We start from the raw sequence: 57,671 nt of genomic DNA, 5'->3' as shown, positions 1-57,671 counted from the left end.
TAAATATCATCCACATGGCGACAGTTCCATCTATGATGCCCTGGTGGTTATGGCACAGGACTTTAAGAAGGGACAGGCTCTGGTAGACGGCCATGGAAATTTTGGATCCATCGAGGGTGACGGAGCCGCTGCCATGCGATATACGGAAGCAAGACTGGAAAAAATCACCCAGGAAGTATATCTGAGTGATATGGATAAGAATGTTGTGGACTTTATGCCGAACTTTGATGAGACAGAGAAAGAGCCGGTGGTACTTCCGGTTCGTGTTCCGAATCTTCTGTTAAACGGAGCGGATGGTATCGCGGTCGGTATGGCGACCAGCATCCCGCCACATAACCTGGTCGAGATCGTGGACGGTGTGAAAGCCTACATGAAAAATAATGAGATCAGCGTGAAAGGTCTGATGAGATACATCAAAGGACCGGATTTTCCGACCGGCGGTATCGTGATCAATAAAGATGAACTTCTGAAGATCTATGAAACCGGAAGCGGAAAGATCAAGATCCGCGGAAAAGTGGAAGAAGAGAAATTAAAAGGCGGAAAAGTCAACCTTGTGATCACCCAGATCCCGTATCCGATGGTTGGAGCCAATATAGGAAAATTCTTAAATGATGTAGCCGGTCTGGTAGAATCCAAAAAAGCTACAGATATTGTGGATATTTCCAACCAGTCTTCCAAAGAAGGTATCCGGATCGTTCTGGAGCTGAAAAAAGGCGCAGATGTGGAAAATCTAAAAAATATGCTCTATAAAAAGACCCGTCTGGAAGATACTTTCGGTGTGAATATGCTCGCTGTAGCAGATGGAAGACCGGAAACACTGAGCCTGAAACAGATCATTGAGCATCATGTGGATTTTCAGTTTGAAGTCTGTACGAGAAAGCATCAGACACTGTTAAATAAAGAACTGGAAAAGAAAGAGATCCAGGAGGGTTTGATCAAAGCCTGTGATGTGATCGATCTGATCATCGAGATCCTGCGTGGAAGTAAAAACCAGAAACAGGTAAAAGAGTGTCTGGTAAACGGTGTGACTGAAGGTATCCGCTTCAAGACGAAAGCCAGTGAGAAAGCAGCAAAAAAACTCTGCTTTACCCAGAGACAGGCAACTGCGATTCTGGAGATGCGACTGTATAAGCTGATCGGACTGGAAATCGAAGCCCTGGTGGCAGAACATGAGGAAACTCTGAAAAATATTGCCAGATATGAAGAGATTCTGAATAATTACGATGCCATGGCACAGGTCATCATGGAAGATCTGGATCACATCAAGAAAACCTACGGAAGAAAACGCCGTACCGTGATTGAAAACAGGGAAGAAGCTGTCTTTGAAGAAAAGAAAGTAGAAGAAGCGGAAGTATGTTTTCTGATGGATCGTTTCGGATATGCCAAGGTGCTGGATAGGAATACCTACGAGAGGAACAAAGAGACAGTTCACGGGGAATATAAGTATGTATTTACCTGTATGAATACCGATAAGATCTGTCTCTTTACGAACAAAGGACAGATGCATACGGTAAAAGTGATGGATCTGCCACTTACAAGGCTGAGAGATAAAGGAGTTCCGATCGACAACCTGAGTAATTTTTCCAGTGCACAGGAAGAACTGCTTTGTGTCAGCAATATGGAGGCAGTAAAGAATGCTTCTCTGATTTTCGTGACAAAATCCGGTATGATCAAACAGGTGCCGGGAACGGAATTCGATGTGATTAAGAGAACCATCGCTTCTACCAAACTGACGGAGGAGGATGAACTGGTTCTTGTGGAGTTGTGTGACACGATGGATTATGTGGTGCTGCAGAGCCATGCGGGATATTTTCTGCGTTTTCTGAAAGAGGAAGTACCGGAGAAGAAAAAAGCAGCCCTTGGTGTCCGGGCAATGAAGATGGGTGACAGAGATTATCTGGAACATGCATATCTTCTGGAAAGCCGGATGGAATACCAGATTGAATACAAAGAAAAGCAGATGGTCCTCAATAAGATCAAGCTTGGAAAACGGGACACCAAAGGAACGAAAGTGCGGGTATAAAGGAAAAAGCCTGAAAACGCTTGCATTTTATAATAATAAATGGTATGATTACCATGTTAATAGATGATTACTAGTTTTAAGAGTGGGCGATACGTCCACTCTTATTTGTTGCATTGAGTATCAATCACTGAGTCAGAGGGTGAAGTTTGATGGTATGAATTACGGGTCGAACATCCGAAGAATCAGGGTTGATTGTTGAGGACAGCAACTGCTGTTCATGTAAAAGGTGGTGAAAGCATGAGTGTAAGAGAACAGTACGAACAGAAGGCGGAAGCTATGGCACAGCCGATTATTGATCAGTTTGGTTTTGAACTGGTGGATGTGGAGTATGTGAAAGAGGCAGGAAACTGGTATTTACGTTTCTATATCGATAAAGAAGGCGGAATTACCGTAGATGACTGTGAGGCAGTCAGCAGAATCTTCAGTGATAAACTGGATGAACTGGATTTTATCGAAGATGCTTATATTATGGAAGTAAGTTCCCCGGGTCTTGGACGTCCTCTGAAGAAAGAAAAGGATTACGTAAGAAGTATGGGAAAAGAAGTAGAGATCCGTACCTATCGTCCGATTAATAAAGAAAAAGAATTCTACGGAATCCTCAGTGCATATGATGAAAGTAGCGTGACGATCACCACAGAGGATCAGAAAGAGCAGACATTTGAAAAAGCAGATATCGCATTGATTCGTCTTGCTTTTGATTTTTAAGGAGGATAAAGAAAAAATGAACACAGAATTACTGGAAGCGTTAACTATTCTGGAAAAAGAAAAAAATATCAGCAAAGAAGTTCTGATGGAAGCGATCGAACAGTCTCTGATTCAGGCCTGTAAAAACCATTTTGGAAAAGCAGATAACGTACATGTGACCATCGATCATGAAACCTGCGAGTTCAGCGTATATGCTGACAAGACCGTAGTGGAGGTGGTAGAAGATCCGGTGATGGAGATCAGCCTTTCCAATGCGAAGATGATGGATTCCAAATATGAACTGGGGGATATCGTTCAGGTTCCGATTCAGTCCAAACAGTTCGGACGTATTGCGACACAGAACGCAAAGAATGTGATTCTGCAGAAGATCCGTGAGGAAGAAAGAAAAGTTCTGTATGATGAATATTTCCAGAAAGAAAAAGACGTGGTTACCGGTGTGGTACAGCGGTACATGGGAAAAAATGTCAGTGTGAATCTGGGTAAGGTAGATGCGATCCTGAGTGAAAACGAGCAGGTCAAAGGTGAAGTATACAAACCGACCGAACGTATCAAAGTATATGTACTGGAAGTTAAGGATTCACCGAAAGGACCAAAGATCATGGTTTCCAGAACTCATCCGGAACTGGTAAAACGTCTCTTTGAAGCAGAAGTGACTGAGGTAAAAGACGGTATCGTAGAGATCAAGAGTATCGCAAGAGAAGCCGGTTCCAGAACCAAGATCGCTGTATGGTCCAATGATCCGGATGTCGATGCCGTCGGTGCGTGTGTAGGTATGAACGGTGCCAGAGTAAACACTATTGTGGAAGAACTGCGTGGTGAGAAGATCGATATCATCAGCTGGAATGAGAATCCGGCACTGTTGATTGAGAATGCACTGAGCCCTGCAAAGGTGATCACCGTACTGGCAGATCCGGATGAGAAGACTGCGCTGGTTATTGTTCCGGATTATCAGCTGTCTCTTGCAATCGGTAAAGAAGGACAGAATGCCCGTCTGGCAGCCCGTCTGACAGGCTTCAAGATCGATATCAAGAGTGAGACACAGGCAAGAGAAGCCGGTGATTTTGAATATTATCAGGAGTCTGACGATGAAGAGGGTGAAGATTCCATGGAAGATGCTCTGGCCGATGTAGAACTGGATGAAGAACCGAAAACAGAAGAGATCTCGGAAGAGACATCCACAGAAGAAGAGTAAGATCTGAAAAAACAGTGAGGCGGATAGCTATGGGAAATATAAAAAAGGTGCCGCTGCGGAAATGTATCGGATGCAATGAGATGAAAAATAAAAAGGAAATGATGCGTGTACTGAAGGCGCCGGAAGGTGAAATCGTACTGGATGTGACCGGAAGAAAAAACGGTCGCGGCGCATATCTTTGTTTCTCAAAGGAATGTCTGCAGAAAGCCATCAAGAACAAAGGGCTGGAACGTTCCCTGAAGATGCAGATTCCTCAGGAGGTTTACGAGAACCTGGAAAGGGAGCTGGATACGATTGAATTGTAATAAAGTACTATCACTGATCGGACTTTCCACCAAGGCAGGTAAGATTGTCAGCGGAGAGTTTTCAACGGAGAAAGCAGTAAAGACAGGAAAGGCCTGGCTGGTCATCGTTTCGGCGGAAGCGTCGGACAATACCAAAAAGAAATTCCATAATATGTGTACGTATTATGAAGTACCCTGTTATGATTTCGGAGGAAAAGAGGAACTGGGAAGAGCCATGGGAAAAGAATTCCGTGCGTCTCTGGCAGTAACTGATGAAAACCTGGCAGCAGCAATGGAAAAACAGCTGAAATCTGAATAATTACATTTCTTGGCATGGAGCAGAAAGGTTGGTGGTAGAATGCCAAAATCAAGAATCTATGAAATTGCACAGGAATTAAATAAAACAAACAAAGAAGTTATTGAATTTTTAAAGGAGAAAAAGGTAGAAGTTAAGAGTCATATGAGTACATTGGAAGAAAAAGATGAAAAAATGGTCCGGGATGCATTCACCGGAAAAAATGAAGGAAAAGAAGAGAAAAAAGAAGCAGCTGACCGCCCGAAAAAGAAATCAAATCTGATTCAGGTATTCCGTCCGCAGAACGCACAGACCCAGGAAGGTAAGAATTTCAGAAGAAACAAACCGCAGTCTGACAGAAACGGACAGGACAGACCGGCAAGAGGAAACGGTGAAGGAAACCGCAGTGGATATCAGAACCGTGACAATCAGAGCAGAGATGGTCAGGAGAGAAGATTCAACGGTCAGGGAAGAAGAGACAATCAGAACCGTGACGGTCAGGGAAGAAGAGACAATCAGAATCGTGACGGCCAGAGCAGAGATAACCAGGGTGGCCGTCGCTTTGATAACAGAAACGGCCAGAATAATAACCGTTATCAGGGACAGAACAACCGTCAGGACGGCGGAAACGGAAGCCGTCGCTTCGATGGAAACAGAGACGGACAAAACAGAGACAATCAGAACAGAGACAATCAGGGCGGCCGTCGTTTTGATAACAACAGAAACGGTATGAACCGTGATAACAGAGACCGCGACGGAAGAGAAAACAACGGACGCAGAAATGAACGCAGAGATTCCAGACCTGCTATGGACAGTATGGATCTGGGTCTGGCAAGAAAACCGGTCAGAGACGTAAAGAACAAAGAAAAAGATAAAGAAAAAGAACGCGAAAGAGAAGAGAAAAAGACCCAGGACAGACGAAACGGACAGGGATCCAACCGTCCGAACCAGGGACGTTTTCAGAAGAGCAGACTGCCGAAAGCACTGCAGAAACCTGCCCGTCCTCAGCCGAAGGAAGAAAAGAAAGAAGTAGTGAAAGAAATCACACTTCCGGAGAAAATGACGATTCGCGAACTAGCAGAAAAGATGAAGATGCAGCCGGCAGTGATCGTTAAGAAACTGTTTATGGAAGGAACTATGGTTACGGTAAACCATGAGATCGATTTTGAAAAGGCACAGGAGATCGCACTTGACTATGATATTATCGCAGAACAGGAAGAAAAAGTGGATGTGATTGAGGAACTGTTAAAAGAGGAAGAGGAAGATCCGAAGGATCTCGTTCCAAGACCACCGGTTGTCTGTGTTATGGGACACGTTGACCATGGTAAAACTTCACTGCTGGATGCGATTCGTAAGACAAATGTAACCGACCGTGAGGCCGGTGGTATCACACAGCACATCGGTGCATATGTGGTATCAATCAAGGGACAGAAGATCACATTCCTGGATACTCCGGGACATGAGGCATTCACCGCTATGCGTATGCGTGGAGCAAACTCCACCGATATCGCTGTTCTGGTAGTTGCAGCAGACGATGGTGTAATGCCGCAGACGGTAGAAGCAATCAACCATGCAAAAGCAGCAGGTGTTGAGATCATTGTTGCGATCAACAAAGTAGATAAACCGAGTGCCAACATCGAGAGAGTAAAACAGGAACTTTCCGAGTACGAACTGATCCCGGAAGACTGGGGAGGAAGCACTATTTTCGTCCCAGTGTCCGCAAAGACTCACCAGGGTATCGAGGAACTGCTGGAGATGATCCTGCTGACTTCCGAGGTATGCGAACTGAAAGCCAACCCGAAGAGAAAAGCACGTGGTCTGGTTATCGAGGCGCAGCTTGACAAAGGAAAAGGTCCGGTTGCTACTATTCTTGTACAGAAAGGTACGCTGCATGTGGGTGACTTTATCGCAGCCGGAGCTTCCTCAGGTAAAGTACGTGCGATGATGGATGATAAGGGACGCCGTGTCAAAGAAGCAGGCCCGTCTACGCCGGTAGAGATTCTTGGTCTGTCAGATGTACCGAACGCAGGTGAAGTTCTGGTGGCTACCGAAAACGATAAAGAAGCAAAGAACTTTGCAGCAACCTTTATTTCTGAAAATAAGAATCGTCTGCTGGAAGAAACAAAAGCGAAGATGTCTCTGGATGATCTGTTCAGCCAGATTCAGGAAGGTAACCTGAAAGAACTGAATCTTATCGTAAAAGCTGATGTTCAGGGATCTGTGGAAGCTGTAAAGCAGAGTCTTGTGAAGCTGTCTAATGATGAAGTTGTCGTTAAGGTCATCCATGGTGGTGTAGGTGCTATCAACGAATCGGACGTAACACTGGCTTCCGCCTCCAACGCGATCATCATCGGTTTCAATGTTCGTCCGGACGCGACAGCAAAAGCAACCGCAGAACAGGAAGGTGTAGACCTGCGTCTGTACCGTGTCATCTATCAGGCAATCGAAGATGTGGAAGCTGCCATGAAGGGTATGCTTGATCCTGTCTTCGAAGAGAAAGTCATCGGTCATGCAGAAGTTCGTCAGATCTTCAAAGCATCCGGTGTCGGTAACATCGCCGGAAGTTATGTTCTGGATGGTGTATTCCAGAGAGGCTGTACGGTAAGAATCTCCAGAGAAGGAAAACAGATCTTCGAAGGTCCACTGGCATCTCTGAAACGATTCAAAGATGATGTGAAAGAAGTAAAAGCCGGTTATGAATGTGGTCTGGTATTCGAAGGATTCAACGATATCCAGGAATTGGATCAGGTAGAAGCATACATCATGGTAGAAGTACCGAGATAGGCTTTCATACCGGATTGAGGTGATAGGTAATGAGAAAAAACAGCATAAAAAATACAAGGATCAACGGCGAAGTGATGAAAGAATTAAGCCTCATCATCCGTCAGGAGATCAAAGATCCCAGAATTCATATGATGACATCCGTCACTTCTGTGGAAGTGGCACCGGATCTGAAAACCTGCAAGGCATACATCAGTGTGATGGGTTCCGATGAAGAAAAGAAAGATACCATTGCCGGTCTTCGCAGTGCGGAAGGTTATGTACGCCGCCAGCTGGCAAAACGTCTGAATCTTCGTAACACACCGGAGATTCAGTTTGTACTGGATCAGTCGATTGAATATGGTGTGCATATGTCCAGATTAATTGACGAGGTAAATAAAGAGACCCCAGAAAGGGATGAGGAAGATGATAAATAATATTGCATCTGTACTTGAGGGTGTAACCACAGCAGCTATCGCCGGTCACGTAAGACCGGATGGTGACTGCGTGGGCTCCTGCATGGGAATGTATCTGTATCTGAAAGAAAATTACCCACAGATCCAGACAGATGTTTATCTGGAGGAGGTACCGGAAGTATTTCATTTTATTCAGAACATTGATCAGGCGAAACAGGAATGGGAAGAGAAAGAATATGACCTGTTCCTGGAATTCGATGTCAGCAGCACAGACCGGATCGGCGTTGCCGGTCAGGCAGTGAATACGGCGAAAATAACCGCGTGCATCGATCATCACATCACGAATAAAGGAATTGCACAGAAGAATCAGATCGTTCCGGACGCAAGCTCTACCTGTGAAGTGCTCTATGAACTTCTGGAGCCGGAAAAGATCAACAAAGCCTGTGCGGAAGCACTATATACCGGGATCGTTCACGATACCGGTGTGTTCCAGTACAGCTGTACCGGAACCAGAACCATGGAGATCGCAGGTCAGCTGATGGCAAAAGGCATTGATTTTACCAGTATCATCAAGGATTCTTTCTATACAAAATCCTATGCACAGAATCAGATTATGGGACGCACGATCATGGAGAGCATCATGCTTTTGGATCAGCGGTGTATCGTGGGTTATGTGAGAAAGAAAGACATGGATTTTTACGGTGTGACACCGAAAGATATGGATGGTATCGTCAACCAGTTACAGAATACCCGTGGCGTGGAGGTTGCCATCTTTTTATATGAAATCGGTGTGCAGGAGTATAAAGTCAGCATGCGTTCCAACGGAAAAGTGGATGTGGCAAGAGTGGCTTCTTATTTTGGCGGTGGAGGCCATGTGAAAGCAGCCGGATGTACTATGCAGGGATCAGTTTTCGATGTGGTAAACAGTCTGACACTGGATATAGAAAGACAGCTTCGGGAGTAAAGAAAACATATGGAAAGAAGCGGTGTAATCAATATATACAAAGAAGCAGGCTATACATCTCATGATGTGGTGGCGAAGCTTCGTGGAATCTTAAAACAAAAAAAGATCGGTCATACGGGAACCCTGGATCCTCAGGCACAGGGTGTCCTGCCGGTCTGCCTTGGAAAAGGAACAAAACTGTGTGATCTGCTGGCAGATCATGATAAGGAATACGAGGCAGTGCTTCGGTTGGGAATCACCACCGATACCCAGGATATGGAAGGAACGATCCTGAAGGAGTCGTCAGTGCAGGTGTCGGAAGAAGAAGTCCGCACCTGCATTCTTTCATTTCAGGGTGAGCAGCAGCAGGTTCCACCGATGTATTCCGCACTGAAAGTGAATGGAAAAAAACTGTACGAACTGGCACGGGAAGGTAAAGTCGTGGAGCGAAAAGCCAGACCGGTTACCTTTCATAACATTGAGGTTCTGTGGATGGAGCTTCCGAAAGTAAAGATTCGGGTGCAGTGTTCCAAGGGAACGTATATCCGGACCTTATGTAACGATATCGGTGAAAAACTGGGATGTGGCGGTTGCATGGAAGAACTTCTGCGTACCCGGGTAGAGCGGTTTGGATTGACAGACGCGGTAAAACTGGACGAAGTACAAAAAGTCATGGAAGAAGGTAATATAGAACGTTTGATTCTTCCTGTAGACAGGATGTTCGATCAGTATCCGGCTGCGAAAACAACACCGCAGGGTGATCTTCTGGTACACAACGGAAACCGGATTTTTCCGGAACTGTTACAGGAGGAGCTCAAGGTGGATGGAGGTTATGTCAGAGTATATGACAGCCGGGAGACATTTATAGGACTGTATGAGAAAAAGACAGATCAGATGATACCGGTGAAAATGTTTTATCGAAAAGAAAATGAGGCGTAACGATTCTGCAGGCAATATTCTGTGAGATGTTTTGTCCCGTAAAAGCAATTGGAAAAACAGTTGCGACAGAGAGAAGAATGGAAAGAGACATGAAATATATTACAAAAAATCTGGATTTTCAATTGGATAAGAGAAGTGTGGTAACACTTGGAAAATTTGACGGCGTCCATAAGGGGCACAGTAAACTGATCAACCGGGTTCTGGAAATCGGCAAAGAAGGATATGAAACGGTAGTATTTACCTTTGATGTTTCTCCTCTTGTCAGACTGGGAACCAGGATCAAGCGGACGATTCTTACGAATGAAGAGCGCAGGATTCTTCTGGAACGCCGGGGAGTGGAATGTCTGGTGGAGTGTCCGTTCGTTCCGGAAATCATCCGGATGGAGCCGGAGGATTTTATCAGGGAGATTCTGGTTAAACAGCTGTGTGCCGCATATGTAGTGGTGGGGCCGGATTTTCACTTTGGACATAACAGAAAAGGAAATCCGGAACTGTTACGGAAGGCGGGTACCCAATATGGATTTGAGGTGGAAATTTTAAGCAAGGAGACGCGGGAAGAACGCCCGATCAGCAGCACCTGGATCCGTGAGGTACTTCAGGAAGGAAATATCGAGAAAGTCAATGAGCTCCTCGGCTACCGGTATTTTGTGCTGGGAGAAGTGGTACATGGAAGACAGCTGGGGCGTACCTGGGGACTTCCGACGATTAATCAGGTGCCGGAAGACGGAAAACTTCTACCACCCTTTGGTGTCTATGCATCGAAAACTTTTATCAAAGGTAAAACGTTCTATGGAATCTCCAATGTGGGGGTGAAACCCACCGTGGAAGTGCCGTTTGCAGGTGTAGAGACGTATTTGTTTGACTGCGACGAGGATCTGTACGGGGAAGAGGCCCGGGTGGAATTCTATCACTTTGTGCGTCCGGAGTGCAAGTTTGATTCGGTGGAAGAACTGAAAGCACAGATTCAGAGAGATGCCGGTTCAGGAAAGCAATATTTCGAAAAAAGAGGTTTACATTACTGAAAGTATATGGTATACTGTTCAAGTATGAGTTAGCCCATATTCAGATATCGGATACTCCGACCATTTCTTAATATGTGGCGATTGAAAAAACAGGAGGAAAACAAAATGATTTCTAAAGAAAAGAAACAGGCTATTATGGCTGAATACGCAAGAACAGAAGGCGACACAGGTTCACCGGAAGTACAGGTAGCTGTACTGACAGCAAGAATCCAGGAGCTGACAGAGCATCTGAAAACACATCACAAAGATCATCATTCCAGAAGAGGTCTGCTGAAAATGGTAGGTCAGAGAAGAGGTCTGCTGGATTACCTGAAGAAAACAGATATCGAAAGATATCGTGCACTGATTGAAAAATTAGGAATCAGAAAGTAATTCAACTGCACAGAGAAAAGAATGGCGAGGGGTGGAAGGTATTCTTCCATCCCTCTTATCTTAATCTGTACAAGACAGCGTAAAAAAGGAAAATATATCCCAACGGATACTGTCGATTACCGGAAGATGTCGGAAAGGATGCCGAGACCACTGAAAAGCATATTGCCAAAGCAGGATAAGGACAGCGGGGAGTGTGTTTTTCAGTTGTTTCGGAGCATATCCGCCGGCAGAATGTTGCTGAGAATGAAGTGAACAGTAACGAAAAAATCGCCCAGAGGGCAGAAAAAGGAGAAAATGTATGTACAAAAGTTATTCTATGGAACTGGCAGGAAGAACACTGACAGTTGACATCGACCGCGTGGCAAAACAGGCTAATGGCGCAGCATTTATGCATTATGGTGATACCGTTGTACTTTCTACCGCAACCGCATCAGAAAAGCCAAGAGAAGGAATTGATTTTTTCCCGTTAAGTGTAGAATATGAAGAGAAAATGTATGCAGTAGGAAAAATCCCGGGTGGATTTAACAAGAGAGAAGGAAAAGCATCCGAGCATGCGATTCTGACCTCCCGAGTAATTGACCGTCCGATGCGTCCGCTGTTCCCGAAGGATTACCGTAATGATGTTACACTGAATAACATGGTAATGTCTGTAGATCCACAGTGTAATCCGGAAGTTGTGGCAATGCTTGGTTCCTCTATCGCAACCTGCATCTCAGATATTCCTTTTGACGGACCGTGTGCAGCAACACAGGTAGGTATGATCGATGGTGAACTGATCATTAACCCGACACTGGAGCAGAATGCAAAATCTGACCTGAAACTGACTGTTGCTTCCACAAGAGAAAAAGTCATCATGATTGAAGCCGGAGCAAACGAAGTTCCGGAAGCAAAGATGATTGAAGCTATTTTTGAAGCTGATAAGGTCAACAAAGAGATCATCGCATTTATCGACAAAATCGTAGCTGACTGCGGAAAAGCAAAACACAGCTATGAATCCTGTGCGGTTCCGGAAGAACTGTTCGCAGCGATGAAAGAGATCGTAACACCGGAAGAGATGGAAGTAGCTGTATTCTCCGATGACAAACAGACAAGAGAAGAAAATATCCGTCAGGTGACAGCAAAACTGGAAGAAGCATTTGCTGATAATGAGGAATGGCTGGCTGTTCTGGGTGAAGCCGTGTACCAGTATCAGAAAAAGACCGTTCGTAAGATGATCCTGAAAGATCACAAACGTCCGGATGGCCGTGCGATCACACAGATCCGTCCGCTGGCTGCAGAAACGGATATCGTACCGCGTGTTCACGGTTCTGCCATGTTTACAAGAGGACAGACACAGATCTGTACCATCACCACCCTGGCTCCTCTGTCCGAGGGACAGCGTCTGGATGGCCTGGATGAGTTCGAGGTTGGAAAACGTTACATGCATCACTATAACTTCCCGTCCTACTCTGTAGGTGAGACGAAACCGAGCCGTGGACCGGGACGTCGTGAGATCGGTCATGGCGCACTGGCTGAGAAAGCTCTGGTTCCGGTACTGCCAAGCGAGGAAGAATTCCCATATGCGATCCGTACCGTATCTGAGACATTCGAATCCAACGGATCTACTTCTCAGGCAAGTATCTGTGCATCTACCATGTCTCTGATGGCAGCAGGTGTACCGATCAGAAAACCGGTAGCAGGTATCTCATGTGGTCTGGTAACCGGCGAGACCGATGATGATTATATCGTTCTGACCGATATTCAGGGTCTGGAGGATTTCTTCGGCGATATGGATTTCAAGGTGGCAGGTACACATGATGGTATCACAGCGATCCAGATGGATATCAAGATCCATGGTCTGACCCGTCCGATCATTGAAGAGGCTATTGCAAAGACCAAACAGGCAAGAGAGTATATTCTGACCGAAGTTATGGAAAAATGTATCGCAGGCCCGAGAGAGCATGTGAATGAATACGCACCGAAGATCGTTCAGATCAAGATCGATCCGGAAAAGATCGGCGATGTGGTAGGTCAGAGAGGAAAAACCATTAATGCGATCATCGATGAGACCGGTGTAAAAATCGATATCACAGATGACGGAGCAGTTTCTATCTGCGGAACAGATCAGAAGATGATGGATAAAGCAATTCACTATATCCAGACCATCGTAACAGATTACAAAGAAGGTCAGATTTTCACCGGTAAAGTAGTAAGCATCAAAGAATTCGGCGCATTTATCGAATTTGCACCAGGAAAAGAGGGTATGGTTCATATCTCCAAGATCGCAAAAGAGCGTATCAACCGGGTAGAGGATGTTCTGACACTGGGCGATGAAGTCAAAGTGATCTGTATGGGCAAGGATAAGATGGGAAGAATGAGCTTCAGCATCAAAGACGTACCGGCAGATGAGAAATAAAATAAACAGAAAATGAGAGGTTGGAGAACTGTTCCGCAGTTCTCCGGCTTTTTTTGTTTTACGGGAAATTGCTTTCCTGTAAAGTGAAAAATGCCTCGCGAGGATGCGCCAGTGAACAGTAACGACAGCAACATCCTGTGGGCAGAAATAAAGAGAAATAATAAACACTGCATCGAAAATAGAGTATAATATAATCGGTATACTAACGAAAGAAGCAGCAGGGAAGTGGCTGTTAACATTTGTTTGGAGAACACATAAATGAAACAGACGAGAAAAAGACGTATTCTGATCATGGATGATTCCGAGATGAATCGTGAGATTCTGACCGGAATATTGGAAGATGAATATGATATTGTGGAAGCGGAAGATGGGAAAAAAGCCATAGCAATCATGGAGGAAGGACTTTATAGTTTCTCTATCGTACTTCTGGATATTACCATGCCGGAACTGGATGGATTCGGCGTGCTGCAGGTGATGCAGCAGCGTAACTGGCTGAAAGAACTTCCGGTTATTATTATATCTGCAGAGACATCCAATGAATATATTGGGCACGCTTATGAAATGGGGGTCAGTGATTATTTCAGCAGACCTTTTGATGCAAGGATTGTTAACACCAGAGTGCGGAACACGATCGCACTTTTTGAACGAGATTATATTGATCAGGTAACGGGGGGAGATAACAGAAAGGAGTTTATCCGCCGGGTGTCAAGATCATTAAAAGAGATGCCTGCAAAAACAGATTATGTGCTTCTGTTTTTTAATATTAAAAATTTTAAGGCAGTCAATGAACTTCTCGGCGTAGGTGGTGGAGATAAATTACTGTGCTGGTTTTACCAGAGGATCATATATTCAAGATTTGCTCCCATTGATACTTCGAGGATTGAATCGGATCATTTTGCGTGTCTGATCGAAGCAAGGAATTTGGATTATGACTATCTGACAGAATTTTGTAATTTCAATTACGGAAAAGAAAGATGCATATTTACAGTACCTGTGGTATTTATTATATCCAGGAAAATGATGTGTCGGTCACCGGTATGATAGACAGAGCAAAACTTGCAAAGGGATATATCACAGATGAGTATCTGAAACCCTATGCTATTTTTAAAAGCGATATGAAAGATACCTATGTGGATGAGATGGAAATCTGTTCGGAATTCGAAGAGGGGATTGAAAAACAGGAATTTCAGGTGTTTTATCAGCCGGTCGTGGATGCGAAAACCGGAAAAATCGTATCGGCGGAGGCCCTGGTGCGCTGGTTTCATGAGCAGAAAGGATTTATTTCTCCCGGACAGTTTATTCCGGCACTGGAAAAGGGAGGCTATATCTCCGAACTGGATCGCTATATGATTGAGAAAGTGACAGGCTGTCTGGATCAGCGAAGAGCAGAAAAGAAACGGTTTGTACCTGTATCCGTCAATCTTTCCTGGATGGACTTCTACGATGAAAATATGCTGGAATGGATCGTGCGGGGACTGAAAAAAAACAATCAGAATGAACAGAAGATCCGCTTTGAAATTACTGAGACTTCTCTGGCAGCAATAGGCGAGAATCACACCCGTATGCTGATGCATCTGAAAGAAAACGGTGCAGAGATCCTGCTGGATGACTTCGGAAACGGATATTCGTCTTTTGGAATGTTGCAGGATTATGATTTTGATATCCTGAAGATGGATATCAGTTTTGTACGAAATATCGGAGTTAATAAAAAGTCAGAGAGTATCCTGCGGGCAATTATCGATATGGCACATAAGCTGGGGATTCGACTGGTAGCGGAAGGTGCAGAGACCGAAGAACAGGCAGCATTCCTGCGGGCGAACGGATGTGATTATATTCAGGGATATTATTACTATAAACCGATGCCGGAAGCAGAGTTTTTGCAGCTTCTGGAAGAAGGTAAATAAGAGATAGAAGAGCCGTATGCGTAAGCGTATGGCTCACTTAAGTTATGATGCAATATTTTTATGATATAATGAGCGTTAGCGAGCGGGAACAAACGAAGTTTGTTCATCGGGAGCGGCGAATGGCGATCATGATAGATGCGAAAGCAGCGTCAAGCACCGAAGGTGCGAATCATGATTTAGTAACAGTGCTTAATAAAGAATATCAAATTATAAGTATTACTTATTAGTTGGCTGCGTTTAAAACTATAAGTGAAAACCGGACAAAGTCTTGACAATAACCCTCAGATAGTGGTAGCCTTTTCCTGTACTGAAAATACATCAGACATTGTCTAAGAAAAAAAGGATGAGGTGTGTAAAATGCAGGAAATGAAACCTATTAAAGAAGGAAAAGTACGTGAGATTTATGATAACGGTGACAGCCTGATCATGGTAGCTACAGATCGTATCAGCTGTTTTGATGTGATTCTGAACAATGAAGTGACCAAAAAAGGAGCTGTCCTGACACAGATGTCCAAGTTCTGGTTTGACATGACAGAGGATATCATTCCTAATCACATGATTTCTGTAGATGTGAAAGATATGCCGGAATTCTTCCAGCAGGAAAAGTTCAACGGTAACAGTATGATGTGCCGGAAACTGGAGATGCTGCCAATCGAGTGCATCGTTCGCGGATATATCACAGGAAGTGGCTGGGAGAGCTATAAGAAAACCGGAAAAGTCTGTGGCATTGAACTTCCGGAAGGACTGAAAGAATCCGATAAACTGCCGGAGCCTATTTACACCCCGTCTACCAAAGCAGAGATCGGTGATCACGATGAGAATATTTCTTTTGAACAGAGCGTAACTCATCTGGAAAAATACTTCCCGGGAAGAGGACAGGAACTGGCTGAAAAACTTCGTGACAACACCATCGCGCTGTATAAAAAATGTGCAGAGTATGCATTGAGTAAAGGAATCATCATCGCAGATACCAAGTTCGAGTTTGGACTGGATGCAGAAGGAAACATGGTGATCGGTGATGAGATGCTTACACCGGATAGTTCCCGTTTCTGGCCGGCGGAAGGATATGAAGCAGGACATGGCCAGCCTTCTTTCGACAAACAGTTTGCCCGTGACTGGCTGAAAGCAAACCCGGATAACAACTGGACACTGCCACAGGAAATCGTGGACAAGACCATCAACAAATACCTGCAGGGTTACGAGATGCTGACCGGTAAAAAGCTTGGGGAATAATTCAGAGTATGAGATATGGTGTGTCATTGTGAAAACGATTGACAATCTGAATAAAATAATGTAAAAATAATAAAAAACATACGAAGAACCGGAGAATGTCTCTTTACAAAGAGCTGTTCTCCGATTTTTCTGCTTTATTGTACGGAACAGGAGGAGCAGGAAATGGAATTAATAAAAGGCATTAAAGAGAGAAGAAGCACCAGAAAATTCACAGACCAGGCAGTAAGCGAGGAGGAGATTCGTGCGATTGTTAGCGTAGCAGCCTACGCACCAAGCTGGAAAAATACACAGACAGCCCACTACATCGCGATAATAAACCAGGCGAAAAAGCAGGAGATCGCCGATACCTGCGTGATGGGATTTGCCGGTAATCAGCGGATCATCGGTCAGGCTCCGGTGCTGATCGTGGAGACAACAGTCAATGAGCGGTCCGGATATGAAAGAGATGGTTCTTTTTCCACCTCCAAGGGCACACACTGGCAGTCCTACGATGCAGGGCTGGCGGGCGAAGCTTTCTGTCTGGCTGCCTGGGAAAAAGGTCTGGGAACTGTGATCATGGGAATCTTTGAAGAAGCAAAAGTAAAAGAAGCTCTGCAGATCCCGGAGACAGAATCGGTATCCGCACTGATCGCACTCGGCTATCCGGAAGAAGTGCCGGAGGCTCCGAAGAGAAAAGAAACAGAACTACTGTTGAAGATTGTAAAATAAAAAGAACAAGCATCCTATCGGAAAAACAGTTGACAAATAGAAAATCGATGCTATAATAAAATCAAACATATGAACAAATGCTCATATATAACATTAAAAACAAAAGTAGAAAAGAAAGGAAAAGGTAAATAATATGAAAAAAACCTATAAAATCGAAGTAGACTGCGCAAACTGTGCAAATAAGATGGAAGAAGCAGCAAAGAACACAGCAGGTGTAAAGAATGCAAATGTAAACTTTATGACACTGAAGATGAGTGTAGAATTTGAAGAAGGACAGGATCCGAAAGCTGTTATGCAGGATGTACTGAAAAACTGCAAGAAAGTAGAAGATGACTGCGAGATTTATCTGTAAGATATCATGACAGCGTAAAGAAACTGCCCGGGAAAGCGAAGTTGTTTCTTTACGCTGTATTTTTTACCCGGTGAACAGTAACCGCATTGAATGAATAAAGGAGGCTTTAGTATGAATAAGAAGCAGAAAAAGATGCTGATCCGTATTGTGATAGCTGCAGTACTGGTTGTTGCGTTTTCTCTGATTCCGATGAAAGGATATGTAAAATTCGTATTGTTTATGATCCCATATCTGGTCATTGGATACGATATCCTGAAAAAAGCGGGAAAAGGTATTTTAAACCGACAGATGTTTGATGAGAATTTTCTGATGGCGGTAGCAACAATCGGTGCGATTCTCCTTGGGGATTACAAAGAAGGCGTAGCAGTTATGCTGTTTTATCAGATCGGTGAATTGTTCCAGAGTTATGCGGTCGGAAAGAGCCGCAGAAATATCAGCGAGCTGATGGATATCCGCCCGGATTATGCAAATATTGAACAGGATGGAAAACTGGAGCAGGTGGATCCTGATGAAGTGGAGATCGGCTCTGTCATCGTGGTACAGCCGGGAGAAAAAGTGCCGATTGACGGTATCGTGGCAGAAGGAGCTTCCACACTGAATACAAGTGCACTGACCGGAGAGAGTGTACCGCAGGATGTGCACTGCGGGGATGAGATCATCAGCGGATGTATCAATATGACTGGTGTGTTAAAGATTCGGACTACAAAGGAATTCGGAGAATCTACGGTATCCAGGATTCTTGATCTGGTAGAAAATGCAAGTTCTCAGAAATCAAAATCAGAGAATTTTATTTCAAAATTTGCAAAATACTATACTCCGGCGGTATGCTACGGTGCGGTGGCGCTGGCTGTATTGCCTCCGCTGGTTCGTATACTTTTCATGGGACTGTCACCGGAATGGGGCGACTGGATCTACCGTGCACTGACTTTCCTGGTTATCAGTTGTCCATGTGCGCTGGTCATCAGTATTCCGTTAAGTTTTTTTGCGGGCATCGGTGGTGCAAGTAAAGCAGGTGTTCTGGTTAAGGGGTCGAACTATCTGGAGACTTTGTCTCAGACAAAATATGTGGTATTTGATAAAACCGGTACGATGACACAGGGTGTGTTTGAAGTAAGCGGAGTACACCATAATGAGCTGGAAGATGCAAAACTTCTGGAATACGCAGCCCTTGCAGAGTGTTCTTCTTCTCATCCGATCAGCAAGAGTCTGCAGAAAGCCTATGGAAAAAATATTGACAGAAGTCGTGTCACAGAGATTGAAGAAATCAGTGGCAACGGTGTTACTGCGAAAGTAGACGGCATTGCTGTGGCAGCAGGAAATGAAAAACTGATGGAAAAACTGGGAATTGCATACAGATCCTGCAGTCATGTAGGAACAGTTGTGCATATGGCTGTGAACGGCAGATACGCAGGACATATTCTGATTTCCGATACGGTGAAACCCCACGCAAAACAGGCGATTAAAGAGCTGAAAAAATGTGGTGTAAAAAAGACCATCATGCTGACAGGTGACCGGAAAAATGTGGCAGATTATGTGGCAAAGGATCTGGGAATTCAGGAGGTTTACAGCGAGCTGCTTCCGGGAGATAAAGTAAGCAAAGTAGAAGAACTGTTGGACAGAAAGACAGAAAAAGAAAAACTGGCATTCGTCGGTGATGGAATCAACGATGCACCTGTACTTTCCAGAGCCGATATCGGAATTGCCATGGGTGCCATGGGATCCGATGCCGCGATTGAGGCGGCCGATATCGTACTGATGGATGATGATCCGTTAAAGATTGCCACAGCGATCCATATTGCAAGAAAATGTATGCATATTGTATATGAAAATATTTATTTCGCCATCGGTATCAAACTGATCTGTCTGCTGCTTGGTGCCCTGGGCATTGCCAATATGTGGATGGCGATCTTCGCAGATGTGGGCGTTATGGTCATCGCAGTGGTGAATGCGATTCGGGCACTGTTTGTGAAAAAATATGAGATGTAAAAAAGAATAGCCAGAGGAAAAACAAAACCCTCCGTAACATGGGAAAAGAACTTCCATGTTACGGGGATTGTTTTGCATATCAATCATTGGTCCGAAGGAACGGTTTTGCTTTACGAGGGCATGATATATCTGATATTGGAAAAAGGATGGCAAGAGAAGCAGAAGATACATAGAATAAACCAGCGGTGTCGGTTCTGTCCTCCATACATTGCGAAAGATTATCGTTAAAGCAGAAAAAAATTGAAAAAACAAATGAGTTAGTATAAACTAACTTAAAAGAGAGGAGAAGCTTATATGAATATAGAGGTAATTGGTGGAATTTTGATTCCTTTTGTAGGAACAACACTGGGAGCGGCGGGGGTATTTTTTATGAAAAAAGAGCTGAGCGATCTGGTACAGCGGGCACTGACCGGCTTTGCGGCGGGGGTGATGGTGGCGGCTTCGGTATGGAGTCTTCTGATTCCGGCGATGGATCAGTCCGAAGGGATGGGACGACTGGCATTCATCCCGGCTGTGGTGGGCTTTTGGATCGGAAATTTATTTTTACTGGCTCTGGATCATATCATTCCTCATCTGCACCGTAACAGTGAAAAGGCGGAAGGACCGAAGAGCAGGCTGGCGAGGACGACGATGCTGGTGTTGGCGGTAACCTTACACAACATCCCAGAGGGAATGGCGGTCGGTGTGGTTTATGCCGGTTATCTGACCGGTAACACGAAAATTACAGCCATGGGAGCACTGGCACTTTCCATCGGTATCGCAATCCAGAACTTTCCGGAAGGAGCGATTATTTCCATGCCGCTTCGGGCACAGGGGATGAAAAAGTCAAAAGCTTTTCTTGGAGGAACGCTGTCCGGTATCGTGGAGCCGATCGGTGCCGCGGTTACGATCCTGGCAGCAGGGCTGATCGTTCCGGCCCTGCCTTATCTGCTCAGCTTTGCGGCAGGGGCGATGATCTATGTGGTTGTGGAAGAACTGATCCCGGAGATGTCTGCGGGGGAACATTCGAATATCGGAACGCTGTTTTTCGGGGTGGGATTCTGCCTGATGATGATTCTGGATGTGGCACTCGGATAGAAAGACAGAAGGAATGGTATAAATGAGAAAAATTATCATTAGTAAAAACCAAAAGAAGAACAAATAGTGGTAAAATGGTTAGAAGAAACTAATTATAAACAGCCGCATCTGCGTGAAAACAGTTGAAACGAATCACAAAAATGTGAATACGGCTGCGGTATTTTTCAGAAGGAGAGAGCTGCAGCCGAAAGCAATCAGAAAATGGGGAAGAAAACCGGAGGAAGTTTATGTTTCTTACATTACAACAAATTAAGAAGTCCTTTGGACAGGGCGAGAGTAAAGTAGAAGTATTAAAGGGAATCGATCTTGCGGTCGAACAGGGAGAGTTTTGTATTCTCCTTGGACCGTCGGGATCCGGAAAATCAACATTGTTAAATATCATCGGCGGCATCGACAGGGCGGATGATGGAGAAATCGTGATCCACGGCGAGCGGATGGCAGATATGAAGGAAAAACGACTGACTATTTACCGGAGAAAGCATCTTGGCTATATTTTCCAGATGTATAATCTGATCCCGAATCTGACCGTACGGGAAAACATCGAAGTGGGTGCCTATCTGAGCGACAAACCGCTGGATGTGAACGAACTGTTACATACCCTCGGACTCTATTCTGGCAGGTTACGGCACCACGCTCGGTACGGTATCCAAGACTGCTGCCGAATCGCTGCAGGAATTACAGACCGGACTTACCGCATTGCAGACCGGAACAGTACAGTTACAGGAAAGCAGCAGTCAGTTAGAAGCCGGTATGGCAGCGTTTGGAGAAGGAATCCGGCAGCTGTATCAGGGATCCGCAGCACTGCATCAGGGAAGCGGACAACTTTCTTCCACAGGAACTGCCCTGATCGGTGGTTTGGATACGATGATCTCAGGCATGGATAGCCTGCATCAGGGACTGGTCAAATTTGACGAGGACGGAATTCAGGAGCTCAGCGACCTGACGGGTACAGACCTGACAAGCCTGGCAAACCGGATCCGTGCACTGAAGAAAGCAGATGGCAGATACGACAATTATGGTGGTATCTGCGAGGGAGCAAGCGGAAATGTCCGTTTTATTATCGAGACGGATGAGATAAAAGCAGAATAAAAAACATAAAACATGGCAAAGAACCGGGAATTCCCAGGGGAATATCAAAGCGGCAGCAGCTGGCACGAAACAAATATTCCCCTGGATTCCCGGCTTTTTTCTGCTGTTCCTCAAGAAAAGGACAAAAACTTTATAATTCCTAGAAAAATACTAAGAAATTAGTTGACAACTAGCAAAAGTTAGTATAGACTTATTTCATAAGTTAGACAAATCTAACCCATAGAAAACAAACTAATATTTATTGAGAAGAGATCCAGGAAAACCGGATGGAACGTGAATAAAAAGTATTCGTAACTGTTCAGTACCTTCACAGTGGCTACGGAATAGTTACAAGTATTCAAAGAAGACAGGAGGAATCATATGGGCGTTGTAATCGTAGGCGGACACGACCGCATGGTAGCACAGTATAAAAAAATCTGTAAATCCTATAAATGTAAGGTGAAAGTATTTACCCACATGGGAGCAGATTTCAACAAACAAATCGGATGTCCGGATCTTCTGGTATTATTTACCAATACCGTATCTCACAAGATGGTGCGCTGCGCACTGGATGAGATCGACGGAAAACATACCGATGTGGTTCGCTGCCACACCAGCAGCGGAAACGCACTGACCGGGATTCTGGAAAACTGTTTTGCAAACTAAGAGGGATGTAACGGAGGAGAGACATACTGGAAAGATATCTGATCGATCATTGTTCGCCCACACTGGCATCGTTGAAGACGGCTAATATGTTCAGCTGTCCGTATGAGTCCGGTGAGAGTCTGGAGGAAGATGTGCGCAAGTGGAATTTGCAGATGAAGGATAAGGGACTTTATCTTACGATTCTTCGAAAAAACGATAAAAAAGCACTGGTTTATCTGTGCAGGCCACAGAGACTGGAGCAGGATCTTCATAAACCGGAAGTACAAAAGTTTCTGCGGGCGTGCGGATATCGGGGAGAGCACTGGGAAGAGGCACTGACGGAATTGAAAGACAGATTACATATGTGTGAAAAATTCCCTCATGAGATTGGCTTGTTTCTCGATTATCCGTTGGTTGATGTGATAGGATTTATCCGTAATACCGGGAAAAACTGTAAGTGTTCCGGCTGCTGGAAAGCCTATGGTAATGCAAAAGAAGCAGAGAAAACATTCTGCAGATACAAAAAATGCAGAGAGATCTATTCCCGGCTGTGGGAAAATGGCAGGAGCGTTTTGCAGCTGACCGTAGCTGCTTAACCATAAAAACGGGGCATCCCGTAAATATCAGGTTGTTTATTGGAGCAGTACAGGTAATACAGAAGCAATGGCAGATGCAGTAGTGGAGGGCGCAAAAGAAAAAGGCGCAGACGTAACACTGTATGAATGTGCCGATTTCCGCCCGGAACTGGTAGGAGAATACGATGCCATCGCGTTCGGATGCCCGGCTATGGGAGATGAAGTACTGGAAGAAGATGAATTTGAACCAATGTTTGACGGCTGCAAAGCTGAACTGAAAGACAAAAAAATCGCACTGTTCGGATCTTATGGATGGGGAGACGGTGAATGGATGAGAAACTGGGAGAAAAGCTGTAAAGAAGCAGGAGCGGTTCTGGCAACAGAGAGTGTCATCTGCAACGATATGCCGGATGATGCCGGCGTAGCAAATTGCAAGGAACTGGGCGCAGCACTGGCATAACGGCTTTGACAAATAAAACCGAGGACCTTATGGATTCTGCAAAAAGAACCCGTAAGGTCTTTTTTTATGGAAAATCTTAGGGTATAATCAAAACATCGACAGAAAAAGGAGTAGCAGGATATGACATTATCACAGTTACGCTATGCAATTACCGTGGCGGATTCCCGTTCGATGAATCAGGCGGCGCAGAAATTATTTATCTCCCAGCCAAGCCTTTCGGCGGCTATCCGGGAACTGGAAGACGAGGTGGGAATCGAGATTTTCCGGAGAACCAACCGCGGGATCCAGGTGACACCGGACGGAGAAGAATTTGTCGGATATGCCAGACAGGTCGTGGAACAGTATGCCCTGATCGAGGCACGGTATGTGGATAAAGAAAAAGTAAAGAAAAAGTTCGGCGTTTCCATGCAGCATTATTCGTTTGCGGTGAAGGCATTCGTGGAGATGGTCAGACGCTTCGGGATGGAACGGTATGAATTTTCCATCTATGAGACACAGACGTATGATGTGATTGAAAATGTGAAAAACTTCCGGAGTGAGCTGGGAATTTTATATCTGAATGATTTTAACCGGAAAGTACTGGGGAAGATCTTTGAGGAAAACAATCTGGAATTTCATGAGCTTTTTGACTGTCAGGAATACGTTTACCTGTGGAGCGGTCATCCGTTGGCAAAAAAGAAGGAGATTACTCTGGAGGATCTGGAAGATTATCCATTTCTTTCGTTTGACCAGGGGAGCAACAATTCGTTTTATTTTGCGGAGGAAGTGTTCAGTACGTATGAATACAAACAGTCGATCAAGGCGAATGACCGTGCGACGATGCTGAATCTGATGAAAGGACTGAACGGATATACACTTTGCAGCGGCATTATTTGCGAAAATCTGAATGGTTCGGAGTATTGTGCGGTAAAACTCTCCACAGAAGAAACCATGACGATCGGATATCTGAAACGAAAGGGGATTCCGTTAAGTTCGATAGGAAAGGAATATCTGAAAGAGATCAGTAAATATAACAATTAAGATAATTCATGGTGCAAAAACAAATACTCATATATAACTAAATGGAATACATGAAAATCTTGTGAAAACGGATTTTTTCTGTTAAAATGACATCTGCGTTACATTCAGGATATAAGTTGCAATAAGCATTGATAGAGAAAACGGTGTCAATCCGTTGCGGTCCCGCCACTGTGACAGGGAGCCGAGAACATGAGCCACTGGAAGAGAGAAATTCCGGGAAGGAGTTTGAGGTGATGAACTGAAGTCAGGAGAACTGCTTATATCTTTGAGATGTTTCTCACGGCTGATGAGAACTCTTAAAATATGATTAAGTGATTTTTCGGCATGATTTAGGTGCAAACCTGTCTTATGACTGTGGAGAAACCGGAAAACTGCTGCGTCAGAAATTAAGAGGACAGTCTGCATAAAGATACAGACTGTTTTTTCTATGCTATAAAACAGGAAATGGAAGACAACTGGAAACAAAACACAGGAGGAAAATCAGTGAAAAAAGAAAAGATATTGGCACTGCTGCTGGCAGGCGTAATGGCAACAACGGTACTGGGAGGCTGCGGAAGCAAAGGAAGTGACAGCTCTTCTTCATCATCAAAAGCTTCATCCGATGAGAAGGTTCTGAACTTCGGATGTGCAATGTACACCGACGGAAGTGTCAACACTGCAGGTGACGAGAACGGTGGCTGGAACGCGATGCGTTACGGAATCACAGAGACATTGTTCAAGTTCAATGATAACATGGAACTGGAACCATGGCTGGCAGAAAGCTATACCGTGAATGATGAACATACCGAATGGGTCGTTACCCTGAAAAAAGGTCTGAAGTTCTCTGACGGATGTGATCTTACCGCAAGCAAAGTAAAAGAAGCATACGAACATCTGAAAGAAGTAGGACCGTCCGGTTCCGCAAAACCGGAAAAATATCTGGAGTTCGAGGCAACCATCGATGCAGATGATGAGGCGGGTACGCTGACAATCAAGACCACACAGCCTTACGCTAACCTGATGGGACAGCTCAGTCATCCGACCATGGGTATCGTAGACGTAGAGCATACGGAGAACTTTGATAACGGTACCATCGGAACCGGTCCGTACATGATCGATTCTTTCAACGGTGTGGGTGTCGGTTATACACTGGTCGCAAACCCGAACTTCCGTGAAGAAGTTCCTTATGATAAAGTAAACCTGCTGTACATGGGCGATAACTCTGCGAAAGCAATGGCACTGGAAAGTGGACAGGTTGACCTGGTAGAGAATATCACCAACGTAGCAGATATCCAGAAATTCCAGGATTCTGATGATTATACCGTAGACATCGCAACAGGTGTGCGCTGCGGGTTCTCCTGGATGAACTTTGATGGCGTTCTGGGTAACAAGACACTGCGTCAGGCGATTCTGATGGCGATCGATTATGATACTATCTGTAATTCCAAGACGATCGGAGGACTGTATACACCGGGATTTTCCGTACTTCCATCCAACCTGTCCTATGGATATGAGAAACTGAACAACCCATACACCTATGATCCGGAAGGTGCGAAGAAACTGCTGGATGATGCGGGTATTGTAGATACAGACGGAGATGGTATCCGTGAGATCGATGGAGAAAATATCAATCTGCGTTATGTTTCTTATGAAAACCGTCTGCTGAATGAATTTTCTGATGCACATACTCAGTATCTGACAGAGATCGGAATCGGTGTTACTTCCGAGTACGGAAGCTCCGATGATCAGTGGAGTAAGCTGGCAGCACTGGATTATGATTTTAACAACAACAACTGGATTACCGTAGGAACCGGAGATCCGTTCGCTTACATGGCAAACTGGGCAACAGAAAGCACTTACTGTGCATATTCCAATCCGGAATACGATGCATTATATCAGGAACTGAAAAGTGAGATGGACGAGGACAAACGTGCAGATCTGATTTTCCAGATGCAGCAGATTCTGATCGATGATGCGGCAGTTCTGATCGACGGATACTACAACTCCAGTATGATCTACTCCAAAAATGTGGGATATGCGAAAATTCATACCGCAGATTATTACTGGTTAAGTACGGAGATTGTTCCGGCAGAATAAAAAACTCTGGAAACGCCTGGTTGTTTTTACAACCGGGCGTTATGCCGTTGCATGACAAAGTAACATGTATTTTTTGTAAAAAGAAAGGTGTGAACGATTTGAATAAGAAACAAATACTCATGCGTCTGCTGCAGATCATCGTGGTACTGTTCGGTATCAGTTTTATTACATTCGGTCTGACCTATATGTCACCGGGAGATCCGGTACGAAACATGTATTCCGCCAACGGTATAATGCCGACCGAGGAGATGGTAGAGCAGACAAGAGAAGAGATGGGATTAAATGATCCGTTTTTTGTACAGTATGGAAGATGGCTTGGCAACTGTCTGCAGGGAGATTTCGGAAAATCCTATTCCCTGAACAAACCGGTAACAGAACTTCTGGCAGAGAGACTGTGGCCGACCTTAAAACTGACACTGATGGCGATACTGCTGATGCTGGTACTTTCTATTCCCCTCGGTATGGCATCTGCTTTGAAAAAAAATACCTGGATCGATTATCTGGTACGGGGGATCACGTTTATCGGTTGTGCGATGCCGAACTTCTGGGTGGGACTTCTTTTAATGATGGCGTTTTGTGTCTATTTCCAGATTTTTCCGGTAATCAGTTCTGCGGGAGACTTTAAGAGTCTGTTCCTTCCGGCACTGACACTGGCGATCGCGATGACTTCCAAATACACCCGTCAGGTGCGTACCGCAGTTCTTGATGAACTGAGCCAGGATTATGTGATCGGCGCCCAGGCGAGAGGAGTAAAATGGTCCAGAATCGTCTGGTGCAATGTATTCCCGAACTCTCTGCTTCCTCTGATCACCATGTTTGGTCTGTCCATCGGATCTCTGCTTGGTGGTACGGCAGTAGTAGAAGTTATTTTTTCCTATCCGGGCCTTGGTAACCTTGCAGTGTCTGCGATCACTTCCAGCGATTATAACCTGATTCAGGGTTATGTACTGTGGCTGGCGCTGATTTATATGGTGATCAATCTGATCGTGGATGCTTCTTATGTATATATTGACCCGAGAATGAGATTAAAGGAGTAATGAGTATGAAAAAGAAGAATTTTTTTGCACAGTATAAGCAGTTTACCTTTTTTCTTATTCTGGCTGTTGTGATCGTTCTGATTGCAGTATTTGCCCCGGTTGTGAGCGGGGGTGTGGATCCTCTGAAAGGAAGCCTGGATGAAGCCCTTCTGGCTCCGAGTAAGGCACATATCTTCGGAACCGATAAGATGGGCCGTGATATCTTTGCACGTGTGATTTACGGAGCGAGAGCGTCTCTGACAGCAACTTTTGGAGTAGTTGCACTGATTTTCTTTATCGGAACAACACTTGGCGTGATCGCCGGATATTTTGGCGGTATCGTGGACAGCGTGATCATGCGAATCGCTGATATGATGCTGTCTTTCCCGGGTCTGGTTCTGGCACTTGCTGTAGCCGGTATCATGGGAGCAAGCATGAAAAATGCAATTGTAGCCGTTGTCGTAGTAAACTGGACAAAATACGCCCGTCTCGGACGAAGCCTGGTTCTGAAGATCCGTCACTGTGACTATGTGGAAGCAGCGATCGTAACCGGTTCTAAAACACCGTATATGATCTTACGTTATATGCTGCCGAACGCACTGCCGACACTGATCATCACGGCAGCTACCGATATCGGTGGTATGATGCTGGAACTGGCAGCCATGTCCTTCCTGGGATTCGGAGCAAAACCTCCGGCACCGGAATGGGGCTATATGCTAAATGAAGGAAGAGCATGTATTCAGTCTGCACCATGGATGATGATTTTCCCCGGTCTGGCGATTTTTATTGTAGTTGTAGTCTTTAATATGCTGGGAGATTCTCTCCGGGATATTCTGGATCCGAAAGACGAGTAAGGAGGGCAAACATGGCAAATATGTTACAGTTGAAAAATGTGACCGTTTCCTATAAGAATGTACCTACCGTGCAGAATTTTAACCTGAATATGAAACAGGGACAGATCGTATCACTGGTAGGTGAATCGGGAAGCGGAAAGACTACCGTGATCCGTGCCGTTCTTGGACTTCTGGCAGGAGGTGGAATGGTTTCCGGGGGAAGCATTACGTTTGAGGGAAAGGATCTGCTTTCCTATAACCGCGAAGAGTGGAGAAACCTGCGCGGCAGTGAGATCTCCATGATCTTTCAGGACAGCGGTGCGATGATGAACCCGACAAGAAAGGTTGGAGATGTATTTGTTGAATATCTGCGCACCCACGAAAAAATCTCAAAAAAAGATGCCTGGGCAAAAGGCTGTGGGATGCTGGAAAAAATGAATCTTCCAAGCCCGGATAACGTGATGAAATCCTATCCGTTCCAGCTTTCCGGCGGTATGCGCCAGCGTGTGGGAATCGCGATGGGCATGTCCTATCAGCCGAAACTGCTGCTTGCGGACGAACCGACCTCCGCACTGGATGTGACAACACAGGCACAGATCGTGCGCCAGATGATGGAACTGCGCGATGATTACGGAACCAGTATCATCGTGGTGACGCATAACCTCGGAATCGCAGCGTATATGTCTGATTATATCGTGGTTATGAAAGACGGAAAAATGGAAGATCAGGGAACGAGAGAATATATTCTGCATGAGACCCAAAATGCATATACCAGAAGCCTTCTGGGTGCCGTTCCTTCCGTGGGAGGTGAGAGATATGTCTGAATCAAAAGAAGTAATCCTGGAAGCAAAACATGTGACCCGGCGTTTTCGTACGACAGACGGACGGACACTGCTTGCCAACAACGATGTCAATCTGAAGTTTTATAAAGGAGAGACACTGGGACTGGTAGGAGAGTCCGGTTGTGGAAAAAGTACGTTTATGAAATTCCTGGTATCTCTCGACATCCCTTCCGAGGGTGAGATCCTGTACCGTGGAAAAGATATCACAAAATTAAAGGGAGAGAAACTGCGTCAGAATCGCCAGAATATTCAGATGGTTTTTCAGGATCCGACCGCATCCTTTAATCCGAAAATGAAGATCCGTGATATCATATGCGAACCGTTACTGAACTTCGGGAGAATCAAAAAATCCGAAAAAGAAGAAAACTGTCGCAGACTTCTGGAACTGGTAGAACTGCCGGCAGAATTTTCGGATCGGTATCCACACAATATGAGCGGAGGTCAGAGACAGCGTGTGGCGATCGCCCGTGCCCTGGCTCTGGAACCGGAAGTGATCATCATGGATGAAGCAACCTCAGCACTGGATGTATCGGTGCAGAAGACGATTATCGAGCTGATCACGAAGTTACAGAGAGAAAAGAATATTACGATCGGATTTATCTGCCATGATATTGCACTGATCGAGCAGTGTGCCCATCAGATCGCAGTCATGTATCTGGGAAATGTGGTGGAAGTACTTCCGGGCGGACAGCTTTCCAAAGATGCTGTGCATCCGTATACGAGAGCACTGATGGGGTCTGTCTTCGATATCAACATGGATTTTTCCAAACCGATCGAGAACCTGGAAGGAGAAGCGCCAAGCCCGCTGGAGCTGCCGGAAGGCTGCCCGTTCCAGGGACGATGCACCAAATGCATGGCGATCTGCAAAAAAGAAGCTCCGCAAATGGTCAGCCTTACACCGGATCATCAGGTCGCCTGTCATCTGTATACCGAAAGCGCACAGAAATAGAAACATGAGGGTAACTGTGAGGGCACTGAATAGTTATGAGGAGAATGATAAAGTGAAGGTGAAAGAAAAAAAGAGCAGCAGTCTGATAGAAGGAAACATTGGGAAAGCAATTTTATTATTTGTTCTGCCTCTGATTGCGGGAAGCCTGATCCAGCAGTTGTATGTGACAGTAGATGCGATCATTGTAGGACGGTTTGCAGGAAAAGTGGGACTGGCAGCGATCGATTCGATCAATACGCTGTTTAAGTTCCCGATCAACTTTATGAATGGTCTGGCGGCAGGAGCAACGATTATTATTTCCAGGTATTTCGGAGCGAAAGCTACAGAGCATCTGCATCGTTCGATCCGTACCGCGGTCACGATCGCATTTGTCCTGGGAATCATCAGTTCTTTTGGAGGCGTACTGCTTGCTCCGCAACTGCTGAAACTGATGCGTGTTCCGGCGGATATCTACAGGGATACGCTGACATACTGCACGATTTATTTCGGTGGTCTGTGGTCTCTGATCCTTTATAATATGGCAGCGGGGATCCTGCGTGCCTTTGGAGATTCGAAACGTCCGCTGTATGTATTGCTTGTGAGCAGCTGCATGAATATTTTAGGTGATCTTCTTTTGGTAGGTGTTCTGCACTTGGGAGTAGGCGGTGCGGCTGCTGCCACGGTTGCGGCACAGATCGTCAGCGTGGTTCTGACCTTTCTGTTCCTTGCGAGAGAAGAACATCTTCGCGGAAAAGTGCATGTCTGGCATCTGCATTTTGGCAGAGAGCATATGGCGATGATGATCCGTACCGGATTTCCGCTTGCCCTGCAGTCCATGCTGTTTCCGGTCGCCAATTCCATCGTGCAGGCGAGTGTCAACACGATGGGAACCGACAGCATCGCAGCCTGGAGCATCTGCGATAAGCTGAGTATGCTGATCTGGCTGCTTGCCGACTCCATGGGACCGGCGATGACGACTTATGTTGCACAGAATCTTGGTGCAGAACAGACAGAAAGAGTTAAAAAAGGAGCGGTTATCGGAACCGGTATCTCGGTCTGTGCGGTGGGAGCCGTCAGTCTGTTCCTGTTTTTTGGCTCCGGATGGGTCGGCCCGTGGTTTATTGATAAAAAAGATGCTGAACTTTTGATTCCACTTGTGGTAAAATATATGCAGATGATGGCGCCGTTTTATCTGTTTTATGCGATTGCGGAAGCATTATCCGGTGCAAGCTGCGGTTTAGGGGAGACCGTTGCACCGATGATTACGACGCTTCTCAGTATCTGTCTGCTCCGGGTATGCAGTATCTGGGTGATCCTTCCGAAGTTTGAGACGATGGAATGTATCATCTGGATCTATATTGCTTCCTGGATCGTGGCAGGTCTGGCTTTTATCGGATTATTCTGGTATAAGAGCAGAAGAAAATTACAGGAAAACAGGTAATGCATCCGGAAAAACAACTGGAACAGGAAAGGTAAGACTCCGGGCATACCTGTTGGAAAAGATGGGAGTATCGTATGGAATTAAGAGAATTACAGTTCTTTGTTGTAAGTGTGGATGCAGGGAGTTTGAGTCGGGCTGCGCAGATTTTGTATACGACGCAGCCACATGTAAGTAAAACGATCAAAAAGCTGGAGCGGACACTTGGATATCAGCTTCTTGAACGAAGCAAAAAAGGTGTGGAACTTACCAAAGAGGGAGAAAAAGTATACGACCAGGCAAGAAAAATGTTGAGTTCCATGGAAGAAATCCAGAGAATTCAGATGGAGACGCAGGAGAGTACGATCCGTATCGCATCTATGCCAAGCAGTCTTCTGAGTGAAGAATTTGCCACGTTTCTTGCAGAACATCCGAAACTGCATGCGGTGTGTTATGAGGAGACACTGGAGAAGATCATTCACCATATCTGTCATCGACAGGTGGAGGTTGGTTTTGTGTTTATCTCCAAGATGCAGCGCCAGGCTTTTGAACGGATGATACAGAAAAGAAAAATGACGTTCACACCGTTAAAAGAAAAAGATATGGCACTGTATGTGGGACCGAACCACCCATATTATGAAAAGGAGTATGTGACAAAAGAAGAACTGCGAAATCTTCGATATGTACAGCATGAAGAAGACCAGATTTCTCTGTTGCATACTTCCGGACATCTGCAGGAAGATCTGATTGACAGCAGAGATTTTCAACAGATTGTCACGGTAAACAGCAGCTCACTGATGCAGGAACTTTTAAGAAAGACGGATCTTGCCAATCTCAGCTGCAATCTGCAGAAGGAAAAAGAAAGGGACAGCCTGATCCGTATGATCCCGATCCGAAAAAGCCATACAAAAGTCTGCTTCGGATATCTGCATCGGGCAGACTGCGTATTGCGTGTTCACACGGAGGAGTATTTGAAGCAGTTAGAAGAAAAGCTGAAATAATAGACAAAAAAACAAGAAAAAATTTGTCGTTTTTATACAAGGTCATAATTGAAAATCTTTCATGAGATGATATGATATAACATGAAAGTAAAAAGCAGTAACGATACGATGAAAGATAGCAGAAGGAAGTAGTCGGAACGTTACAGGGGAGAGATATGACAAAACGATGACAACGAAGAAAAAAGTTCTGACAGGAATTGCCGGTGTGCTTCTGGTGGCTGCGACAGCCGGCTATGGTGCGGCAGCATATTATTACAGCAGTCATTTTTATTCACATACGGAGATCAACGGTACTGATTACGGGGAGATGACCGTTGCGCAGGTGAAGAAAAAAATTGCGGATCAGATACCGTCTTATCAGATTACAATAGAAGAAAGAAACGGGCAGGAAGAAACACTGACCGGAGAACAGCTAAAACTGACCTACCGGGATGATGGAGAAATTGATAAACTGATGGAAAATCAGCGGCCCTGGGCGTGGGTGATTCATGCGTTTACCGGTGTTCATGTACAGTTAGAGAACATGGTGGCGGTCAATGAAGAAGCATTGAAACAGGCAGTGGAAGGACTGACTTGTATGCAGCCGGGGAATATGCAGGCTCCGAAGGATGCCTATGTGGGCATAACAGATGACGGCTATGCGGTGATTCCGGAGGAAGAAGGAACTACCCTGGACGAAGGAAAAGTAACAGCAGGACTTCATCAGGCTCTGACGAACGGGGAGATAACCTTTGATCTGGATGCCGGTGACTGTTATGTGAAACCGGAGATCAGGCAGGATGATGCAGAACTAAAGGCAAAAGCAGATGCAATTAATCAGAAATTATCTGCAAACCTTACCATGGACTTTGGAACAGACCGAAAAGAGGTACTGGATAAGAATACCTTAAAAGACTGGGTAGCAGAAGCAGAAGATGGAAGTTTTTCCATAGATGAAGAAAAAGTGAAAGAATATGTGGCCGGTCTTGCAAAAAAATATGATACAGTCAACAGCAAAAGAACATTTACTACAACAGCCGGTAATACCGTAACGCTGACACCGGGAGACTACGGATGGGAGATTGATCAGTCCGGTACAGAGTCAAATCTGATGCAGGCAATCAATGACGGAACACAGGGTGATTTTGAAATTGTGTATACATCCACTGCGTTGAGCAGAAATGAGAATGATATCGGAAACTCTTACGTAGAACTGAGTTTGTCCGATCAGCATTTTTGGGTCTATGTGGACGGAAAACAGGTTATGGACTCAGAAGTGGTGACCGGATGCCGGAATAAAGGAACGGAAACTCCCCAAGGTGTGTATAAAGTCAAGGGGAAAACCACAGATTATACCATGCGCGGTGAGAAAAATGCCAGTGGTAACTGGTCGTATCAGGTACACTGTAATTACTGGATACCTTTTGCAGCTGAAGATACCATTGGATTCCATGATCTGACAACCAGAAGTGACTGGAGCAGTACTGCGTATCTGGATAATGGATCTCATGGGTGTGTGAATACACCGTTGGATAAAGTAAAAGAATTATATGATATTGTGTCATATAAGTTTCCTGTTGTAATATATTAAGAAAAAAGCTATTCTGACAGCAACAGTCTGTTCAGGACGGCTTTTTTTGCGTTGCCAAGCATACGACAAAAAGGTCCGGTGGACCTTTTTTAGTTAAGTCGATTTTGACCGAAAATAAAGTCGGAATTGACACTGTCACTTTTAGCTGGAAATAGTATACTGAGATTGTTTCTGTTATGGGGATAACAGCAAAATAAAGACAGGATTCAGACGGGAAAGGATTGAACAGGAGATGAATTCAAAAAAATTAACTGCGCAGTGTGCTGTATTACAGGGGAGTTATTGGGTGGCGGTCTGTGCGATCAATGGGTTTGCAACGGTATTTTTATTACATATCGGGCTGAAAAGTTCTCAGGTAGGAGTCGTGCTGGCTCTTGGAAATATTCTGGGAGTTATATTACAGCCATTTGTTGCGGCGGCGGCGGACCGTGCAAAACGGGTAACTTTACAACAGATGACTGCAGGGATGGCAATTGCCATAATCCTGCTGCTGATTCTGATGCAGTGTATGTCAAAAATGGTACCGGGAATCGTGCTGTCATTTTTGATTGTTAATATGTTATTACAGGTGGTACAGCCACTGATCAATTCTATCAGTTTGTATTATGTGAATCATGGTATCTATGTGGATTTTGGAATCGGAAGAGGAGTGGGCTCTGCATCCTATGCGGTGGCAGCTTCATTTTTGGGAATTCTGATCGGCAGGTATTACGGTCTGGCAATTATGGCTGTTGGATGTCTGTCTTTTGCGGTGATGTTCGTTACCTTGATTTCCATGCCGGTTGTGAAGGATACGAATGAAAGTAAAAAAGAAGAACAGAAAAATACTGCAAACAGACAGAGAAGTGGCGGGATTCTGGAATTTGCATGTCGCTATCGGAATTATATGCTGGTATTGCTGGGAATGATATTAATCTATGTAGAAAGTACATATGTGAACAATTATCTGATCAATATTGTGGTAAGCCTCGGGGGAGATATAAAACGGATGGGAACACTGCTGACAGTATCTGCAATGAGCGAACTTCCTACGATGTTGTTGTTTTCCAGGCTGGTTGGCAAATGGGACAGTAGAAAACTGATTCGGTTTGCGGCGGTAATGTTTTCTGTGAAAGCACTGGGGTATCTGGTGTGTGGCAGTATATCGTTCCTGTATGTAGTGCAGATGCTGCAGATGTTATCATTTGCATTATGTCTGCCTTCTGCGGTATACTATGTAAATGAAACGATGGCTGTGGAGGACAGAGTGAAGGGTCAGTCGCTGCTGATTGCGTCAAGTACCATGGGAGGGGTATTTGGCAGTCTGTCCGGTGGTGTGCTTGTGGATTTTGCCGGAATAAAGGCAATGCTTGCAACTGGTCTGGGACTGTCTATGATCGGCACGGCAATCGTGTGCATTTTTGTATCGCGAAAAGACAACTAGGAGGAAACGATGAATTTTATCAGTGCGTTTGAGGTGATCGGCCCCAATATGGTGGGACCGTCCAGCTCCCATACAGCGGGAGCAGTATCTATCGGAAAGATGGCAAGAAAGCTTTTCAAAGAAAAAGTGACAGAGGTGACATTCACTCTGTATGGTTCTTTTGCAAGAACGTATAAAGGACATGGTACAGACCGGGCATTGCTTGGCGGCGTGCTTGGATTTGCAACCGATGATCTGCGGATCAGGGATGCATTTTCCTGGGCAGAGAAGATGGGAGTGAAATATCAGTATATCGCTGATAAGGAGTTTGTTCCGGATCATCCGAATACTGTGGATATCCGGATGACAGGAGAAAACGGCACCAAGATGCAGGTGCAGGGACAGTCCATCGGTGGCGGCAAGATCAAGATCACCCAGATTAACGGTATTAATGTGGAATTTACCGGAGAATACAGTACGCTGGTGGTAAAACAGATCGACAAACCGGGTGTGGTAACACATATTACGCAGTGTCTGAGCAATCAGAATGTAAATATTGCTTTCATGCGGCTGTTCCGTGAGGGCAAGGGAAAAACGGCTTATTCTGTTGTGGAGTCAGATGAGCGGATCCCGGATGAGATTCTGGAAGAGATTCGACAGAACCCGTATGTGCAGGAAATATTGCTGATTCAGATATAGGAGAGACGGACAGATGACAGATTTTAAAAACGGACAGGAATTATTAGAAGTATGTAAGAAAAAGCAGTGTTCGATCTCCGAAGTGATGAAACAGCGGGAGATCGAAGGCACATCCTCCACAAAAAAAGAAGTGGAAGATAAGATGCGAAAAGCCCTCGCCATCATGAAAGAGGCAGTAAGAAAGCCATTGGAAGACCCGAAACCGTCCATGAGCGGACTGATCGGCGGGGAGGCAAAGCAGATTACCGGATACAGAGAGAGCGGGACAAATGTCTGCGGAACGTTTATGAACAAATTGATCGCTTACAGCATGGCGGTTCTGGAAGTCAACGCTTCGATGGGGGTCATCGTTGCGGCACCGACTGCCGGATCTTCCGGTGTGGTTCCGGGAGTGTTACTGGCACTGCAGGAGGAAAAAGGATTCAGCGATGAACAGATGACGGATGCATTGTTTCATACAGCGGCCATCGGCTATCTGCTGATGCGGAATGCCTCTGTGGCAGGTGCGGAGGCAGGCTGTCAGGCAGAGGTAGGTGCTGCATCGGCAATGGCTGCTGCTGCTGTGACAGAACTGATGGGTGGAACACCGGAGATGTGTCTGCAGGCAGCAGCTATGGCGATCTCAAATCTGCTTGGTCTGGTCTGTGACCCGGTGGCAGGACTGGTGGAAGTTCCCTGTCAGAGCAGAAATGCGATAGGTGCGGTTAATGCTGTGACCTGTGCGGAGATCACATTGAGTGGCGTGATGTATCCGATTCCGTTTGATGATATGGTGGATGCGATGTACAAAGTAGGAAAGAGTATTCCGTTTGAACTGCGTGAAACAGCCATCGGTGGATGTGCGGGAACACCCACCGGATGTGGAATGCGTTGCAGAATCTGACGGAAAAACGACAGAAAAATAAAAAATGTATAAAAACTATACAAAAGAAAAATGAATTTTGTATAAATCGACAGTTGTGTGAAAAAAACAAAAGTGGTAAAACTAATATAAGCTCAGATAAAGAAAAACATTGATGAAGACAAGTTACACAGGAAGATTTCTTTCAGAGAGTTGCCGGCTGGTGTAAGACAACAGAAAACCTGATGTAATATCCCTTCGGAGTATCCGCTCTGAAAATAGAGTAAGAGCAGACGGCACTCACCGTTATCGGAGATCTGTTATCACCGGAAAACCGGCTGACAGTACAAAAGAGATTGTCACTATGACAATAAAGCAGAGTGGTACCGCGGAAAAGATTCGTCCCTGCAGCAAATAAAGCTGCAGGGCTTTTTATTTTGAAAGAGTGAAAAACTCAGGGTATCCCTTATGCGACGGGGAAGTCGTTCATGTTTTCTGAATGAGTCAGAAAAAGGAGGAAAAAAACATGAGTGGTATTATGATGATGGTAATTGCCATTGTGGTATTAGGCGGAGCCTATATCTTCTATGGCCGTTACCTTGAGAAAAAATGGGGCATTGATCCCAACGCCAAAACTCCGGCTTATGAAATGGAAGACGGCGTAGACTATGTGCCGGCTGATACCAATATCGTATTTGGTCATCAGTTCGCATCCATCGCAGGTGCGGGTCCGATCAACGGACCGATCCAGGCTGCAATCTTCGGATGGCTGCCGGTACTGTTATGGATCCTGATCGGTGGTGTATTCTTCGGAGCAGTACAGGATTTCTCTGCAATGTATGCTTCTGTAAAAAATAAAGGACGTTCCATCGGATCAATCATTGAAACTTATATCGGAAAAACAGGAAAGAAACTGTTCCTGCTGTTCTGCTGGCTGTTCTGTATCCTGGTTGTAGCTGCTTTCGCTGATGTTGTAGCAGGAACTTTCAACGGATTCCTGACAGCTGATGACGGAACCGTATCCAAGATCACTGCAAATGGTGCAGTAGCAACAACTTCCATGTTATTCATCATCGAAGCTGTATGCCTGGGCATGATTCTTCGTTACGGAAAACTGCATAAATGGGTCAACACAGCAATCGCTATCGTGATGCTGGTTGGAGCAGTAGCACTGGGTATGAATTTCCCGATGTATCTGCCGAGAACCACCTGGCATGTGATCATCTTCATCTACATCCTGATCGCATCCGTAGCTCCTGTATGGAGTCTGCTGCAGCCTCGTGACTACCTGAACAGTTACCTGCTGATCTTCATGATCATTGCAGCCATCGTAGGTGTATTCGTGGCAAATCCACAGTGTCATCTGGAAGCATTTACTTCCTTTAATGTAGATGGACAGACTCTGTTTCCAATCCTGTTTGTAACCATCGCCTGTGGTGCCGTATCCGGTTTCCATTCACTGGTATCTTCCGGAACCGCATCCAAACAGATCAAAAATGAAAAGAACATGCTGCCGGTATCCTTCGGTGCCATGCTGATGGAAAGTATGCTGGCTATCATCGCTCTGATCGCCGTTGCATCTTTCGCAAAAGGAGAAGCAGCAGCACAGGGTCTGACCACACAGCCACAGATCTTCGCAGGAGCAATTGCAAACTTCCTGGAAGTCATCGGTCTGCCACATACTCTGGTATTTACCCTGATCAATCTGGCAGTATCTGCATTCGCACTGACATCTCTGGATTCTGTAGCCCGTGTCGGACGTCTGTCCTTCCAGGAATTCTTCCAGGATAACGATGTGGATGAAAAAGATTACACACCATTCCGTAAACTGATGGTAAACAAATATTTTGCAACAATCTTGACACTGGTACTGGCTTACCTGCTGGCAAAAGTAGGATACGCTGAGATCTGGCCACTGTTCGGTTCTGCCAACCAGCTGCTGTCTGTACTTGCGCTGGTAGCATGTGCCGTGTTCCTTAAGAAAACAAAACGTCAGGGAATTATGCTGTGGGCTCCTGCAGTATTCATGATGGCTGTTACTTTCAGTGCACTGGGTCTTACCATCTACAAACTGACCGGCGCTCTGATGACCACAGGCCTGGATCTTGGAAATACCCTGCAGCTGATCTTCGCAGTTCTGCTTCTGATCCTTGGTGTGATCGTAGCAGTACAGGGCATTAAGAAACTGTTCGAAAAACCACAGGAAAAAGCGGCATAATCGGACAGAGATTTACCTGAATAAAATAAATAATAGTAAAAAGGCTTTCGCAATCGGTAATGCAATGCACCCGGCCTGCGGAAGCCTTTTTATTTACGCGAGCAACGAGCCAAAGTCCGTGCTTGCACAAGACCTTGGCGACTGCCGCGTTAACTTGAAAAACACGCTCTGCAAGTTTCTCATAGTTTTGCAGGAGATTGTTTTCCTGTTAAATAAAAAGCCATACGCGAGGAAAAGCGCTGCGATATATAAAACTGATATTGTAAGAACTGCCGCAGATGCATTAACAGGTAAAAGGGCGGCAAAGTAAATTTTTCAAAAAAACACAAAAACATAGTTGACAAGTAGGTATAAGGGAATTATAATACACTCAACAAAACAAAACAAGTTCCGTAGCTGCAAGGGGATCGAACAGTTGCGAAATAAAAAAAGAAAAGAGAGGAAATGTATTATGGGAAATATTTATAAGGGAACCTTAGGACTGATCGGAAACACCCCGCTGGTTGAAGTGGTAAACGTAGAAAAAGAACTGGGTCTGGAAGCTACTCTTCTGGTTAAACTGGAATATTTTAATCCGGCCGGAAGTGTCAAAGACCGTATCGCAAAAGCAATGATCGAAGATGCAGAAGAAAAAGGACTCTTAAAAGAAGGCTCCGTAATTATTGAACCTACATCCGGTAATACCGGAATCGGTCTGGCATCCATCGCAGCATCCAAGGGATACCGTATCATCCTGACCATGCCGGAAACCATGAGTGTGGAGAGAAGAAACATCCTGAAAGCATATGGTGCAGAACTGGTGCTGACAGAAGGAGCAAAAGGGATGAAAGGAGCTATCGCCAAAGCAGACGAACTGGCCAAAGAGATTCCGAACAGCTTTATCCCGGGGCAGTTTGTAAACCCTGCCAATCCGAAGGTACACCGTGAGACAACCGGTCCGGAAATCTGGAAGGATACTGACGGAAAAGTGGATATCTTTGTTGCCGGTGTGGGAACCGGCGGAACACTGACGGGAACCGGCGAATATCTGAAGTCCCAGAACCCGGACGTGAAAGTGATTGCCATGGAGCCTGCAACTTCTCCGGTGCTTTCCCAGGGTAAGAGCGGTGCTCATAAGATTCAGGGAATCGGTGCAGGATTTGTACCGGATGTACTGAACACCAAGGTATACGATGAAGTTGTTACCGTAGAAAACGACGATGCGTTCGCAGGAGCAAAACTGCTGGCAAAGAAAGAGGGTATCCTGGTAGGTATCTCCTCCGGTGCAGCCCTTCAGGCAGCTATTGAACTGGCAAAACGTCCGGAAAACAAAGGCAAAACAATCGTTGCACTGCTTCCGGATACCGGTGACAGATATTACTCCACACCATTGTTTACAGAATAAATTATAAAAGACGGGCGGACTGCTGCGAAAGCTGCAGTCCGTTTTCGTGTATTTTTACACAGAACTGTCTGGAATACCGGGAAAGAGGATGTGAAACTGTCGATAACAGCTCTTTGTATAAGAATATGTGGTGAGAATACAGAAAATCGTCATTTTATGTGTTCCTTTGTCGAACGAAAAATGGGAAAACTCTGTTGTCATATCTTGAACCAAAAAAAGTTTTTTTTTATAATAGAATCAACATTTGGAACACAGTAATCTGTGGTAGGGCCCATAATTTCCAAAATACTAAGTAGATGGAGGAGTTAGTTAGAATGGAAAAATTAAACGTAGCCATAGCAGATGATAATGAACGAATGGTAGATCTTCTCAGTACACTGGTAAAAGGAGATAAAGAGTTGGAACTTGTCGGTCAGGCAGCCGACGGACAGGAAATATACAAAATTATAAAAGAGAAAGAGCCGGATGTGGTACTGCTGGATATTATCATGCCCAAGATGGATGGGATTACAGTTATGGAAAAGCTGAATGAAGATCCGTCTGTCAGAAAACGACCGGCTTTTATTATTATATCGGCAGTCGGCCAGGAACGGATCATCGAAGATGCTTTTCGGCTGGGTGCCTGTTACTATATTATGAAACCTTTTGATAACGACATGGTGCTAAACCGGATCAAACAGCTCCGCAAGTTTGGAAAAGGAATCCGCAGAGAGAACCGGGGAACGGGCAATTTGGGGAGAGCGGGAGAAATATCGGAAAAAAATCTGCAGATTGATGTTACCGATATTATTCATGAAATCGGTGTGCCGGCGCATATCAAAGGATACCAGTATCTGAGGGATGCGATCATGATGTCGGTGGAAGATATGGAGATGCTCAATTCTATTACCAAGATCCTGTATCCCACCATTGCCAAGAAACATCAGACTACACCGAGCCGTGTCGAACGAGCGATCCGTCATGCCATCGAGGTGGCATGGAGCCGCGGAAAGATGGATACGATCGATGCACTTTTTGGTTATACAGTAAGCAATGGAAAGGGAAAACCGACGAATTCTGAGTTTATAGCTTTGATTGCGGACAAAATCCGGCTGGAATATGAACATGGTACACTCCATTGATAGAATGAGATGAAAAATGCATAAAAAAACAGGCATAACCCCTTTTCTGTTTGGTAAAAATGCGATATAATATAAGGCAGATGTTGTTATTAGGAAAAACAGGAGGTTATTCGTATGAAAAAGATATTATATGTTGCATCGGAAGCAGTACCGTTTATCAAGACCGGAGGGCTTGCGGATGTTGTAGGTTCTTTACCTAAATGTTTTCCAAAAGAATATTTCGATGTAAGAGTTGTTATTCCAAAATACGCCTGTATGAAACAGGAATTTAAAGATCGGCTTCATTACATAACTAATTTTTATATGGATCTGAACTGGAGACAGCAGTACGTAGGAATCTTCGAGATGGAATATGAAGGGATCAAATTCTATTTTATCGATAATGAAGAACATTTCAGCGGGGACAAGCCATATTATGGTATGCCGGGAGATCTGGAAAAATTTGTATTTTTTTCCAAAGCAGCATTGTCGATTCTTCCGGTGATCAATTTCAGACCGGACATCATCCACTGTCACGACTGGCAGACCGGACTGATCCCGGTATATCTGAAAGAACGTTTCCAGGGAAGTGATTTCTACCGTGGTATCAAATCAGTTATGACTATCCACAACCTGAAATTCCAGGGAGTATGGGATATTAAGACTGTAAAAAGTATAACCGGTCTGTCTGATTACTTCTTCACACCGGACAAACTGGAGGCGAATAAAGATGCCAATTATCTGAAAGGCGGCCTGGTATATGCAGATGCCATCACGACTGTAAGTAACACTTATGCGGAAGAGATCAAAACACCATTCTATGGAGAAGGTCTGGATGGGCTGATGCAGGCGAGAAGCAACAGCCTGCGTGGTATCGTAAACGGAATCGATTATGCCGAATATAATCCGGAAACGGATGCCATGATCGCAATGAATTATAATGCAAAGACATTCCGAAAAGAAAAAGTGAAAAATAAGACAGCTCTTCAGGAAGAACTGGGACTGGAAGTGAATCCGAAGGCTATGATGCTTGGTGTGGTATCGCGCCTGACAGATCAGAAAGGTTTTGATCTGATTGCCTATATGATGGACGAACTGTGCCAGGATGCCATCCAGCTGGTGGTTCTCGGAACCGGAGAAGAAAAATATGAAAATATGTTCCGACATTTTGCTTGGAAGTATGACAAAAAAGTTTCAGCAAATATCTATTATTCAGAAGCAATGTCACATAAGATCTATGCGGCGGCAGATGCATTCCTGATGCCGTCTCTGTTTGAACCATGTGGTCTGAGCCAGCTGATGAGCCTTCGTTATGGCACCGTGCCGATCGTAAGAGAGACCGGTGGTCTGAAAGATACTGTACAGCCGTACAATGAGTTTGAAGGAACCGGAACCGGATTCAGTTTTAAAAACTATAATGCCCATGAGATGTTAAATACGATCCGCTACGCTGAACGGGTATACTATGACCGCAAACGCGAATGGAACAAGATCGTCGATCGTGGCATGGCACAGGATTATTCCTGGAACAATTCTGCAAAGCAGTATGAAGAGATGTACACCTGGCTGGCAGGTTATTAGAATTTATCGGGATACTCTGACACAGGCAGAGAAAATGTGAAAACATCCGATATCCCGGAACAAAAGAAAAATACGATACAGGAAACACCGGCGGAAGCTCCGCCGGTGAAATATCCTGTTTTCGTAACTGTTCAGTACCTTCACAGTTACGAGCCAAAACGCATTTAAAATCAACTTCAGTGATGGGAGTTTGGCAAAAAACAAGCCAAAACGCCTCGCGGGATACTACCTGCTGAATAGTTACCTGCTTTCTTACTTTAGAGGAAACTTGTTACCATGCAAAGGTAAAACGATCCGCAAGGACGTGGCAGGACACATTCCCGATCTTTTTTATTCATCCGGCAGATCGCCGAAATTCTCAGAAAATTTTTAAAAACAAAAATAGCAGTTGACAACAAAACTAATTTGTAATAGTATGTAAACAGTGAAACGAACATAAGTTCGCATACGAAAAAAGGAGATATTATGGCAAAAGAAGATAAATTAAAAGCCCTTGATGCGGCTTTGGGACAGATTGAAAAACAGTTTGGAAAAGGATCTGTAATGAAACTGGGAGATTCCGGTAAGAACATGAATGTGCAGACTGTACCTACCGGATCTCTGAGTCTGGACATTGCACTTGGACTTGGTGGCGTTCCGCGGGGACGAATCATCGAGATCTACGGACCGGAGTCCAGTGGTAAGACAACAGTAGCGTTACATATGGTAGCAGAGGTACAGAAACGTGGCGGGATTGCCGGATTTGTGGATGCAGAGCATGCACTGGATCCGGCTTATGCAAAAAATATCGGAGTAGATATTGATGAACTGTATATCTCACAGCCGGATAACGGTGAGCAGGCTCTGGAGATCACTGAGACAATGGTGCGTTCCGGTGCGATGGATATTATCATTGTGGACTCTGTAGCAGCTCTGGTGCCAAAGGCTGAGATCGAGGGCGATATGGGAGATTCTCATATGGGTCTGCAGGCACGACTGATGTCTCAGGCACTGAGAAAACTGACTGGTGTGGTAAGCAAGTCTAACTGTATTGTAATCTTTATCAATCAGTTGCGTGAAAAAATCGGTGTGATGTTTGGTAATCCGGAGACAACTACCGGTGGACGTGCGCTGAAGTTCTACGCATCTGTACGTATGGATGTGAGAAGAACAGAAACTATCAAACAGGGTGGAGAGGTGATCGGTAACCGTACCCGTGTGAAAGTCGTAAAGAACAAAGTGGCGCCTCCGTTTAAAGAGGCAGAATTTGATATCATGTTCGGAAAAGGAATTTCCAAAGAAAGTGATATTCTGGATCTGGCTGTAAATCTGGGAATTATCCAGAAAAGTGGTGCATGGTTTGCCTACAATGATGGCAAGATCGGTCAGGGAAGAGAGAATGCAAAGATATTCCTGAGAGAGAATCCGGAGATTGCGGAAGAAATCGAACGTCAGGTAAGAGCCCATTACGGACTTGGAGAAGATGGTCCACAGGATGCAGAAAAAGATGTGGATAAAGCAAAGGATGTTCTGACAGATGCATCAGATGATGAAGTATGAGAATCGTAGAGATTGTCCCTGTAACAAAAACAAAGTATCGTGTTGTGACAGATGAACAGCTCGCCTTTATGTTATATAAGGGCGAGCTTTCCCGTTATCGATTGAAAGAAAATGGTGAACTATCAGCAGAAATTTTCCAGGAAATCTTCAGGGAAATTCTGGTGAAAAGGGCAAAATTAAGGGCGATGCATCTGTTGACACGGATGGATTACACGGAAGCAGAACTGGAAAAGAAACTAATGAAGGGTGAATATACACCACAGGCAGTAAAAATTGCCATGGATTATGTGCGTTCGTACCATTATCTGGATGATGAACGGTACGTAGCGAGATATCTGTCTGCCTATCAGGGCAGGAAAAGCAGACGCCAGATGCAGTTTGAACTGGAACGAAAGGGGATTCCGCGGGAGATGATTCAACGAAGACAGGAAGCACTGGACGACGAAGAAGGATGTGTGGACGAAACTGACATGATTCGTCAGCTTCTGGAAAAACGATGTAAACATCCGAAAGAGGCAGATGAAAAAGAAAAAAGACGACATTATGGTTATTTATTGAGAAAAGGCTTTTCTTCTTCAGAGATTCAGTCGGTGTTCCGGGAATATTTTTCACAGAGGGAATAAGAGGTGTAACTGTGCCCTTCGCTCACAAAAAGCACCTTGTGGGATATTATCAGTGAGCAGTAATATGAACGGTAACTATATCTACAAAAAACAGGTAATCCGTTGACAAATTTGTGAAATCATTATAGAATTATACTGTTGTAAACGTACAATGAAAACTAAATAAGGAGGTGCTCCTATGGCAAACGGAATCAATATATTAATTCCAATTATTGCTGTAGTCATTGCGCTGGTAATAGCGGTTCCTGTGGCTTGTAAGCTTGCCGTTGCCAAGAAAGTAAAGCAGGATGCAGAAAAGATTGGCACTGCGGAAGAAAAAGCAAGAAACATCATAGATGAAGCCCTGAAAACGGCGGAAACTAAGAAACGCGAAGCTCTTCTGGAAGCCAAAGAAGAATCTCTGAAAACCAAGAATGAACTGGAAAAAGAGACCAGAGAGAGACGCAGCGAGCTGCAAAAGTATGAAAAGCGTGTGCTGGCAAAAGAAGAATCTGTGGATCGTAAGGCGGATGCGATGGAAAGACGGGAAGCAGAGTATTCAGCAAAAGAGACAGAGTTAAAGAAGAAAGAGAAAAAGGTTGACGAATTACATGACCAGGGAGTACAGGAACTTGAGAGAATCTCAGGACTGACCTCCGAACAGGCAAAGGATTATCTTTTAAAATCTGTTGAAGATGAAGTGAAAATTGATACTGCAAAACTTTACAAAGAACTGGAAAGCAAAGCAAAAGAAGATGCTGCAAAGAAAGCAAAAGAATATGTGGTAACAGCCATTCAGAAATGTGCGGTTGACCATGTGGCAGAATCTACCATCTCCGTTGTACAGCTTCCAAGCGATGAGATGAAAGGAAGAATCATCGGTCGTGAAGGAAGAAATATCCGTACACTGGAAACACTGACCGGTGTAGATCTGATCATTGACGATACACCAGAGGCTGTTGTTTTATCAGGATTTGATCCAATCCGCCGTGAAGTGGCAAGAATTGCTCTTGAAAAACTGATTGTGGATGGTCGTATTCATCCGGCTCGTATTGAAGAAATGGTGGAGAAAGCACAGAAAGAAGTAGAAACCATGATTCGGGAAGAGGGGGAGAACGCTGCTCTGGAAGTAGGTGTTCACGGTATCCATCCGGAACTGATTCGTCTTCTTGGACGTATGAAATTCCGTTCCAGTTATGGACAGAACGCATTAAAGCATTCTATCGAAGTTGCACAGCTGTCAGGCCTTCTGGCGGCAGAAGTCGGTACGGACATCCGTCTGGCAAAACGTGCCGGCTTATTACATGATATAGGAAAATCCATCGATCATGAAGTGGAAGGATCCCATATTCAGATCGGTGTTGACTTATGTAGAAAGTATAAAGAATCCCCAATTGTCATCAATGCAGTAGAAGCTCACCACGGTGATGTAGAGCCGGAATCATTGATTGCCGGAATTGTACAGGCTGCAGATGCAATCTCAGCTGCCCGCCCGGGTGCGAGAAGAGAGACATTGGAAACATATACCAACAGATTGAAACAGTTAGAAGATATTACAAACTCCTTCAAGGGAGTAGACAAATCCTATGCGATTCAGGCAGGCCGCGAGGTTCGAATTATGGTATTGCCAGATCATGTCAACGATTCTGACATGGTATTGCTGGCAAGAGATATTTCCAAGCAGATTGAAGCTGAACTAGAATATCCTGGACAGATCAAAGTCAGTGTAATCCGTGAAAGTCGTGTTGTAGATTACGCAAAATAATTTTTGTGGCATTCGGCCGACGAGAAAAGTCAACAACACCCCGGTGTAAAACGAAAGTTTTAGACCGGGGATTTTTTAGTACGGACAACAAATCTCTGGTACAGTTATTTGAAGACAATGTACCAGGTGAGAAACGGAACAATAATTACCCGATGAGGAATAAAAAATGAAGAAAACGATAGTGCGGGAGTATCAGCTCCCATCATCCTGTATCAAAGGAAAACAGGAACTGACGATTGCTTTTCTGACGGACCTTCATGATCAGGTTATGGGTGAGGATGGGGAGAGGATTTTTCATCTTCTCAAGGAACAGGAGCCGGATCTGGTGTTGGTTGGTGGTGATGTGATAGTGGGTAAAAAAGGATGTGACACGTCGAAAGCGTTTGCATTTCTGAAAAGATTGTCTGATAATTATCCGGTATTTTATGCCAGTGGGAATCATGAACAACGTATTTCAGAACATCCGGAGATTTACGGGGAGATCGGGAAAAACTATGAGACAGCGTTGAAAGAGCTGTCGCTGATACGGTTGCGTAATCAAAAAGTGCAGCTGAAAAAAAAGGGAATACCGATCACTGTCTATGGCCTTGAACCGGAGGAGCAGTTTTATGATAAGGGATTTCGAAAGGATGGTATGGTAAAAGAGCTGAAGAAGCACTTTGGAACTCCGGATACGGATCGGCTGACGATTCTTCTGGCACATAATCCACGCTATAAAAAAGAGTATCTTTCCTGGGGAGCATCGATGACATTTTCCGGGCATTATCACGGAGGAGTTATGATGCTTGGGAAAAAGCGGGGAGCAATCGCACCTGATTTTCGGATCTTTCCGGGTGAATGCGGAGGGATGCATCAGAAAAACGGATGTGCAGTTATTGTCAGTGCAGGTCTGGGAGAACATACGATCCCGGTAAGAATCCATAACCCCAGAGAACTGACTATCGTTCGAATCTCTGCTTTACAAAATGAGAAAATGCCTGTAAAATAAAAATTCAGGTATAGAGTGAGAAGAAAAAGAGGAAGAAACATGGGAATACCGGTAAAACTGGAAGCATTTGAGGGTCCATTGGATCTGCTTTTGCATCTCATCGAAAAGAATAAGATCGATATATATGATATCCCGATTGTGGAGATCACAGAACAGTATATGAAATATATCCGGCAGATGCAGGAAGAAAACCTGAATATCATGAGTGAGTTTATGGTCATGGCAGCAACTCTTCTGGATATCAAGTGTAAAATGCTTCTTCCCAAAGAAGTAACTGAAGAAGGAGAAGAAAAGGATCCCCGTGAAGAACTGGTGCAGCAGCTGCTGGAATATAAGATGTTTAAATATATGTCCTATGAGTTAAGAGATCGTATGGCAGATGCTTCCCGCTGTGTATATCGGGCGGAGAGTATGCCAAAAGAAGTACTGGATTATCAGCCACCGGTGGATATCCGGGAACTGATCGGAGATCTGACACTGGCCAAGCTTCAGAATATCTTCAATTCTATCATTAAACGTCAGGAAAACAAGGTAGATCCGATTCGAAGCAAATTTGGCAAGATTGAGAAAGAAGAAGTCAGTCTGGAAGACAAAATGAGTGATCTGGAATTATATGCCGGAACACATCATTATTTTTCTTTCCGTGGGCTTCTGGAACGACAGTCCGGTAAGATCCAGGTGATCGTTACTTTTCTTGCTATCCTGGAATTGATGAAAACCGGCGTGATTACCATAGAGCAGGAACATTTATTTGATGATATTCAGATTACATCTTTAATATACGAGGAGCAGCAGGCAGATGGAGAAACTGGAAGCAGCGATTGAGGCGATTTTATTTTCCGCAGGCGATTCGGTGGAAACCGGAAGAATCGCGAAAGCAATCGGACAGGATAAAACTACAACGGAAAAAATTATCCGGAATATGATGCTGAAATATAATGCCAGAGACCGTGGAATCAAGATCCTGGAGTTGGATGGAGCATTTCAGCTGTGTACCAAACAGGAGTATTATGAATATCTGGTGGAGATTGCATTGCAGCCAAAGAAAGCAGTACTGACGGATGTAATGCTGGAGACACTTTCAATTATCGCATATAAACAACCGGTAACGAAACAGGAAATTGAAAAAATCCGTGGTGTAAAATGTGACCATGCGATCAATAAGCTGGTGGAATATAATCTGGTTCAGGAACTTGGACGACTGGATGCCCCGGGACGTCCTATTCTTTTTGGGACAACGGAAGAATTTTTGAGGAATTTTGGAGTACAGTCGACAGAGGATCTGCCAACGATCAGTCCGGTGAAAATGGAAGATTTTAAGGCAGAGGCGGAAGAAGAGATTCAGCTGCAGCTGGATCTGTAATAAAGAGAAAAACCGGTTCTAAAAGAAAGAAAAATGCATATAGTATCTTTGGAAAACTGTGATAAAAAACGGGAGGATACTATATGGGAAAAATAAAGCTGGGATTGTTGCTACTGCTTATGACGCTGGTGGGAACACCGATGACAGGATATGGCATGCAGCTGAGTGAATCAGAACTATATGCGCGTTCGGCATGTCTGATGGATGCAGACTCCGGGCGTGTTTTGTATTCTAAAAACAGTGAACAGAAACTTCCGATGGCAAGTACTACAAAGATTATGACCTGTATTCTTGCACTGGAAGACGGACGGATGGATGATCTGGTTACAGTATCTGCCTACGCAGCGAGTCAGCCGAAAGTACATATGGGTGCAAAAACAGGAGAACAGTTTTACCTGCAGGATCTTTTGTATGCGCTGATGCTGAATTCAGATAATGATGCTGCTGTAATGATTGCAGAGCAGGTGGGTGGATCAGTAGAAGGATTTGCAGAAAAAATGAATCTGAAAGCAAGAGAACTCGGCTGCGATGATACATATTTTATTACACCGAACGGTCTGGATGCCGAGAATAAAAATGGGATCCACAGTACAACGGCAAAAGATCTGGCAAGAATTCTTCGATACTGCATCATGGAGTCTCCGAAAAAAGCGGAATTTCTTGCAATTACGCAGATGCCTGCCTATACATTCTGGAATTATAGTAAGACGCAGATTTATCAATGTACTAATCATAATGCGTTTCTTGGAATGATGGATGGAGCATTGACGGGAAAAACCGGATTTACAGGAAATGCAGGATATTGTTATGTGGGTGCTTTACAATGGGAGGGAAAAACTCTGATTGTATCGCTGCTTGCATGCGGATGGCCGAATAACCGTGGATATAAGTGGGAAGATACCAGAAAACTCATGACATATGGGCTGGCCAATTATGAATATCGGGATGTGTTTGAACAGAAAGATCTTGGTCGGATCGCAGTGCTGAATGGCCGGCAACAGGGGACGACCATCGATGAAGTGGCAACGACCAGTCTGGAATACGGATCCGATGTAGAACAGATGCATCTGTCTTTGCTGTTACGGAAAGATGAACAGATCACAGTTCACTATCAATTGCCGCCACAGCTGGAAGCTCCGGTCCGAAAGGGACAACAGATTGGAGTGGCGCAGTATTTTCTTGGCAAGGAGCTGCTGCAGGAATATCCGATATATGCAGGTGAACAGGTGGATGTGAGAGATTATTACTGGTGTCTGGAACAGATAGGGGCAGCTTACTGTGCCTGACAGGAAGGAAAAATATGAGAAAAATAATGGAAGAACTGGAAGACTGTCCGGTGATTGCGGCAGTAAAAGACGAGAAAGGACTGGAAGAGTGCCTGAATATGGATGTAGGTATGGTATTTGTTCTATATGGAACGGTATGTACGATCGGTGAGATCGTAAAAAGGATCAAAGATCAGGGAAAAATCGCTGTGGTACATATTGATCTGATTCAGGGATTAAGCGGAAAAGATGCAGCAGTGGAATTTTTGAAGACATATACCCGTGCCGATGGTATCATTACCACGAAACCAGCTCTTATAAAGTGTGCAAAAGAACTGGGGATGTTCACTGTGCTTCGTTTTTTTGTAATTGATTCCATGGCATATGATAATATTCAGAAACAGACAGCAGGGTATCGTCCGGATGTGATCGAGATTCTTCCTGGGCTGATGCCGCGAGTAATCGAAAAAATAAAAAAGAGTGTAAGATGTCAGGTGATCGCTGGTGGACTCATCAGCGAAAAAGAAGATATTGTGGCTGCACTGAAGGCCGGTGCCGTAGCAATTTCCACCACAGACAAAAATGTATGGAAAATGTAAGAAGATAGACAGTTTTTGCCTGTTGTGTTTTCGGAAAGTTCGTTATATAATTTTTCCATACGAGAGAATGCTGTAAGAAGAGAAAACAGCAACACAGATTATGGAGGAAACAGTATGTTTTGTAAATATTGTGGAAACCGTCTGGAGGACGGGGATCGTTTCTGTGGGGCATGTGGACATCTGGTAGAAGAGAAACCGATGCAGGAGACTGCAAATGAGGATTCTTATAAAAAACAGGAAGAGAAAGTGCCCCGCATCAAAAAGAAAAAGCCGGAACCTGAATATGATAATCGTATGACAGAAGGAATGGGATATGGTTATCAGATGGAGCAACATCAGGAAGACGATGATGACGAGGATGAGGAAGAGTGGGAAAGAGAAGAAAAAAAAGAGAAGATCACTTTTGCTATTCTTGGAATTATTATCGTTGTTCTGGTGGTAGCTATCGTATTTGGTGTTGTAAAGCTGGTAGGTGCAGGAAGCGGAGATACGAAAAAAGTGCCGCAGCTGAATGAACAGATGAAAGAAGATATGCAGAAGATTCAGGACAGAGATGAAAAAGATACAGAAGAGAGTGAGGATGCGTCAGTTGCGGATGAAACAGTGAAAGAACCGGAGACGGTACCCCCCGAAGTGACAGCCACACCGGAGCCAACCCAGGAAACATCACCGGCGCAGGAAGCAGAAACGACTGCAGCACCGACACAGCAGGTCACGCCTGAACCGACTCAGGAAGCTGCGGTTCAGGAACAGCATAAGGAAGCGGAAGTCAATGATGCAGAAACTGCAAGTGACACCGAAAACAGCGATTACGTGATACCGGACAGCAGTACCCGTTATCTTACCAACACAGATCTGACCGGTCTTTCCGAATGGCAGATCCGTATCGCAAGAAACGAGATTTATGCCCGTCACGGAAGAATTTTCAAGTCGGATGATCTGGCAGATTATTTTGCATCCAAAAGCTGGTATACGCCAAGTGTATCAGCAGATCAGTTTGATAATTCATATCTGAATGCAATTGAAATTGAAAATCTGAAACTGATCACAGCTTATGAGAAAGCACATAATCTGAACCAGTAACAGAAATAAAAACAGGAAACTCCTGAAACAGAAACACACGGTGTGTGGTCATCTGTTTCAGGAGTTTTTTCTTTTATTGTCAGAAAAAAATATAAAAAAACTATAAAAACTCTTGCATCCTGCAAAATAAGTGATATTATTAGTTGGTCGACGAAACATTAGCTGACTAACTAATAAGAAAGGAAGAAATCGAATGAGTGAAAAAGAACATTCCGTAGATTTTCTGATGATAAAATTGCTCCATGTGTATGCGACAAAGATATTTCATCAGCTTTCACATGTGAATCTGCACCCGGGGCAGATGCCGATGCTGGATATTCTTTATCGGCAGGAGGGACTCAGCCAGAGAGAAATCTGCAGCCGTCTGTGTATCAAACCGTCTACGGTGACGGTGTCCCTGCAGCGAATGGAAAAAGCAGCTCTGATTTACCGGGTGGCTGATGCGAAGGATAAGCGGATCCAGAGAATCTACCTGACGGATTCCGGAAAAGAAATTCACCGGGAAGTGGAAAAGATCCGAAAAGAAGTGGGTAGTGTGATGCTTCAGGGAATGACTCCGGAAGAGGTAGATCATCTGAAAAAACAGATCCTTCAGATGCATGAGAATATGGAAAAAATGCCGGGAAGTACTGAGATTAAGGATTACCTGTAACTGTGAATATAGCGAACAGTTACGGATATTTTAAAGAAGGAGAAGAATAGGTATGTTACGAATGTTTAGGGAACTGAAAGGTTCTTATCGTTATATCGTACTAATTTTTGCACTGCTGTTCGGACAGGCATTCTGTGATCTGGCGTTGCCATCGTACACTTCGGATATTATCAATGTGGGTGTACAGCAGGGTGGTATTCCCGACAGTGTGCCGGATCAGATCCGGGAAAGCTCCATGGATCAGCTGTTTTTATTCATGGACAGTGATCAGCAGCAAGAGGTCAAAGAATATTATACGTTGAAAGATGGGGTATATACCCATAAAAAACTGAAAGAAGAAGAAAGAGATTCTCTGAATACTATATTCGGAAAGTCGATGCTGGCAGTAAGCAGTCTGCAGCAGCCAGGTACACAGAATACTCTGGCAGAGAAGATGCAGCTTCCGAACGGTGCGGATGTGCCGGAGGCAATCGCACAGCTTCCGGATGAGGCGAGAAGGCAGATAATGGAACAAATGACAGAAAAACTGGATGGTATGCCGGAATCTGTCGTAACCCAGGGAGCCATCCGGTATCTGAAAAATGAGTATCAGGAAATGGGCGAAGATCTGGACAAGATTCAGATGCAGTATGTGCTGTGGTCCGGAATTAAGATGTTGCTTCTGGCAGCACTGATCATGATCGCTTCTGTCTGTGTAACGTTCTTTTCCAGCAGGATCGCGGCGAAACTTGGTCATGATCTGAGAAATAAGGTGTATAGAAAGGTATTATCTTTTTCAAGTCAGGAGATGGATAACTTTTCCACTGCATCTTTGATCACCAGAAGTACAAATGATATCCAGCAGGTACAGATGGTATATACCATGTTGTTTCGTATCGTTTTATATGCGCCGATCCTTGGTATTGGCGGTGTTCTGAAAGTGTTGCACACAGATGCATCAATGACATGGATCCTGGGCATCGCAGTAGCAGCGATTCTGATTCTGGTAGCAGTCCTCTTCGGAGTTGCTATGCCGAAGTTTAAAAAGCTGCAGGATCTGATCGACCGTCTGAACCTGGTCAGCCGTGAGATCCTGACCGGTATCCCGGTGATCCGTGCGTTCAGCCGGGAAAAACATGAAGAAGAACGGTTCGAAGAAGCAAATCAGAGACTGACGAAGACCAACCTGTTTGTCAATCGTACGATGACTTTTATGATGCCGCTGATGATGCTGATCATGAACGGGATCAGTGTACTGATTATTTATACCGGTGCACACAGTATCGATGCCGGTAATATGCAGGTGGGTGATATGATGGCATTTATCCAGTATGCGATGCAGATTATCATGTCGTTCCTGATGATCACGATGATGTCTATTATGCTGCCCCGTGCAGGTGTGGCTGCCAATCGTATCCTGGAAGTTCTGGATACACCACTTTCTATTGAAGATCCTGAAAACTGTGTAAAACCGGAAGAAAAGGAGAAAGGAACGGTAGTCTTCAATCATGTAAGCTTTGCTTATCCGGGAGCGGAAGAAGAAGTGCTGTCCGATATTACCTTTGAAGCAAGGAAAGGAGAAACCGTTGCCTTTATCGGAAGTACCGGAAGTGGTAAAAGTACTCTGGTGAATCTGATTCCGCGTTTCTTTGATGTGACCAAAGGAAGTGTCCGGGTGGACGGCGTGGATATCCGGCAGATGAAACTGGGAGATCTGCGGGAACGGATCGGTTACGTACCGCAAAAAGGTGTGCTGTTTTCCGGCACCATCGATTCTAATCTTCGTTATGGAAGAGAGAATGCGACCAGAGAAGAACTGGAGAAGGCAGCAGCCATTGCTCAGGCAACAGAGTTTATCGAGCAGAAAGAAGAAGGTATGGAAAGCCCGATCGCACAGGGAGGAAGCAATGTGTCCGGTGGTCAGAAACAGAGGCTGTCGATTGCAAGAGCCATTGCAAAACAGCCGGAAATCTATATTTTTGATGACAGTTTTTCTGCGTTGGACTTTAAGACAGATGCGGCACTTCGAAAAGCATTAAAAGAAGAAACCGAAGAAGCCACAACCCTGATCGTTGCACAGCGTATCAGCACGATTCTTCATGCTGACCGGATTCTGGTACTGGATGAGGGTAAAGTTGTCGGTATGGGAACACACAAAGAACTTCTGCAGTCCTGCGAGGTATATCAGCAGATTGCACGTTCACAGCTGTCACAGGAGGAACTGGATTATGAGTGAAAATAGCAGACGTCCCTCCCGAGAACCTATGGGACGGGGAAGAATGAGCGGAGAAAAGGCAAAAGATTTCTCCGGAGCAGTAAAAAAATTGCTGCGTTATATGAGCAAATATAAGATTCGTCTGATTGGCATGATGATTTTCGCCATTGTCGGTACGGTATTTAATATTGTGGGACCAAAGATTCTTGGTAAAGCGACCACGGAGCTGTTTAACGGTCTGGTGGCAAAGGTCAACGGAACCGGAGGGATTGATTTTGATAAAATCGGAAAGATTCTGTTGTGGACACTGGGCCTGTATCTGTGCAGTGCAGCCTTTTCCTTTGTGCAGGGATTTATCATGACGGGAATCTCCAACGATGTCAGTTATTCTCTGCGGAAAGATATTTCCGGAAAAATGAACAGACTGCCGATGAAATATTATGAAAGCCGGACATATGGAGAGGTGCTCTCCAGAATTACCAACGATGTGGATACCCTGCAGCAGGGGTTGAATCAGAGTATTACACAGCTGATTACTTCCGTTACAACGTTGATTGGTGTATTTATCATGATGCTTAGTATTAATGTATGGATGACTTTATGTGCACTGCTGATTCTGCCCTGCTCGATGTTTATTATCAGCAAGGTGATGAAACGGTCACAAAAATACTTCCGGCAGCAACAGAAATATCTGGGTGATGTGAATGGGCAGGTGGAAGAAGTCTATGCCGGACAAAATATTGTAAAAGCGTTTAATAAGGAAGATGCTGTGATGGCCACTTTCGAGGAGACGAATAAAAAGTTATATGAATCCGGCTGGAAATCACAGTTTTTCTCCGGCATGATGATGCCGATTATGCAGTTTGTAGGTAATATCGGATACGTAATGGTAGCTCTTCTCGGTGGCTTTATGACTATCAAAGGAGCTATTGAAGTCGGTGATATTCAGTCTTTCTTCCAGTACATCCGAAACTTTACCCAGCCGGTACAGCAGATCGCACAGGTTACCAACATGATGCAGTCCGCAGCCGCAGCTTCCGAGCGTGTCTTTGAATTCCTGGAAGAAGAGGAAGAAGAACAGACGGTGGAACATCCGGTGACACTGGAAAATGGTGTGGAAGGACACGTAACCTTTGAACATGTAAGCTTTGGCTACCGGCCTGATCAGATCATTATCAAAGATTTTTCTGAACAGGTACAGCCGGGACAGAAAATCGCCATCGTTGGACCGACCGGTGCCGGAAAAACCACGCTGGTGAAACTGCTGATGCGTTTCTATGATGTCAACAGTGGAAGGATACTGATCGACGGACACGATATCAGGGAATTTGACCGGAGAAATCTGAGAGAGTGTTTCGGTATGGTGCTGCAGGACACCTGGCTGTTTAACGGTACGATCATGGAAAACATTCGTTACGGAAGACTGGATGCCACCGATGAAGAAGTGATCGCAGCGGCGAAAGCAGCACACGCACACCGGTTTATCCAGACACTGCCGGAAGGATACAACACCGTGTTAAATGAAGAAGCCAGCAATGTATCACAGGGACAAAAGCAGCTTCTGACGATCGCGAGAGCGATTCTTGCAGATAACCGGCTGCTGATCCTTGATGAAGCAACTTCTTCGGTAGATACCAGAACCGAAGAGAGGATTCAGAAAGCAATGGATAACCTGATGAAAGGACGAACCAGTTTTGTGATCGCTCACCGGTTATCGACAATTAAAGATGCAGATGTGATTCTTGTGATGAAAGACGGAGATATAATAGAACAGGGAAATCATGAAGAACTCTTGGCAATGAACGGATTTTATGCTAATCTATATAATAGTCAGTTTGAGAAGGTAGGATAAAATCTATGAGTACAGACTGACCATGAGGTTTTCAGCAGAAAATCACAGGTAAGAAAAAAAGGGGATGTTGCGATGACACAAAGAACATCCCTTTCTTTATGCATTGTTAAGGAGGAAATCAATGAGAAATCTTTTAGTAGCACAGTCCGGAGGACCCACATCAGCAATCAATGCGACGATCGCAGGAGTGATCATGGAAGCGCATGCATCCGATCAGGTTGATACGATCTACGGTGCGGTAAACGGCATCAAAGGTGTTCTGGAAGAACGGTTTGTTAATCTGAGCGAGAAAGTACCCGGTGAGGATGAACTGGAGATTCTTTGTCAGACACCGGCAGCAGCATTGGGTTCCTGCAGGGTAAAACTGAAAAATCCGGCGGAAGACGACAGCCAGTTTCAGGAAATCATCCGGATTTTCCGCAAACATGAAATTATGTATTTTATTTATGCAGGTGGAAATGATTCCATGGATACAGTAGATAAACTG

General features: G+C 44.8%; 53 protein-coding genes, 1 riboswitch and 1 other annotated feature (2 of these 55 cut by a window edge). All 53 genes read left to right on the top strand.

Features of this window, described 5'->3' with window-relative positions; all coding sequences use genetic code 11:
* Positions 1 to 2,023: the 3' portion of a DNA gyrase/topoisomerase IV subunit A gene (locus FYJ57_RS05865; protein ID WP_154431993.1), read on the top strand. It extends 215 nt beyond the left edge of the window; 2,023 of the gene's 2,238 nt are visible here — the last part of the coding sequence; its start codon lies off the left edge, out of view; it ends in the stop codon at positions 2,021 to 2,023.
* A gap of 237 nt (positions 2,024 to 2,260) precedes the next feature.
* Positions 2,261 to 2,728, top strand: coding sequence for a ribosome maturation factor RimP (locus FYJ57_RS05860; protein WP_106492328.1), 468 nt, complete (start codon positions 2,261 to 2,263; stop codon positions 2,726 to 2,728).
* Between the two features lie 16 nt (positions 2,729 to 2,744).
* Positions 2,745 to 3,920: a transcription termination factor NusA gene (gene nusA / locus FYJ57_RS05855; protein ID WP_154431991.1), complete on the top strand. Its 1,176-nt coding sequence runs from the start codon at positions 2,745 to 2,747 to the stop codon at positions 3,918 to 3,920.
* 29 nt (positions 3,921 to 3,949) lie between these two features.
* Positions 3,950 to 4,225 carry an RNase P modulator RnpM gene (rnpM, locus tag FYJ57_RS05850; protein ID WP_154431989.1) on the top strand — a complete coding sequence of 92 codons (276 nt, stop codon included), beginning with the start codon at positions 3,950 to 3,952 and terminating at the stop codon, positions 4,223 to 4,225.
* Positions 4,215 to 4,523, top strand: coding sequence for a L7Ae/L30e/S12e/Gadd45 family ribosomal protein (locus FYJ57_RS05845; RefSeq protein ID WP_022172244.1), 309 nt, complete (start codon positions 4,215 to 4,217; stop codon positions 4,521 to 4,523). Before rnpM ends, FYJ57_RS05845 begins: the two co-directional genes overlap by 11 nt.
* 39 nt (positions 4,524 to 4,562) lie before the next feature.
* Positions 4,563 to 7,283 (top strand): translation initiation factor IF-2, encoded by a 2,721-nt coding sequence (infB, locus tag FYJ57_RS05840; RefSeq protein WP_154431987.1) that lies wholly within the window; start codon positions 4,563 to 4,565, stop codon positions 7,281 to 7,283.
* Between the two features lie 29 nt (positions 7,284 to 7,312).
* The gene (rbfA, locus tag FYJ57_RS05835) at positions 7,313 to 7,696 is read left to right on the top strand and encodes a 30S ribosome-binding factor RbfA (RefSeq protein ID WP_022172242.1); all 384 of its coding nucleotides are present in this window, start codon (positions 7,313 to 7,315) and stop codon (positions 7,694 to 7,696) included.
* A complete protein-coding gene (locus FYJ57_RS05830; protein ID WP_287890975.1) occupies positions 7,689 to 8,639 on the top strand; it encodes a DHH family phosphoesterase in 951 nt (316 codons plus the stop codon). Before rbfA ends, FYJ57_RS05830 begins: the two co-directional genes overlap by 8 nt.
* A gap of 9 nt (positions 8,640 to 8,648) precedes the next feature.
* Complete coding sequence (gene truB, locus FYJ57_RS05825) at positions 8,649 to 9,557, top strand: tRNA pseudouridine(55) synthase TruB (RefSeq protein WP_117523533.1); 909 nt, start codon at positions 8,649 to 8,651, stop codon at positions 9,555 to 9,557.
* Positions 9,558 to 9,646: 89 nt separating this feature from the next.
* Complete coding sequence (locus FYJ57_RS05820; protein WP_154431983.1) at positions 9,647 to 10,579, top strand: bifunctional riboflavin kinase/FAD synthetase; 933 nt, start codon at positions 9,647 to 9,649, stop codon at positions 10,577 to 10,579.
* 105 nt (positions 10,580 to 10,684) lie between these two features.
* Entirely contained in the window at positions 10,685 to 10,951 is a 267-nt protein-coding gene (gene rpsO, locus FYJ57_RS05815; protein ID WP_022172238.1) for a 30S ribosomal protein S15, read from the top strand.
* Between the two features lie 298 nt (positions 10,952 to 11,249).
* Entirely contained in the window at positions 11,250 to 13,346 is a 2,097-nt protein-coding gene (locus tag FYJ57_RS05810) for a polyribonucleotide nucleotidyltransferase (RefSeq protein WP_106492323.1), read from the top strand.
* A gap of 258 nt (positions 13,347 to 13,604) precedes the next feature.
* Complete coding sequence (locus FYJ57_RS05805; RefSeq protein WP_154431981.1) at positions 13,605 to 14,387, top strand: response regulator; 783 nt, start codon at positions 13,605 to 13,607, stop codon at positions 14,385 to 14,387.
* On the top strand, positions 14,321 to 15,250 hold the full coding sequence (locus tag FYJ57_RS05800; RefSeq protein WP_154431979.1) for a putative bifunctional diguanylate cyclase/phosphodiesterase: 930 nt from the start codon (positions 14,321 to 14,323) through the stop codon (positions 15,248 to 15,250). The genes FYJ57_RS05805 and FYJ57_RS05800 overlap by 67 nt, the downstream gene beginning before the upstream one ends.
* A 357-nt stretch (positions 15,251 to 15,607) precedes the next feature.
* Positions 15,608 to 16,483 (top strand): phosphoribosylaminoimidazolesuccinocarboxamide synthase, encoded by an 876-nt coding sequence (locus FYJ57_RS05795; RefSeq protein WP_154431977.1) that lies wholly within the window; start codon positions 15,608 to 15,610, stop codon positions 16,481 to 16,483.
* A gap of 162 nt (positions 16,484 to 16,645) precedes the next feature.
* Positions 16,646 to 17,191, top strand: coding sequence for a nitroreductase family protein (locus FYJ57_RS05790; protein WP_154431975.1), 546 nt, complete (start codon positions 16,646 to 16,648; stop codon positions 17,189 to 17,191).
* A 133-nt stretch (positions 17,192 to 17,324) separates the two neighbouring features.
* Positions 17,325 to 17,543, top strand: a complete 219-nt coding sequence (locus FYJ57_RS05785) for a cation transporter (protein WP_022172226.1) — start codon at positions 17,325 to 17,327, stop codon at positions 17,541 to 17,543.
* A 111-nt stretch (positions 17,544 to 17,654) separates the two neighbouring features.
* Positions 17,655 to 19,529, top strand: coding sequence for a heavy metal translocating P-type ATPase (locus FYJ57_RS05780; protein WP_154431974.1), 1,875 nt, complete (start codon positions 17,655 to 17,657; stop codon positions 19,527 to 19,529).
* A gap of 294 nt (positions 19,530 to 19,823) precedes the next feature.
* On the top strand, positions 19,824 to 20,606 hold the full coding sequence (locus FYJ57_RS05775; RefSeq protein ID WP_022172224.1) for a ZIP family metal transporter: 783 nt from the start codon (positions 19,824 to 19,826) through the stop codon (positions 20,604 to 20,606).
* A 227-nt stretch (positions 20,607 to 20,833) separates the two neighbouring features.
* Positions 20,834 to 21,490: an ABC transporter ATP-binding protein gene (locus tag FYJ57_RS15355; protein ID WP_235904440.1), complete on the top strand. Its 657-nt coding sequence runs from the start codon at positions 20,834 to 20,836 to the stop codon at positions 21,488 to 21,490.
* Positions 21,483 to 21,695, top strand: a complete 213-nt coding sequence (locus FYJ57_RS15110; protein WP_205839924.1) for a hypothetical protein — start codon at positions 21,483 to 21,485, stop codon at positions 21,693 to 21,695. The genes FYJ57_RS15355 and FYJ57_RS15110 overlap by 8 nt, the downstream gene beginning before the upstream one ends.
* 360 nt (positions 21,696 to 22,055) lie before the next feature.
* Positions 22,056 to 22,340, top strand: coding sequence for a DUF2325 domain-containing protein (locus tag FYJ57_RS05760; protein WP_154431970.1), 285 nt, complete (start codon positions 22,056 to 22,058; stop codon positions 22,338 to 22,340).
* A 23-nt stretch (positions 22,341 to 22,363) separates the two neighbouring features.
* Positions 22,364 to 22,915 carry a DUF3793 family protein gene (locus FYJ57_RS05755; protein ID WP_328597439.1) on the top strand — a complete coding sequence of 184 codons (552 nt, stop codon included), beginning with the start codon at positions 22,364 to 22,366 and terminating at the stop codon, positions 22,913 to 22,915.
* The gene (locus FYJ57_RS05750; RefSeq protein ID WP_268878801.1) at positions 22,908 to 23,354 is read left to right on the top strand and encodes a flavodoxin; all 447 of its coding nucleotides are present in this window, start codon (positions 22,908 to 22,910) and stop codon (positions 23,352 to 23,354) included. The genes FYJ57_RS05755 and FYJ57_RS05750 overlap by 8 nt, the downstream gene beginning before the upstream one ends.
* Before the next feature lie 120 nt (positions 23,355 to 23,474).
* A complete protein-coding gene (locus tag FYJ57_RS05745) occupies positions 23,475 to 24,374 on the top strand; it encodes a LysR family transcriptional regulator (RefSeq protein WP_154431965.1) in 900 nt (299 codons plus the stop codon).
* Between the two features lie 96 nt (positions 24,375 to 24,470).
* Positions 24,471 to 24,649: riboswitch (cobalamin riboswitch) on the top strand.
* Between the two features lie 208 nt (positions 24,650 to 24,857).
* Entirely contained in the window at positions 24,858 to 26,450 is a 1,593-nt protein-coding gene (locus FYJ57_RS05740; RefSeq protein WP_118574370.1) for an ABC transporter substrate-binding protein, read from the top strand.
* Between the two features lie 98 nt (positions 26,451 to 26,548).
* The gene (gene nikB, locus FYJ57_RS05735) at positions 26,549 to 27,487 is read left to right on the top strand and encodes a nickel ABC transporter permease (protein WP_205839923.1); all 939 of its coding nucleotides are present in this window, start codon (positions 26,549 to 26,551) and stop codon (positions 27,485 to 27,487) included.
* A gap of 5 nt (positions 27,488 to 27,492) precedes the next feature.
* Positions 27,493 to 28,320: a nickel transporter permease gene (gene nikC / locus FYJ57_RS05730; RefSeq protein ID WP_154431961.1), complete on the top strand. Its 828-nt coding sequence runs from the start codon at positions 27,493 to 27,495 to the stop codon at positions 28,318 to 28,320.
* Positions 28,321 to 28,331: 11 nt separating this feature from the next.
* Positions 28,332 to 29,123: an ABC transporter ATP-binding protein gene (locus FYJ57_RS05725; RefSeq protein WP_328597436.1), complete on the top strand. Its 792-nt coding sequence runs from the start codon at positions 28,332 to 28,334 to the stop codon at positions 29,121 to 29,123.
* Positions 29,116 to 30,090 (top strand): ABC transporter ATP-binding protein, encoded by a 975-nt coding sequence (locus tag FYJ57_RS05720; RefSeq protein WP_118574366.1) that lies wholly within the window; start codon positions 29,116 to 29,118, stop codon positions 30,088 to 30,090. Before FYJ57_RS05725 ends, FYJ57_RS05720 begins: the two co-directional genes overlap by 8 nt.
* A gap of 52 nt (positions 30,091 to 30,142) precedes the next feature.
* Positions 30,143 to 31,510: an MATE family efflux transporter gene (locus FYJ57_RS05715; protein WP_205839922.1), complete on the top strand. Its 1,368-nt coding sequence runs from the start codon at positions 30,143 to 30,145 to the stop codon at positions 31,508 to 31,510.
* A gap of 74 nt (positions 31,511 to 31,584) precedes the next feature.
* A complete protein-coding gene (locus tag FYJ57_RS05710; RefSeq protein WP_154431957.1) occupies positions 31,585 to 32,487 on the top strand; it encodes a LysR family transcriptional regulator in 903 nt (300 codons plus the stop codon).
* 166 nt (positions 32,488 to 32,653) lie between these two features.
* Entirely contained in the window at positions 32,654 to 34,057 is a 1,404-nt protein-coding gene (locus FYJ57_RS05705) for a L,D-transpeptidase family protein (protein WP_154431955.1), read from the top strand.
* 232 nt (positions 34,058 to 34,289) lie between these two features.
* Complete coding sequence (locus FYJ57_RS05700; RefSeq protein ID WP_154431954.1) at positions 34,290 to 35,480, top strand: MFS transporter; 1,191 nt, start codon at positions 34,290 to 34,292, stop codon at positions 35,478 to 35,480.
* A gap of 9 nt (positions 35,481 to 35,489) precedes the next feature.
* Complete coding sequence (gene sdaAB, locus FYJ57_RS05695; protein WP_022172207.1) at positions 35,490 to 36,158, top strand: L-serine ammonia-lyase, iron-sulfur-dependent subunit beta; 669 nt, start codon at positions 35,490 to 35,492, stop codon at positions 36,156 to 36,158.
* Between the two features lie 13 nt (positions 36,159 to 36,171).
* Positions 36,172 to 37,041: an L-serine ammonia-lyase, iron-sulfur-dependent, subunit alpha gene (sdaAA, locus tag FYJ57_RS05690; protein ID WP_154431952.1), complete on the top strand. Its 870-nt coding sequence runs from the start codon at positions 36,172 to 36,174 to the stop codon at positions 37,039 to 37,041.
* Positions 37,042 to 37,162: 121 nt separating this feature from the next.
* Positions 37,163 to 37,409 (top strand) — a binding site (T-box leader).
* A gap of 116 nt (positions 37,410 to 37,525) precedes the next feature.
* On the top strand, positions 37,526 to 39,217 hold the full coding sequence (locus tag FYJ57_RS05685) for a carbon starvation CstA family protein (RefSeq protein ID WP_117523479.1): 1,692 nt from the start codon (positions 37,526 to 37,528) through the stop codon (positions 39,215 to 39,217).
* A gap of 451 nt (positions 39,218 to 39,668) precedes the next feature.
* Positions 39,669 to 40,601 carry a cysteine synthase A gene (gene cysK / locus FYJ57_RS05680; protein WP_106492300.1) on the top strand — a complete coding sequence of 311 codons (933 nt, stop codon included), beginning with the start codon at positions 39,669 to 39,671 and terminating at the stop codon, positions 40,599 to 40,601.
* 314 nt (positions 40,602 to 40,915) lie between these two features.
* A complete protein-coding gene (spo0A, locus tag FYJ57_RS05675) occupies positions 40,916 to 41,722 on the top strand; it encodes a sporulation transcription factor Spo0A (RefSeq protein WP_154431951.1) in 807 nt (268 codons plus the stop codon).
* Between the two features lie 114 nt (positions 41,723 to 41,836).
* On the top strand, positions 41,837 to 43,282 hold the full coding sequence (gene glgA / locus FYJ57_RS05670; protein ID WP_154431949.1) for a glycogen synthase GlgA: 1,446 nt from the start codon (positions 41,837 to 41,839) through the stop codon (positions 43,280 to 43,282).
* A gap of 465 nt (positions 43,283 to 43,747) precedes the next feature.
* Positions 43,748 to 44,821 carry a recombinase RecA gene (gene recA / locus FYJ57_RS05665; RefSeq protein WP_022172201.1) on the top strand — a complete coding sequence of 358 codons (1,074 nt, stop codon included), beginning with the start codon at positions 43,748 to 43,750 and terminating at the stop codon, positions 44,819 to 44,821.
* Complete coding sequence (locus FYJ57_RS05660) at positions 44,818 to 45,444, top strand: regulatory protein RecX (protein WP_154431948.1); 627 nt, start codon at positions 44,818 to 44,820, stop codon at positions 45,442 to 45,444. Before recA ends, FYJ57_RS05660 begins: the two co-directional genes overlap by 4 nt.
* Before the next feature lie 178 nt (positions 45,445 to 45,622).
* The gene (gene rny / locus FYJ57_RS05655; RefSeq protein WP_154431946.1) at positions 45,623 to 47,188 is read left to right on the top strand and encodes a ribonuclease Y; all 1,566 of its coding nucleotides are present in this window, start codon (positions 45,623 to 45,625) and stop codon (positions 47,186 to 47,188) included.
* 166 nt (positions 47,189 to 47,354) lie between these two features.
* Positions 47,355 to 48,176: a metallophosphoesterase gene (locus FYJ57_RS05650; protein ID WP_154431944.1), complete on the top strand. Its 822-nt coding sequence runs from the start codon at positions 47,355 to 47,357 to the stop codon at positions 48,174 to 48,176.
* Positions 48,177 to 48,215: 39 nt separating this feature from the next.
* Complete coding sequence (locus FYJ57_RS05645; protein ID WP_154431942.1) at positions 48,216 to 49,001, top strand: segregation and condensation protein A; 786 nt, start codon at positions 48,216 to 48,218, stop codon at positions 48,999 to 49,001.
* Positions 48,976 to 49,539, top strand: a complete 564-nt coding sequence (gene scpB / locus FYJ57_RS05640; RefSeq protein ID WP_022172196.1) for an SMC-Scp complex subunit ScpB — start codon at positions 48,976 to 48,978, stop codon at positions 49,537 to 49,539. Before FYJ57_RS05645 ends, scpB begins: the two co-directional genes overlap by 26 nt.
* 83 nt (positions 49,540 to 49,622) lie before the next feature.
* Complete coding sequence (locus FYJ57_RS05635; protein ID WP_154431941.1) at positions 49,623 to 50,825, top strand: D-alanyl-D-alanine carboxypeptidase family protein; 1,203 nt, start codon at positions 49,623 to 49,625, stop codon at positions 50,823 to 50,825.
* A gap of 14 nt (positions 50,826 to 50,839) precedes the next feature.
* Positions 50,840 to 51,403, top strand: coding sequence for a glycerol-3-phosphate responsive antiterminator (locus FYJ57_RS05630; RefSeq protein ID WP_154431939.1), 564 nt, complete (start codon positions 50,840 to 50,842; stop codon positions 51,401 to 51,403).
* A 114-nt stretch (positions 51,404 to 51,517) separates the two neighbouring features.
* Positions 51,518 to 52,486 carry a YARHG domain-containing protein gene (locus tag FYJ57_RS05625; protein WP_154431937.1) on the top strand — a complete coding sequence of 323 codons (969 nt, stop codon included), beginning with the start codon at positions 51,518 to 51,520 and terminating at the stop codon, positions 52,484 to 52,486.
* 193 nt (positions 52,487 to 52,679) lie between these two features.
* The gene (locus FYJ57_RS05620; protein ID WP_154431935.1) at positions 52,680 to 53,138 is read left to right on the top strand and encodes a MarR family winged helix-turn-helix transcriptional regulator; all 459 of its coding nucleotides are present in this window, start codon (positions 52,680 to 52,682) and stop codon (positions 53,136 to 53,138) included.
* A 52-nt stretch (positions 53,139 to 53,190) separates the two neighbouring features.
* Complete coding sequence (locus tag FYJ57_RS05615; protein WP_154431933.1) at positions 53,191 to 55,353, top strand: ABC transporter ATP-binding protein; 2,163 nt, start codon at positions 53,191 to 53,193, stop codon at positions 55,351 to 55,353.
* Positions 55,346 to 57,184, top strand: a complete 1,839-nt coding sequence (locus FYJ57_RS05610; RefSeq protein ID WP_154431931.1) for an ABC transporter ATP-binding protein — start codon at positions 55,346 to 55,348, stop codon at positions 57,182 to 57,184. The genes FYJ57_RS05615 and FYJ57_RS05610 overlap by 8 nt, the downstream gene beginning before the upstream one ends.
* Before the next feature lie 121 nt (positions 57,185 to 57,305).
* On the top strand, positions 57,306 to 57,671 hold the 5' end (the start) of the coding sequence (locus tag FYJ57_RS05605) for a 6-phosphofructokinase (RefSeq protein WP_154431929.1). The gene runs 858 nt beyond the window's last position; only the first 366 of its 1,224 coding nucleotides appear in the window; its start codon is at positions 57,306 to 57,308; the stop codon falls past the right edge of the window.

It is taken from the genome of Oliverpabstia intestinalis, assembly GCF_009696065.1.
GTDB lineage: Bacteria > Bacillota > Clostridia > Lachnospirales > Lachnospiraceae > Oliverpabstia > Oliverpabstia intestinalis.
This window is presented reverse-complemented; position numbering and strand designations above follow the sequence as displayed.

Excerpts from the sequence above, each read along its gene's own strand:
- FYJ57_RS05860 (WP_106492328.1), top strand. The coding sequence starts at position 2,261 with ATGAGTGTAAGAGAACAGTACGAACAGAAGGCGGAAGCTATGGCACAG.
- nusA (WP_154431991.1), top strand. The coding sequence starts at position 2,745 with ATGAACACAGAATTACTGGAAGCGTTAACTATTCTGGAAAAAGAAAAA.
- rnpM (WP_154431989.1), top strand. The coding sequence starts at position 3,950 with ATGGGAAATATAAAAAAGGTGCCGCTGCGGAAATGTATCGGATGCAAT.
- infB (WP_154431987.1), top strand. The coding sequence starts at position 4,563 with ATGCCAAAATCAAGAATCTATGAAATTGCACAGGAATTAAATAAAACA.
- rbfA (WP_022172242.1), top strand. The coding sequence starts at position 7,313 with ATGAGAAAAAACAGCATAAAAAATACAAGGATCAACGGCGAAGTGATG.
- truB (WP_117523533.1), top strand. The coding sequence starts at position 8,649 with ATGGAAAGAAGCGGTGTAATCAATATATACAAAGAAGCAGGCTATACA.
- FYJ57_RS05820 (WP_154431983.1), top strand. The coding sequence starts at position 9,647 with ATGAAATATATTACAAAAAATCTGGATTTTCAATTGGATAAGAGAAGT.
- rpsO (WP_022172238.1), top strand. The coding sequence starts at position 10,685 with ATGATTTCTAAAGAAAAGAAACAGGCTATTATGGCTGAATACGCAAGA.
- FYJ57_RS05810 (WP_106492323.1), top strand. The coding sequence starts at position 11,250 with ATGTACAAAAGTTATTCTATGGAACTGGCAGGAAGAACACTGACAGTT.
- FYJ57_RS05805 (WP_154431981.1), top strand. The coding sequence starts at position 13,605 with ATGAAACAGACGAGAAAAAGACGTATTCTGATCATGGATGATTCCGAG.
- FYJ57_RS05800 (WP_154431979.1), top strand. The coding sequence starts at position 14,321 with ATGCATATTTACAGTACCTGTGGTATTTATTATATCCAGGAAAATGAT.
- FYJ57_RS05795 (WP_154431977.1), top strand. The coding sequence starts at position 15,608 with ATGCAGGAAATGAAACCTATTAAAGAAGGAAAAGTACGTGAGATTTAT.
- FYJ57_RS05790 (WP_154431975.1), top strand. The coding sequence starts at position 16,646 with ATGGAATTAATAAAAGGCATTAAAGAGAGAAGAAGCACCAGAAAATTC.
- FYJ57_RS05785 (WP_022172226.1), top strand. The coding sequence starts at position 17,325 with ATGAAAAAAACCTATAAAATCGAAGTAGACTGCGCAAACTGTGCAAAT.
- FYJ57_RS05780 (WP_154431974.1), top strand. The coding sequence starts at position 17,655 with ATGAATAAGAAGCAGAAAAAGATGCTGATCCGTATTGTGATAGCTGCA.
- FYJ57_RS05775 (WP_022172224.1), top strand. The coding sequence starts at position 19,824 with ATGAATATAGAGGTAATTGGTGGAATTTTGATTCCTTTTGTAGGAACA.
- FYJ57_RS15355 (WP_235904440.1), top strand. The coding sequence starts at position 20,834 with ATGTTTCTTACATTACAACAAATTAAGAAGTCCTTTGGACAGGGCGAG.
- FYJ57_RS15110 (WP_205839924.1), top strand. The coding sequence starts at position 21,483 with ATGGATAGCCTGCATCAGGGACTGGTCAAATTTGACGAGGACGGAATT.
- FYJ57_RS05760 (WP_154431970.1), top strand. The coding sequence starts at position 22,056 with ATGGGCGTTGTAATCGTAGGCGGACACGACCGCATGGTAGCACAGTAT.
- FYJ57_RS05745 (WP_154431965.1), top strand. The coding sequence starts at position 23,475 with ATGACATTATCACAGTTACGCTATGCAATTACCGTGGCGGATTCCCGT.
- nikC (WP_154431961.1), top strand. The coding sequence starts at position 27,493 with ATGAAAAAGAAGAATTTTTTTGCACAGTATAAGCAGTTTACCTTTTTT.
- FYJ57_RS05725 (WP_328597436.1), top strand. The coding sequence starts at position 28,332 with ATGGCAAATATGTTACAGTTGAAAAATGTGACCGTTTCCTATAAGAAT.
- FYJ57_RS05720 (WP_118574366.1), top strand. The coding sequence starts at position 29,116 with ATGTCTGAATCAAAAGAAGTAATCCTGGAAGCAAAACATGTGACCCGG.
- FYJ57_RS05710 (WP_154431957.1), top strand. The coding sequence starts at position 31,585 with ATGGAATTAAGAGAATTACAGTTCTTTGTTGTAAGTGTGGATGCAGGG.
- FYJ57_RS05705 (WP_154431955.1), top strand. The coding sequence starts at position 32,654 with ATGACAACGAAGAAAAAAGTTCTGACAGGAATTGCCGGTGTGCTTCTG.
- FYJ57_RS05700 (WP_154431954.1), top strand. The coding sequence starts at position 34,290 with ATGAATTCAAAAAAATTAACTGCGCAGTGTGCTGTATTACAGGGGAGT.
- sdaAB (WP_022172207.1), top strand. The coding sequence starts at position 35,490 with ATGAATTTTATCAGTGCGTTTGAGGTGATCGGCCCCAATATGGTGGGA.
- sdaAA (WP_154431952.1), top strand. The coding sequence starts at position 36,172 with ATGACAGATTTTAAAAACGGACAGGAATTATTAGAAGTATGTAAGAAA.
- FYJ57_RS05685 (WP_117523479.1), top strand. The coding sequence starts at position 37,526 with ATGAGTGGTATTATGATGATGGTAATTGCCATTGTGGTATTAGGCGGA.
- cysK (WP_106492300.1), top strand. The coding sequence starts at position 39,669 with ATGGGAAATATTTATAAGGGAACCTTAGGACTGATCGGAAACACCCCG.
- spo0A (WP_154431951.1), top strand. The coding sequence starts at position 40,916 with ATGGAAAAATTAAACGTAGCCATAGCAGATGATAATGAACGAATGGTA.
- glgA (WP_154431949.1), top strand. The coding sequence starts at position 41,837 with ATGAAAAAGATATTATATGTTGCATCGGAAGCAGTACCGTTTATCAAG.
- recA (WP_022172201.1), top strand. The coding sequence starts at position 43,748 with ATGGCAAAAGAAGATAAATTAAAAGCCCTTGATGCGGCTTTGGGACAG.
- FYJ57_RS05660 (WP_154431948.1), top strand. The coding sequence starts at position 44,818 with ATGAGAATCGTAGAGATTGTCCCTGTAACAAAAACAAAGTATCGTGTT.
- rny (WP_154431946.1), top strand. The coding sequence starts at position 45,623 with ATGGCAAACGGAATCAATATATTAATTCCAATTATTGCTGTAGTCATT.
- FYJ57_RS05650 (WP_154431944.1), top strand. The coding sequence starts at position 47,355 with ATGAAGAAAACGATAGTGCGGGAGTATCAGCTCCCATCATCCTGTATC.
- FYJ57_RS05645 (WP_154431942.1), top strand. The coding sequence starts at position 48,216 with ATGGGAATACCGGTAAAACTGGAAGCATTTGAGGGTCCATTGGATCTG.
- scpB (WP_022172196.1), top strand. The coding sequence starts at position 48,976 with ATGGAGAAACTGGAAGCAGCGATTGAGGCGATTTTATTTTCCGCAGGC.
- FYJ57_RS05635 (WP_154431941.1), top strand. The coding sequence starts at position 49,623 with ATGGGAAAAATAAAGCTGGGATTGTTGCTACTGCTTATGACGCTGGTG.
- FYJ57_RS05630 (WP_154431939.1), top strand. The coding sequence starts at position 50,840 with ATGAGAAAAATAATGGAAGAACTGGAAGACTGTCCGGTGATTGCGGCA.
- FYJ57_RS05625 (WP_154431937.1), top strand. The coding sequence starts at position 51,518 with ATGTTTTGTAAATATTGTGGAAACCGTCTGGAGGACGGGGATCGTTTC.
- FYJ57_RS05620 (WP_154431935.1), top strand. The coding sequence starts at position 52,680 with ATGAGTGAAAAAGAACATTCCGTAGATTTTCTGATGATAAAATTGCTC.
- FYJ57_RS05615 (WP_154431933.1), top strand. The coding sequence starts at position 53,191 with ATGTTACGAATGTTTAGGGAACTGAAAGGTTCTTATCGTTATATCGTA.
- FYJ57_RS05610 (WP_154431931.1), top strand. The coding sequence starts at position 55,346 with ATGAGTGAAAATAGCAGACGTCCCTCCCGAGAACCTATGGGACGGGGA.